General features: G+C 72.4%; 48 protein-coding genes and 1 pseudogene (1 of these 49 only partly in view). 23 read left to right on the top strand and 26 right to left on the bottom strand.

What is annotated here, in order from left to right; genetic code table 11:
• On the top strand, positions 1–370 hold the 3' portion of the coding sequence (locus FJ309_08815) for a methyltransferase domain-containing protein (GenBank protein MBM3954699.1). 218 nt of this gene lie to the left of the window's left edge; the window shows 370 of its 588 coding nt (coding positions 219–588); its start codon lies off the left edge, out of view; its stop codon occupies positions 368–370.
• Here FJ309_08815 and deoC read toward each other — a convergent pair.
• The 4 genes from deoC to FJ309_08795 form a co-directional block, all read right to left on the bottom strand.
• Complete coding sequence (gene deoC / locus FJ309_08810; GenBank protein ID MBM3954698.1) at positions 364–1092, bottom strand: deoxyribose-phosphate aldolase; 729 nt, start codon at positions 1090–1092, stop codon at positions 364–366. The two genes, FJ309_08815 and deoC, sit on opposite strands and share 7 nt — an antisense overlap.
• Before the next feature lie 31 nt (positions 1093–1123).
• Positions 1124–2542, bottom strand: a complete 1419-nt coding sequence (locus FJ309_08805; GenBank protein MBM3954697.1) for a DUF1501 domain-containing protein — start codon at positions 2540–2542, stop codon at positions 1124–1126.
• Between the two features lie 74 nt (positions 2543–2616).
• On the bottom strand, positions 2617–3297 hold the full coding sequence (locus FJ309_08800; protein ID MBM3954696.1) for a lysoplasmalogenase: 681 nt from the start codon (positions 3295–3297) through the stop codon (positions 2617–2619).
• Between the two features lie 28 nt (positions 3298–3325).
• Positions 3326–3898 (bottom strand): hypothetical protein, encoded by a 573-nt coding sequence (locus FJ309_08795; protein MBM3954695.1) that lies wholly within the window; start codon positions 3896–3898, stop codon positions 3326–3328.
• 985 nt (positions 3899–4883) lie between these two features.
• Between FJ309_08795 and FJ309_08790 the strand changes: the two genes are divergently transcribed.
• Positions 4884–5447: a two pore domain potassium channel family protein gene (locus FJ309_08790; GenBank protein MBM3954694.1), complete on the top strand. Its 564-nt coding sequence runs from the start codon at positions 4884–4886 to the stop codon at positions 5445–5447.
• A gap of 190 nt (positions 5448–5637) precedes the next feature.
• Complete coding sequence (gene rarD / locus FJ309_08785; protein ID MBM3954693.1) at positions 5638–6504, top strand: EamA family transporter RarD; 867 nt, start codon at positions 5638–5640, stop codon at positions 6502–6504.
• A 277-nt stretch (positions 6505–6781) separates the two neighbouring features.
• Here the strand turns inward: rarD and FJ309_08780 are convergent, their stop codons facing one another.
• The 3 genes from FJ309_08780 to FJ309_08770 are packed head-to-tail and all read right to left on the bottom strand — an operon-like array spanning position 6782 to position 12013.
• Positions 6782–8383 carry a hypothetical protein gene (locus FJ309_08780; GenBank protein MBM3954692.1) on the bottom strand — a complete coding sequence of 534 codons (1602 nt, stop codon included), beginning with the start codon at positions 8381–8383 and terminating at the stop codon, positions 6782–6784.
• Entirely contained in the window at positions 8380–9771 is a 1392-nt protein-coding gene (locus FJ309_08775) for a DUF1501 domain-containing protein (protein ID MBM3954691.1), read from the bottom strand. Before FJ309_08775 ends, FJ309_08780 begins: the two co-directional genes overlap by 4 nt.
• Before the next feature lie 22 nt (positions 9772–9793).
• On the bottom strand, positions 9794–12013 hold the full coding sequence (locus tag FJ309_08770) for a DUF1549 domain-containing protein (protein MBM3954690.1): 2220 nt from the start codon (positions 12011–12013) through the stop codon (positions 9794–9796).
• 230 nt (positions 12014–12243) lie between these two features.
• On the opposite strand from FJ309_08770, the gene FJ309_08765 reads away from it, so the two are divergent.
• The gene (locus FJ309_08765) at positions 12244–12915 is read left to right on the top strand and encodes a spermidine synthase (protein MBM3954689.1); all 672 of its coding nucleotides are present in this window, start codon (positions 12244–12246) and stop codon (positions 12913–12915) included.
• On the opposite strand, the gene FJ309_08760 is transcribed toward FJ309_08765, so the two are convergent.
• Entirely contained in the window at positions 12893–14359 is a 1467-nt protein-coding gene (locus FJ309_08760) for a hypothetical protein (protein ID MBM3954688.1), read from the bottom strand. The genes FJ309_08765 and FJ309_08760 overlap by 23 nt on opposite strands.
• Positions 14360–14455: 96 nt before the next feature.
• A complete protein-coding gene (locus FJ309_08755) occupies positions 14456–14794 on the bottom strand; it encodes a hypothetical protein (GenBank protein MBM3954687.1) in 339 nt (112 codons plus the stop codon).
• 580 nt (positions 14795–15374) lie between these two features.
• Here FJ309_08755 and FJ309_08750 point away from each other — a divergent pair.
• From FJ309_08750 to FJ309_08740, 3 genes are all read left to right on the top strand, one after another.
• Positions 15375–16367: a C-terminal binding protein gene (locus FJ309_08750; protein ID MBM3954686.1), complete on the top strand. Its 993-nt coding sequence runs from the start codon at positions 15375–15377 to the stop codon at positions 16365–16367.
• A 181-nt stretch (positions 16368–16548) separates the two neighbouring features.
• Positions 16549–17127: a DUF4339 domain-containing protein gene (locus FJ309_08745; GenBank protein ID MBM3954685.1), complete on the top strand. Its 579-nt coding sequence runs from the start codon at positions 16549–16551 to the stop codon at positions 17125–17127.
• A 43-nt stretch (positions 17128–17170) separates the two neighbouring features.
• Positions 17171–18607 (top strand): DUF1501 domain-containing protein, encoded by a 1437-nt coding sequence (locus tag FJ309_08740; GenBank protein ID MBM3954684.1) that lies wholly within the window; start codon positions 17171–17173, stop codon positions 18605–18607.
• 33 nt (positions 18608–18640) lie between these two features.
• Here the strand turns inward: FJ309_08740 and FJ309_08735 are convergent, their stop codons facing one another.
• The 3 genes and pseudogenes from FJ309_08735 to FJ309_08725 form a co-directional block, all read right to left on the bottom strand.
• Positions 18641–18919, bottom strand: coding sequence for a hypothetical protein (locus tag FJ309_08735; protein ID MBM3954683.1), 279 nt, complete (start codon positions 18917–18919; stop codon positions 18641–18643).
• A 260-nt stretch (positions 18920–19179) separates the two neighbouring features.
• Positions 19180–20232 carry a hypothetical protein gene (locus tag FJ309_08730; GenBank protein ID MBM3954682.1) on the bottom strand — a complete coding sequence of 351 codons (1053 nt, stop codon included), beginning with the start codon at positions 20230–20232 and terminating at the stop codon, positions 19180–19182.
• 331 nt (positions 20233–20563) lie between these two features.
• Positions 20564–20821: pseudogene (locus FJ309_08725) on the bottom strand (DUF2293 domain-containing protein).
• 112 nt (positions 20822–20933) lie between these two features.
• Here FJ309_08725 and FJ309_08720 point away from each other — a divergent pair.
• The 5 genes from FJ309_08720 (at position 20934) to FJ309_08700 (ending at position 26860) form a co-directional block, all read left to right on the top strand.
• Positions 20934–22148, top strand: a complete 1215-nt coding sequence (locus tag FJ309_08720; protein MBM3954681.1) for a lipase family protein — start codon at positions 20934–20936, stop codon at positions 22146–22148.
• A 223-nt stretch (positions 22149–22371) separates the two neighbouring features.
• On the top strand, positions 22372–23829 hold the full coding sequence (locus tag FJ309_08715; GenBank protein MBM3954680.1) for a helicase: 1458 nt from the start codon (positions 22372–22374) through the stop codon (positions 23827–23829).
• Positions 23830–23870: 41 nt separating this feature from the next.
• Positions 23871–25010, top strand: coding sequence for a DUF932 domain-containing protein (locus tag FJ309_08710; protein MBM3954679.1), 1140 nt, complete (start codon positions 23871–23873; stop codon positions 25008–25010).
• On the top strand, positions 25007–26251 hold the full coding sequence (locus tag FJ309_08705; GenBank protein MBM3954678.1) for a sodium/glutamate symporter: 1245 nt from the start codon (positions 25007–25009) through the stop codon (positions 26249–26251). Before FJ309_08710 ends, FJ309_08705 begins: the two co-directional genes overlap by 4 nt.
• A gap of 60 nt (positions 26252–26311) precedes the next feature.
• Positions 26312–26860 (top strand): Uma2 family endonuclease, encoded by a 549-nt coding sequence (locus FJ309_08700; GenBank protein MBM3954677.1) that lies wholly within the window; start codon positions 26312–26314, stop codon positions 26858–26860.
• An 84-nt stretch (positions 26861–26944) separates the two neighbouring features.
• On the opposite strand, the gene FJ309_08695 is transcribed toward FJ309_08700, so the two are convergent.
• The 11 genes from FJ309_08695 to FJ309_08645 all read right to left on the bottom strand — a co-directional run bounded on the left by FJ309_08695 (position 26945) and on the right by FJ309_08645 (position 37587).
• Entirely contained in the window at positions 26945–27928 is a 984-nt protein-coding gene (locus tag FJ309_08695) for a hypothetical protein (GenBank protein ID MBM3954676.1), read from the bottom strand.
• On the bottom strand, positions 27925–28461 hold the full coding sequence (locus tag FJ309_08690; protein ID MBM3954675.1) for a sigma-70 family RNA polymerase sigma factor: 537 nt from the start codon (positions 28459–28461) through the stop codon (positions 27925–27927). The genes FJ309_08695 and FJ309_08690 overlap by 4 nt, the downstream gene beginning before the upstream one ends.
• 25 nt (positions 28462–28486) lie before the next feature.
• Entirely contained in the window at positions 28487–29047 is a 561-nt protein-coding gene (locus tag FJ309_08685) for a hypothetical protein (protein MBM3954674.1), read from the bottom strand.
• Positions 29048–29121: 74 nt separating this feature from the next.
• Positions 29122–30561, bottom strand: a complete 1440-nt coding sequence (locus FJ309_08680; GenBank protein MBM3954673.1) for a DUF1501 domain-containing protein — start codon at positions 30559–30561, stop codon at positions 29122–29124.
• Positions 30562–30712: 151 nt separating this feature from the next.
• Positions 30713–32908, bottom strand: a complete 2196-nt coding sequence (locus FJ309_08675) for a DUF1549 domain-containing protein (GenBank protein MBM3954672.1) — start codon at positions 32906–32908, stop codon at positions 30713–30715.
• A 233-nt stretch (positions 32909–33141) separates the two neighbouring features.
• Positions 33142–33573 carry a hypothetical protein gene (locus FJ309_08670; protein ID MBM3954671.1) on the bottom strand — a complete coding sequence of 144 codons (432 nt, stop codon included), beginning with the start codon at positions 33571–33573 and terminating at the stop codon, positions 33142–33144.
• Positions 33525–33761 (bottom strand): DUF433 domain-containing protein, encoded by a 237-nt coding sequence (locus FJ309_08665; GenBank protein MBM3954670.1) that lies wholly within the window; start codon positions 33759–33761, stop codon positions 33525–33527. Before FJ309_08665 ends, FJ309_08670 begins: the two co-directional genes overlap by 49 nt.
• Before the next feature lie 307 nt (positions 33762–34068).
• The gene (locus FJ309_08660) at positions 34069–34554 is read right to left on the bottom strand and encodes a DUF1569 domain-containing protein (protein ID MBM3954669.1); all 486 of its coding nucleotides are present in this window, start codon (positions 34552–34554) and stop codon (positions 34069–34071) included.
• Positions 34555–34656: 102 nt separating this feature from the next.
• Positions 34657–36081 carry a hypothetical protein gene (locus tag FJ309_08655; protein ID MBM3954668.1) on the bottom strand — a complete coding sequence of 475 codons (1425 nt, stop codon included), beginning with the start codon at positions 36079–36081 and terminating at the stop codon, positions 34657–34659.
• A gap of 96 nt (positions 36082–36177) precedes the next feature.
• Positions 36178–36561 carry a hypothetical protein gene (locus tag FJ309_08650; protein ID MBM3954667.1) on the bottom strand — a complete coding sequence of 128 codons (384 nt, stop codon included), beginning with the start codon at positions 36559–36561 and terminating at the stop codon, positions 36178–36180.
• A gap of 42 nt (positions 36562–36603) precedes the next feature.
• The gene (locus tag FJ309_08645; GenBank protein MBM3954666.1) at positions 36604–37587 is read right to left on the bottom strand and encodes a DUF1559 domain-containing protein; all 984 of its coding nucleotides are present in this window, start codon (positions 37585–37587) and stop codon (positions 36604–36606) included.
• A gap of 1265 nt (positions 37588–38852) precedes the next feature.
• On the opposite strand from FJ309_08645, the gene FJ309_08640 reads away from it, so the two are divergent.
• From FJ309_08640 to FJ309_08630, 3 genes are all read left to right on the top strand, one after another.
• Positions 38853–40277, top strand: a complete 1425-nt coding sequence (locus tag FJ309_08640; protein ID MBM3954665.1) for a sodium:calcium symporter — start codon at positions 38853–38855, stop codon at positions 40275–40277.
• 230 nt (positions 40278–40507) lie between these two features.
• Positions 40508–41767 carry an efflux RND transporter periplasmic adaptor subunit gene (locus FJ309_08635; protein ID MBM3954664.1) on the top strand — a complete coding sequence of 420 codons (1260 nt, stop codon included), beginning with the start codon at positions 40508–40510 and terminating at the stop codon, positions 41765–41767.
• Between the two features lie 14 nt (positions 41768–41781).
• Positions 41782–43014, top strand: coding sequence for an FtsX-like permease family protein (locus FJ309_08630; GenBank protein ID MBM3954663.1), 1233 nt, complete (start codon positions 41782–41784; stop codon positions 43012–43014).
• Here FJ309_08630 and FJ309_08625 read toward each other — a convergent pair.
• Positions 43005–43727, bottom strand: a complete 723-nt coding sequence (locus FJ309_08625) for an ABC transporter ATP-binding protein (GenBank protein MBM3954662.1) — start codon at positions 43725–43727, stop codon at positions 43005–43007. The genes FJ309_08630 and FJ309_08625 overlap by 10 nt on opposite strands.
• Positions 43728–43993: 266 nt before the next feature.
• Here FJ309_08625 and FJ309_08620 point away from each other — a divergent pair, with 266 nt between their 5' ends.
• The 6 genes from FJ309_08620 (at position 43994) to FJ309_08595 (ending at position 51610) form a co-directional block, all read left to right on the top strand.
• The gene (locus tag FJ309_08620) at positions 43994–45988 is read left to right on the top strand and encodes a dehydrogenase (protein MBM3954661.1); all 1995 of its coding nucleotides are present in this window, start codon (positions 43994–43996) and stop codon (positions 45986–45988) included.
• 18 nt (positions 45989–46006) lie between these two features.
• Positions 46007–47365 carry a 2-oxo acid dehydrogenase subunit E2 gene (locus FJ309_08615; GenBank protein MBM3954660.1) on the top strand — a complete coding sequence of 453 codons (1359 nt, stop codon included), beginning with the start codon at positions 46007–46009 and terminating at the stop codon, positions 47363–47365.
• 181 nt (positions 47366–47546) lie between these two features.
• On the top strand, positions 47547–48785 hold the full coding sequence (locus FJ309_08610; protein ID MBM3954659.1) for an STAS domain-containing protein: 1239 nt from the start codon (positions 47547–47549) through the stop codon (positions 48783–48785).
• Complete coding sequence (locus FJ309_08605) at positions 48782–49693, top strand: ABC transporter permease (protein ID MBM3954658.1); 912 nt, start codon at positions 48782–48784, stop codon at positions 49691–49693. The genes FJ309_08610 and FJ309_08605 overlap by 4 nt, the downstream gene beginning before the upstream one ends.
• Positions 49677–50489: an ATP-binding cassette domain-containing protein gene (locus FJ309_08600; GenBank protein ID MBM3954657.1), complete on the top strand. Its 813-nt coding sequence runs from the start codon at positions 49677–49679 to the stop codon at positions 50487–50489. Before FJ309_08605 ends, FJ309_08600 begins: the two co-directional genes overlap by 17 nt.
• Positions 50486–51610, top strand: a complete 1125-nt coding sequence (locus FJ309_08595; protein ID MBM3954656.1) for a substrate-binding domain-containing protein — start codon at positions 50486–50488, stop codon at positions 51608–51610. The genes FJ309_08600 and FJ309_08595 overlap by 4 nt, the downstream gene beginning before the upstream one ends.
• A gap of 27 nt (positions 51611–51637) precedes the next feature.
• Here FJ309_08595 and FJ309_08590 read toward each other — a convergent pair whose 3' ends face one another.
• Entirely contained in the window at positions 51638–53005 is a 1368-nt protein-coding gene (locus tag FJ309_08590) for a Gfo/Idh/MocA family oxidoreductase (protein ID MBM3954655.1), read from the bottom strand.
• A gap of 197 nt (positions 53006–53202) precedes the next feature.
• Between FJ309_08590 and FJ309_08585 the strand changes: the two genes are divergently transcribed.
• Positions 53203–54657: a Na+ dependent nucleoside transporter domain protein gene (locus FJ309_08585; protein ID MBM3954654.1), complete on the top strand. Its 1455-nt coding sequence runs from the start codon at positions 53203–53205 to the stop codon at positions 54655–54657.
• 104 nt (positions 54658–54761) lie between these two features.
• Positions 54762–55406, top strand: coding sequence for a pyridoxamine 5'-phosphate oxidase (gene pdxH, locus FJ309_08580; GenBank protein ID MBM3954653.1), 645 nt, complete (start codon positions 54762–54764; stop codon positions 55404–55406).
• A gap of 249 nt (positions 55407–55655) precedes the next feature.
• Here the strand turns inward: pdxH and FJ309_08575 are convergent, their stop codons facing one another.
• Positions 55656–57050 (bottom strand): DUF1501 domain-containing protein, encoded by a 1395-nt coding sequence (locus FJ309_08575; protein ID MBM3954652.1) that lies wholly within the window; start codon positions 57048–57050, stop codon positions 55656–55658.
• Position 57051 lies beyond the last annotated feature (1 nt).

The raw sequence follows: 57051 nt of genomic DNA, 5'->3' as shown, positions 1-57051 counted from the left end.
GGAGATGGCGGCGGCGACGCGCCGCGCGGTACCCGGTGTCGAGGTGGTCGAGGGGAGCGCCTCCGACCTGCCGCGGTTCCTCGCCGAGCGCGGCCTCGGACCGATCGATCGGATCGTCAGCGGCCTGCCGTTCGCCGCCTGGCCCGACGGCCTGCAGCGCGAAGTGCTCGACGGGATCCTCGCGGCACTCGGGCCGGAGGGGAGGATGGTGACGTTTACCTACGCCGCGAGCCCTCTGCTCCCGGCCGGCCGCCGGTTCCGCCGGCTCCTCGAGCGCTCGTTCACCCGAGTGACCAGGGGGGGGACCGTGTGGGCCAACCTGCCCCCGGCCTTCGTCTACGTCTGCGACGGCCCGCAGCGGGGTCAGTAGCCGGCCGCAGCGGCCGGGGCGTCGGCAAGCACGACGGGGGGCCGCCCGAGACGGAGATTGAGCTCGTCGAGGATCTCGCGCGACCGGCTCGTGCCGATCCGCGTGCAGCCGAGGTCGCGCATCCGCAGCAGGCCGTCGAGGTCCCGGACGCCCCCGGCGGCCTTCACCTGGACCTGCTCCGCTGCATGCTTCCGCATCAACGCGACGTCCTCGGGCGTCGCGCCGCCGGTGCCGAAACCGGTCGACGTCTTCACCCAGTCGCACCCCAGCTCACTGCAGATCCCGCACAGCCGGATCTTGGCCGCGTCGTCGAGCCAGCAGTTCTCGAAGATCACCTTGACCTTCCGCCCGGCGGCGTGGACGGCCTCGGTGACGGCGCGGATGTCGGCGCGGACGTATTCCCAGTGGCCGCTGCGGACCCGCGAGACGTTGACCACCATGTCGAGCTCCGCGCCGCCGTCGGCGAGCGCCTGGAGCGTCTCGGCGACCTTCGCGCCGGTCGAGTGGCCGCCGTGCGGGAACCCGATCGCCGTGCTCGGGGCGACCGACGAGCCGGCCAGCAGCTCGGCACAGCGCGCCAGGGCATGGGGCATGATGCAGACGCTCGCCACGTCGTACGCCACGGCGAGGCGGCACCCCGCCTCGAGCTCGTCCCACGTGAGCGAGGGGACGAGCAGCGCGTGGTCGATCAGCTTCGCCGTCGCGGTGTAGCCTGCGGTCACGGAAAAGGCTCCTGGGGAACGCCGGCCGGCCTCAGCCGAACAGCGCCGTCACCGCGCGGCCGGGACGGACGAACTGCGGGCGGCCGGCGAGATCGGGGAGGACCTGCCCCTCGGGCACGCCGAGGGCATGGTACAGCGTGGCCACCAGATCGCGGGGCACGACCGGGTCGGCTGCCGGGAAGGCGGCATGGCGGTCGCTGGCACCGTGGACGTGGCCCCGCCGGAAAGGCCCGCCGGCGAGCACGGTCGTGAAGCAGCCCGGCCAGTGGTCGCGTCCATCGGCCCCGGCGCCGGCGTCGCTGTTGACCTGGCCGACGCGCGGCGTGCGGCCGAACTCGCCCGTCCAGACGACGACCGTGTCGTCGAGCATGCCGCGTTCCTCGAGGTCGTCGAGGAGGGCGGAAAACGCCATGTCGGCCGGCGGCATGAGGCGCTCGCGGTGGTCGATGAAGTTTCGCGCGTGGGTGTCCCAGTAGACGCTCACGTTCTTGATGCCGTCGTTGGGCCAGAACACGGTCACCAGCGGCACGCCCCGCTCCGCCAGCCGCCGCGCCAGCAGCACCGACTGGCCGTGGGGGTTGCGCCCGTAGCGCTCGCGGACCGCGGCCGGCTCGCGCTCGAGATCGAACGCCCCGCGCCCGGCGGCGCTGCCGGCGAGCATCTCGAAGGCCCGGCGGCGGAAGTCGTCCTGCAGCGCCAGCGCGTCACCCTTGGCGGCGATCTGCCGGTCGAGCCGGGCGAGGAGTCCCATCCGGTCGTCGAGCCGGTCGATCGACAGCTCCGGCGACAGCTCCATGTCGGGGACGCGGAACCCGGGCAGGGACGGATCGTCGTCGATCGTGAGGGGATCGTGGGCGCCCCCCAGCCAGCCGGCGAACTGCCCCTGGCTCTCCTCGACGAAGCGCGGCACGTCCCCCGGCAGCTCGGGGCGCATCTGGACCACCGGCGGCAGTTCCCCGCGACCGCGGCCGAGGGCGGCCAGGGCCGAGCCGATGTTCGGCCACTGGGCGCGGCGGTCGCCGCTGGCCACTGGCGGCTCACCGGTGAGGAGGAAGCTCGTCGCCCGGGTGTGGTCGGCGTTGTCGTGGGTCATCGAGCGCACGATGCACAGCCGGTCGGTGCGCCGCGCCAGCCGCGGAAAGTGCTCGCTGACGTGGATCCCGGGCACGGCGCTGGAGATCGGCCGGAACTCACCGCGGACCTCGCGCGGGGCGTCGGGCTTGAGGTCCCAGGTTTCGAGCTGCGACGGCCCGCCCCACATGAACAGGAAGATGCAGCGTTTCGCGCGCCCGAACGTGCTCCCGGACGCTCCGCCGGCAGCGGGCTCGGCGGCACGGGCGGCGAGCAGGTCCGGCAGCGTGACCCCGAGCATGCCGAGGCCGCCGAGGCGCAACAGCTCACGGCGGCCACGGGCCGCACGACGGAATTGGCGACAGGCCGAATCTCGCATGCGGTCGCTCCGACGGGTCCATCGCCCCGCCCCGAGTGTAGGTCCCACCGGGAGCCACGGAAACGTCGCGGTCCTCACCCGCCCCGACCGGCGTCACGCAGATGGCGCAGGCAGCCGGCGACGATGAGGAACTGGCCGAGGCAATAGGTCGACATCACCGCGACGCGGGCCGCCGGCAGCGGGGCGACGAACCGGTTCGCGGCGAGCAGGGCGTCGGAGACGATGAACAGCTCGGCGCCGAGGAACACCGTCGCGAAGCTCGCCGCCGACGTGCCGCGCAGCCGCAACGCTGCCGCCACCCCCATCGCAGAAATCGCCGTGGCATACAGGGCGACCGGCACGGTCAGCGATGGCGGCGTGCGGGAGACGACGGTCGTCCCGACCAACCCCCCACACGCGATCACCCCCGCCGCGAGCGTCCAGGCTGTCAGCGGCTGTCGCGTGGGCCCACCGCGGACGTGCGTGAGGAACGCCGCCGCGTAGGCCACGTGGGCAACCAGAAAACCGGCCAGACCGATCGCGAAGGCGCCGTCACCATCACCGAGCAGAGCCACGTCGCCGAGCCACGAGAACGCCAACGCGGCCGAAACGAGTACGGCAAACCTGCCCGCTCCGGCCCCGGAACCGAGCCGGAACGAGGCCAGCAGCAACGGCATCAGGAGGCACTTGCACGCGGAGCGGATCGGCGCCGGGCCGACGAGCGTGCCGGCCGTGGCGGCGGCGTAGAGAAGCGCGAAGAACGGCGGGGGAAGCATGCGGTACCGGCTCACCCACGAGGCACGGTCACCGGTCCGGGGCCGTGGCCTCCGCGGGCTCCCCGAGGCGCAGCCCCTCCTCGGCCATCAGCGGCAGGAGGCGTGTGCGCAGCGGCTCGAGCTCGCGCGACAAGAACCCGCGGACGTCCCCACGGCGCCGGACGGCGTACTGCTCGGCGACGACCTGGCCATCGGGCATCCGCCAGTATTTGAAGATGTTGAACTCCGCTAGCGAACCGTCCGCCGGGATGATCACGAAATCGACGATCACCGCGCCCGCCTCGGCATTCTCCACCAGCGCGCAGGGCGCCTGCGGGAAGGCTTTCTTGACCTGCTTCACCAAGCCCCCGGCGAGCGCCTTGGGGTCGAACGACTTGTCGTAGACGCGGACCGATGCCAGACGCGACCAGGTCTCGAGCGTCTCACCGGCGGGGATGAACTCCATCACCTGCTCGCCGGCATTCTCTCCGCGGGCGGCGAGCACCAGCGTCTGGCCGTCGAACGAGACGACGTCGTCCGGGGCGGCAGCGGGGGGAGCCGCTCGGACGACCATGGGGAGCAGCGACACCACCAGTGCGAACGTGACGGCGGCGACCTTCATGACTGGCCTCGCGGCGGAGGAATGGCTCGTCGGAGCGCGGAGCCTAGTCCGCCCGGCCGCGCCGGCACAAGGCCGCGGCGCCCCTGGGCAGGCCCGCGTCCGAAGGCAGCGGGCGGACGGGCGGGTCATCGGCGCGTCGCGGATCCGAAGATGCCGTGACATCGACCGATGACCCGCCGCGCGGAAAACCCGACGTTGGCCGGCTGGCGTACCTGCTCACAGCCGCCGACCGACCATCCGGGGCTTCGTCACGGCGGCCGCGCGGGACGCCGAACACCCGACACCGGACCGTCTCATTTTCCCGACCGGGACGTCTCCACGTCCCGACCCCCTTCGCGCCGGACGCCCGCGGTGCGAGCCGTGGATCCTTCTGACCGTCCCGAAAACCGCGGGAGGGTTCGCCGGCGGAGAACGAAATACCCTCGCGACGGGAGGGAGTCCATCGCCGGGTCCGCAAAAGACGCCAGTGGCAGCGGGGACGGCCCGGTCAGGCTGCCAGAAACACCAGCGCCGCCGCGGCGACCATCGCCAACAGCGCGACGACCAGCCCCTGCCGCCAGTCGGCGGGGGCGATCGACAGGCCCCCACCCGTGGGCCGAATCCTCATGACCTGCTGCATCGAGCGATCCTCCGTGCCTTCCATGGCATCCTCCCGCCGTCGGCCCGGGTTCCGAATCACCGCGGCGCCTCGACCGCCCCCCGTGGACAACGGTGCGGCAACGGGTACGCACCCGGCGGGCGATTGTTCGCCCGCCGCTCCTGCGACGAGGCCAGCGGTGGCTGTGCCCGGGGCAAATCATGCCGTGGCGGAACTGCCACGATTGGCCGGACGCGGACGCCCCGGCCGTGGGAGTCTGCTGCTACACTGCCGCGCCGAACGGTCCGTGGACGAAGCCATCCATGGCCTTCGTCCACGGAAGCGACCACGGCCCGTCCAGGCCCGAACGGCCTGCGGCACCGCCGCCATCGCGTTGGAGCGTGGGACATGCCCGCCGGGACCACCGACCCGCGTCCGCTCCGCCGCCAAGCGGTCCGGCAGGTGATCGAGGTGGTGGCGATCGCCGGCCTGGCGCTCGTGCTCCATTCGATCCGCGGTTCCGGCGCCGTCTCCGCCGAGGCCGCCTGCTGGGCCGTCACCGTCTTCGCCGCGGTGAAGACCGGCTACTTTCTCCTGGAGAACCTCCAGCACATCCTCCTCGCCACGGCCCACGAGATCGCCTACCACCGTTTCCTGGCGCTGATGGGGGTCAACATGGCGCAGATCACGCTGTCGTTCGCCCTCGACTTCTGGCTGCTGGAGTCGGCCGTGCCGCGGAGCTTCTCCGGGTTCGACCCAACGACGATGACGGCCGCCGGGACGTTCTTCGACTGCTGCTTCTACAGCGTCCTCAACTTCTCCTTCTTCGGATTCGGCGAGATCCTCCCGCAGACGGTGCCCGCGAAGCTGGTCACGCTGCTGGAGGTGATCCTCGCCTTCTTCACGGTGATCTTCCTGCTCTCCGATTTCATCAGCCTGAAGGATTCACTCCGCGGCGGCAGGCCGCGGTGAGCAGCGCCGCCCGCTGCCGGCCGGCGGCGCGTCGGCGCCGACCACCCCGGGAAACCCCGGGCGTTTCCCGGGACGCTTGCCGGCGACGCGGCCGGCGGGCACGTTGGGGCCACCGCGGCTTTGCCGTCCTCCTCTGGTTCCTCCCCGGCGCGTGAACATCGGCCACCTCACCGCCGCCGCGGCCTTCCTCATGTGGGGCCTGCTGCCGATCTACTGGAAGCAGCTCGAGACGGTGCCGAGCCTGCAACTGGTCGCACACCGCGTCGTCTGGTCGGGGCTGACGCTGCTGCCGGTGGTCTGGTTGTCCGGAGCGTGGAGCAGTATCCGGGTCCACGCCGCGCAGCCCGCGATCCTCCTCCGGCAGACGGCCGCCGCGGTGCTCGTCGCCGCCAACTGGCTGGGATTCGTCTGGGCGGTGACCCATGGGCGGATGATCGAAAGCAGCCTCGGGTATTTCCTCACGCCCTTGGCGACCGTCCTCCTCGGCGTGCTCCTCCTCGGTGAGCGGCTCCGCCCCGTGCAGTGGGTCGCCGTCACGCTGGCGGCGGTCGGCGTCGCCTGGATCGCCGCGGGCTACCAGCACTTCCCCTGGATCGCGCTGTTCCTCGCCGGTTCGTTCAGCTCGTACTCGCTGGTCAAGAAGACCACGCCCCTGGGCGCGGTGCCGTCGCTGGCGCTGGAGACGCTCCTCCTCCTCGCCCCGGCGATCGGCTACCTGGCGGTCGAGCACGCCGCGGGGCGCGGTCGATTCGGCACGCTCGGCCCGCGTGCCGACCTGCTGATGGCGGCCTCGGGACTGGCCACGGCGGCGCCGCTGCTGTGCTTCGCGACCGCGGCCCGGCGGATCCCGTTGTCGACGCTCGGGCTGCTGCAATACCTCGGGCCGACGATCCAATTCCTGCTCGGCTCCTGGATTTACCACGAGCCGTTCGACCGGACGCGGCTCGTCGGCTTCGTGATCGTGTGGTGTGCGCTGGCGTTGTTCGTCGCCGACAGCCTGCGGCGCCGGTTCGCGTCTTCCGCCGCCAGCCAGCCCCCCGGCCCCGACGGCGGCTGACGTCCACGGCCGCGGACGCCATGCTGTCGAGGGTGACACGACGAGCGGGAGATCAGGCGCTGCGCCGCCCCATCGGGCTCGCCGCGTTTCCCGCCGACGGGGCGGAGGTGCGCGGTGTGCTCCACGGCACGCTCCACTGACTATCCATGGACAAAGCCATCCATGGCCTTTGTCCACTCCGGCGACCGCGAGAAACGCCGAGGGTTTCCCGGGTCGCCCTCGGCCGCATCCCGCGGCCGATCACTTTTTCCACGGTCTGCTGACGGCGCCGACGCGCTCAGCGGGGGGCGGCACGGAACCGGACCGGCTCCCCCGCGCCGTCGGCGGGCGCCAGCGTGATCGAGCCGTCGAGCGCCCCGACGGCGATCGTCCGGCCGTCGGGCGACACCGCCAGCGCCGTCACCGGACTGCCCCCGGTGCCGACCGTGGCCCGCGCCTTGCCGTCGGTGAGGCCGTGGATCCGCACCGTGCCGGAGCGGTCGCCGGCGGCGATCCGGTCGGGGCCGACCGCCGCCAGCGCCTCGACCGCGGTGTCGAATCCGCCGATCCGGCGCGTCTCCTTCCCACTGTCGGCCTCCCAGATACGGACCGCACCGTCGGCACCGGCGGTGGCCACGAGCGCTCCCCCCGGCAGCCAGCAGACGGCCCGCACGGGCTGCTGATGGCCGGCGAACGTCGTCAGCAGCCGCCCGGCGAGCGGGTCGATGACCTTCGCGGTCTTGTCGCGGCTGACGCTCGCGAGGCGCCGGCCGTCGGGTGAAAACGCGAGCCCCGTCACCCAGTCGGAGTGGTCGGCATGCTCCCCGATGGCCCGCAGCGGATCGGTGGCGAACAGGCGCACCGCCGGATCGGCACCGGCGACGGCCAGCCGCATCCCGTCGGCCGTGAACGCCACCGCGGCGAACGCCTCGTCGGCGGCGCCGAGATCGGCGACGGCAACACCGCTGTCGGCATCGAACAGCCGGGCGTCGCCGAGGATCCCGGGCGTCCCGGCGGCGACCGCCAGCCGCCGGCCGTCGGGATGGAACGCCAGCCCGCCGACACGTTCGGCGACGTCGCCGATCCGGCGCAGCAGCTCGCTGCCGGGCACGCTCCAGATGAGCACCTCGTGGTATCCGGAACTGGCCAGCCGCGTGCCGTCGGGATGGAAGGCCAGCGCCGACACCGCCAGCGCCGCGCCGTAGGCGGCGGGGGCGTCGGGGTGACGCCGGCGCGGCATGATCCGGACCAGCGCCGCCGACGGCGCGATCCCCGCGTCGAGCCGGGCCCCGAGCCCCACCCAGCGGCGGAGGAGGTCGATCTCGGCGGCCGACAGCGGCGTGCCGTCTTTGGGCATCGAGCCGTCGGCGACGGCGCGGACCAGCGGTGAATCGACGTCGCCGGGCACGACCGCGGCCCCGCCCCCCGCGTCGGCCAGGAGCGCCGCATGCGAGGTCATGACGTGGCCGCCGCCCGGCTCGCGGGCCGTGTGGCAGGCGACGCAGCGCGACCGCAGCAGCGGGGCCACGTCGGCCGCGAACGACACCCACAACCCTCCCGCGCGGAGGACGTGCTCGATCTCGGCGCCGCGCTCCGCCGCCCGCGCGCGGAGGGCATCGACCGCTGCCTGGGCCTCGCGCTCGCGCTCGGCGAGCGCCGCCCCCTCGGCCGCCAACTCGCGCAGCATCTCCTGCCGCCGGCTCTCGAGGGCGCTGGCCTCGCGGCGCACCGCGGCGACGCCCGTCTCGGCCTCCGCGGCCTCGCGCTCGAGGCTGCCGCGCTCGCCGTCGAGCCGGCCGACCGTCGGCGGCAGCGGCTCGGCGGCCCGCGCCGTCCCGGTGCCGAGGATCAGCGCGGCGACCAGGCCGATCGTGCAGGACCGTCGTCCGCAGCCGGTCACGCGATCACCTCGGTCACCGGCCGGCCGGCGATCGCCAGCGGCCGTCCGGCGAGATCGTGGACCTCGGCCCCGGGATCGATGCCCATCAGCATGTAGAGCGTGGCCGCGAGGTCCTCGGGACGCACCGGATGGCGGGCCGGATACATGCCGTGCGCGTCGCTCGCACCGTGCACGTAGCCGCGCTTCACGCCGCCGCCGGCGAGCAGCGCGGTGTAGCACTGCGGCCAGTGGTCGCGGCTCGCCTGGTCGTTGATCTTCGGCGTCCGCCCGAACTCCCCCATCCACAGCACGAGCGTGTCGTCGAGCATGCCGCGCCCCTCGAGGTCGTCGAGGAGCGCCGACAGCGTGCGGTCGGTGATCGGATGCTGGTACTTGTCGACGATCTTGTACATCCGCGAGTCGTTGAAGCCGTGGGTGTCCCACCCGCCGTCGTCGACGCGCTTCCCGCCGATGCTCTTGGCGAACGTCACCGTGACGAACGTCACCCCGGCCTCGACGAGGCGCCGGGCCAGCAGGCAGCCCTGTCCGTAGGTCGTGCGCCCGTAGCGGTCGCGCAGCTCCGCCGGCTCGCTCTCGAGGTCGAAGGCGGCGCGGACGCGCGGGCTGGTGAGCATCGTGATCGCCTTGTCGTACGCGGCGTCGAATCCCGCCGCCGTCGCCGAGCGCTCGAGTAATCCCGCCTCGCGGTCGATGATCCGCTGCAGCTCCCGGCGCCGTTCCATCCGCCCGACCGCCAGCCCCGCGGGCAGCGACAGCTGCGGCAGGCGGAAGCCCTCGGCAGCCGGGTCGTCGGCGAAGAAGAACGGATCGTGGCGCTTGCCGAGGAAGCTGCCGTGCTGCCCCGGGGTGACCGAGCCGTCGGCGAGGACGTGGGGATAGGAGACGAACGTGGGCATCTCGTCGCGGCGCGGGAGGAGGGCGTCGACGACCGAGCCGTAGGCGGGCCAGAGGTCGAGGGAGTCGCGGAGGCGCTGGTCGTCGCTCGGCGGGGCGTGGCCGGTGAGGGCATAGTAGCCGGCCGAATTGTGGTTCTTCATCGTGTGGGTCATGCTGCGGACGAGCGTGACCCGGTCCATCCGCTTGGCCATCTCGGGAAAGTGCTCGCACACCGGCAGCCCGGGGACGACGCTCGAAATCGGCTCGAGCGGCCCGCGGATCTCGCGCGGTGCGTCGGGCTTCATGTCGAAGGTGTCGAGATGGCTCGGCCCGCCCCACTGGAAGAGGAAGATCACGCGCTTCGCCCGGACCGGGAGCGTGGGCGCGGCGCCGAGGATGCCGGGGAGCGTCACGCCGAGGAGGCCCGCGCCGCCCGCCGTGAGCAACTGCCGACGTCCGATGGCGGCACGGCGGAGCGGCGGAGCGGCGAAACGTCGAGGGGCGGGGTGCATGACGGGCTTTCCGGCGCGGCGGTCAGTTGCGGAACAGCAATTCCTTGGCGTTGAGCAGCGCCCAGGCGAGATCCTCGGCGGCGCTCCTGGCGTCGGCGGTGGCGAACGTCGCGACCGCGGCCTCCCGTTCCGCGGCCGACGGCGGCCGTGACAGTGCCGTCCAGAACAGCTCGTCGACGATCTCCCCCGGTGCGCGGTCGGCGGCGACGAGACGGGCGATCCGGTTGTCGCCATCGGCGAGGCGGCCGTGGAGCCCGCCGCCGCCGACGAGGTCGAGGGCCTGGGCGAGCGTCGGCTCGTTGCTCCGCTCGCAGTCGCAGGCGAGGAGCCGCTCGGGGCGGCCAAAGAGCCGCAGGAACCGGTCGCCGTCGGCCAATTGCCGGCGCACGCGCTCCACGCCGGCCACGGCGCCGGCCCGGGTTCCCGCCGGATAGCCCTCGAACGCCGCCGCCGCGCCGAGGACCTGCGCCTGCGCGTCGAGGATCCGTTCCGCCCAGCGGCGGCGGACGATCGCCGCGGCGAACAGCGCCTCGTCGGCGGCGAGGCCGTCGGCCGCGGCGCCCGGCGCCGCCAGACCGTAGACGCGCGACGTGCACAGCAGCCGCACCAGGGCGCGGACGTCGTGGCCGGAGGCGATGAACGTGTCGGTGAGCCGCTCGAGCAGCGCGGGATGGCTGGCGGGATTGGTGTCGCGGAGATCGTCGACCGGTTCGACGAGCCCGCGCCCCATGACGTGGAACCAAATCCGGTTGACCTGGGCACGGGCAAACCGGCGCCGGCCCGGATCGGTGAGCCAGCGCGCCAGCGACTCGAGCCGGTCGCCATCGACGGAGGGCGTCTCGCCGAGCCAGCGCGGCACCGCCGCGGCGCCGGTGCGGGGGTTCTTCACCTCCTCCGGATCCTTGACGAGCACCTTTTGCTCGCCGATGAACTCGTGCGAATCGAGCTTGTCCGGCCGGTCGTTGGCCACCACCTCGTAGTCGATCCCGGTCAGCGCCGCCGACCAGTCATGGTATTCGTCCTGGAGCCAGCGGTCGAACGGATGGTTGTGGCACTTGGCACACTGGAGGCGGACGCCGAGGAACACCTGCGCCACGGTCTCGCCGCGGAGCTGCGCGTCGCGGTGGGCGCGCCAGAAATTGGCCGGTGGCACGTCGTAGGTGCTCCCCCGCGCCGCGACGATCTCGCGGACGAAGCGGTCGAGGGGGACGTTGTCGGCGAACGCGCGGCGGATCCAGCCGTGAAACGCCTCGACCCCGCGCGGATCGAGTGTCTTCTCCTCGACGCGGAGCAGGTCGGCCCAAATGCCCGCCTGGACGTCGGCCCACTCGGGGCGCGCCAGGAGCGCGTCGACGAGGCGCGCCCGTTTGTCGGGCCCCGGGTCGGCGGCGAATTCCCGGGCCTCGTCGGGCGTGGGAAGGACGCCGAGCAGGTCGAGGAAGATCCGCCGCACGAAGACGAGATCGTCGGCCGCCGGCGCCGGGCCGACGCCGAGCTGGCGGAGGCGCGCGAAGATCTCCTCGTCGACGAGGTTCGCCGGCTCGGGCCCGGTCCACCGGGCCGCGTCGCGCGGCGGCACGAGGGCCACCCGCGCCACGGTCTGCGCCGCGAGGTAGCGCACCGCGACGGTGACGACACCGTGGCGTGGCAGCGTCACGATCCCGTCGGCCGAGGCCGTCACCAGCGGATCGGACGGCTCGTAGACCGCCATCCGGCTGACGTCGGCCGTGCGGCCATCGGCGAACCGCGCGACCACCTGCAGCGGCACGCTCCCCTGCTCCCCTTCGACGACGGCGTCGGCCGGTGAGACCACGAGGCCGGTGACCGCCGCACTGCCGGGATCGGCCGCCGCCCCCTGGGCGATCCACGCGTCGAGGGCCGCATACTCCGGATCGTCGGCGCCGAACCGTCGGCCGCCTCCATGGGGCACCGCCGCGGTCGCCTTGAGGAGCAGCAGGCTCCGCCGCGGCTCGAGCCGGTTGATGCGCCGCCCGGCACCATCCTCGACCAGCGCCCGCCAATCGGCCGCCGCGTCCTGACCGCGGAGCGAGAGGAACAGCCCCCCTTTGCCGTTGAGGTTGCCGTGGCAGGTGCCGGCGTTGCAGCCCCCCTTGGCGAGGACCGCCATCACGTCGGTGCCGAACGCCACCGGCGGCGCGGCCGGGTCGGCGCAGGCGACCGCGGCCGGCGCGGCGAGGCCGACGAGGGCGACGAGAACGGACGCTGCGCGGCTTGTCCCCACTCCCACCTCCTCCGAACTGATCGACCAGTCTACCGATCGTCCTCCACAGCGGCGGCGCCAGCACCGGCAGGACACCACCCGGCCGGGGCACAAGGCTCGTCGCCCCACGGCAGGCCGACCGACCTGGTGACCGTCCGCCGGCGTTGGCCACCTCGTCCCCCGCTATGCTCTCGCTCCCCGGGGATCGGCGAGTCCCCCGGGCGAGCGCCGTGGTGCCCGCCGGGCGTGCCATGAAACCGACGATCCTCCGCGACACCGTACGGGCACCCGATGGCACCGTGCTCACGCTCCATGAGCATGACGGGGAGTTCCTCATCCGGGCCGGCGGCGTCGAGCTGATGTCGACGCGGCAGCACCACTCCGAGGAGCGGCTGGCGGCGCTGGCCTGCGCGCCACTGGCCCTCGCCCGGCAGCCGCGCGTCGTCATCGGCGGGCTCGGCTTCGGGTTCACCCTGCGGGCGGCGCTCGAGATCCTCCCCGACGCCGCCCGGGTGATCGTCGCCGAGCTCGTGCCGGCCGTGGTCGCCTGGAACCGTGACCCGGCCTACGGCCTCGCCGGTGGCCTCCTCGACGATCCCCGGGTCGTCGTCACGATCGCCGACGTCGCCGACGTCATCGCCCGCCGCACGGCGCCATTCGACGCGATCCTCCTCGACGTCGACAACGGCGCCGCCGCGCTGGCCAACGCGTCCAACGCCCGGCTCTACACCGACGCCGGGCTGGCCCGCGCACGGGACGCCCTCGTGCCCGGCGGGTGCCTCGCCGTCTGGTCGGCCGTCGACGATCCCGACTTCGTCGCCCGGATGCGGCGCTGCGGGTTGGCCGTCGCGACCGAACGGGCGCGCGTCCACGCCACGGGGGGCGCCTGGAACCACCTGTTCATCGGGCGCAGGCCCCGGTGAACGGCGTCAGCGGGCCGCACCACCTTCGGCCGCGCCCGTGTCGACGACGTCGACGCGCCCGTCGGCGTGGGCGGTGACGGTGAGCAGCCGATCGTGGAAGCGGATCCCGGAGACCGTCAGCTCCGGCCAGTCGCGCGGGAGGCGCGGGTGGATCTCGTAGCCGGTCGCGGTGGCGCGGAACCCGAGGAACCCCTGGAGCATCACCTGCGGTACGAGCACGCTCTCGAGGAACTCCTCGTCGAGGCCGAGACCGCCGGCGGTCCCACCCCCCTGCAGCGTGCCGCGCCCCGGCGTGGCGTAGTACGTGCGGTAGCCCCCTTCCCCCTGCACCTCGCGGAACCACGCTGCGCTTCGTCGTCGACCGCGGTCCGAAGCGCCAGTGGTAGATGTCGGCGCGGCGCGACGTGTCGCCTGCCACGTCGCGCCGCCCGTCGATCCAATCGAGGATCGCCGCCGCCTGGTCGGGCCGCGCCATCCCCGCCCGCGCTCCGGCACCGAGCCCGCGGCCGCCCCACTCGACGCGCGCGAACGGCGCCACGATCGTCCCGCAGCGGAACGGCGGCGCGACGATCGTGACGTGATCGCCGGTGGCGCGGAGGCGGAGGCCGACGGCCGGATCGATGCCGAGCACCTCGGCGCCGTCGATCTCCCACCCGTCGGTGTTCGCCAGGGGCGCGAGGCCGAACATCTGCACCGCCCACGGGTCGCCGGCGACGGCGAAGTGGAATCCCGCGCCAGCGCTCTGCTGCCAGGCCGGAAACGGCCAGCCCGCCGAGTGGGCCATGCCGCGGTGCTGCTGCATCGAGACGTAACCCCCGTCGTCGATCCGTTTGGCGAGCAGCGCCGCCCGGTACTGCGCGCGCTTCTCCGCCGACGCCCACAGCGTGGCCTGCGGCAGCCAGCCGTCCCAGAGCGTGCAGGCGGAGAAGGCGCCGTCGTGGTGGAGGGCGTGCAGGCGGTGGAGCGTCTCCATCTCCGCCTCGCAGCCGGGCACGTGGAACCGCGGCAGGTCGGCCGCCGCGGCCACCACCCCCCACGCCGACAGCACGAAGCCGACGGCGTCGTCGAGACTCTCGACCATCGCGGCGTACGTCGGGCTCCGTTGCGGCTGCCGTGGATCGCCGCGGGCGCGGTGTTTGGCGACGAGCTCCGCCTTGGCGTCGAACGGGGCGTGGACGCTGAACGCCCAGTAGTTGAGGAACAGCGGCCGGTGGCGGTGCCGCTCCAGCCAGGCGACCGCCTCGCGCGCCATCCGGTCCTCGACGTGCTCCCCAGGCACCGTGGGAGTGAAGCCGGGAAAGCGCCAGGGGGCGACGTAGCTTCCCGCCGGCCCGGGGCCGGGCCAGTGGGGCACGTCGGTGTCGAAGCCCTGCTCGAGGGCGGAGAACGGTTCACGGCCGAGGTGCCACTTGCCGAAGTCGAGGACGAGAGCCGCGGCTGCGATGCCCTCGCCACCGGGGAAAGTACTGCTGCCCGGAGGCCACCGGCAATCCGCAGCGCCTGCCCGAGGGGACGGGCCGTGCCGCGGCCGGTCCGACCGTCACTCGCTGATCGGGGCCACACGCCGAAGGGTCATCTCGCTGCGGTTTTCGGTAATCAGCAGCGTGTCGTCAGGCTTGAGTTGCCCCTGCAGCACCGAGCGTGTCGCCGCCGAGTGGCCGAACTCGAGCGTGATCCGGTCGGCGGACGCGAGTTTCCAGGTGAACAGCCGATCGCCGGCGGGGGTCTGCATCTGCCGCGAGCCGAAGCCGCGCGGCTTGATCGTGATCCGCTCGCGGTCATTGGCCCAGACACCGACGAAGGCGTTTTTCGGCCGGGAGTCGCACCCGACGAGAACGGCCAGGCCGAGGGCGAGTGGCAGGAAACGACGAACATCCATCCGGGTCCACCGACGTTGTTCGGCATGCCAGCCATTGATCATGGAGCAAGTATTGCCGGGACGGGACGTATCCACCACCCCCGGGGGTTTGATCACGGGGAAACGTGGGCGGACGCACGTCCGGACCGGTGACTGAATGGACATCGACGCCTCCGGGATCGAACGATGGCGTCGCTGCCGCCGCTACGATACGGCGATCCTCCCCCGCCGGCCAGAGCCGCCGCATCGACGGAGCGACTGGATGGCGATGGCCGCGATCCACTCGACGGCCGAGGGCGTCGGGCATCGGGTGCGGCACCACGAGCGGCCTGGACACCACGGTATTCCCGCCGTCGTCCACCGCCGATCGCCGGGACGAGGTGCCGCGGGGCGGGGGTGGCGGGCTGACCGTCTCGGTGGCGTCGACGTGGAGGCAAAGGGGTGCGGCGGCCGCGGCGGCACGGGGGGTGTGGCAGGCTGCCGTGGCCTGGGGTAAGGAGTGGCGCACCCGCACCACGGTGGCGGACGACCGGGTATCCTCCGCCCGACGGGGTGCCGGCCGGCTCGGCACCGCCCCTGCACCACCCGCCGAGGAGCGTGCATGCCCCGCCCGCTGGTCGTCGTCACCGACTTCATCCGCCCGCCGCTCGACCACGAGGAGCGGATCCTCGGCGACCGCGCCGACGTCATCGCCCTCGAGGCCTTCTCCGAGGACCAGCTCGTCGGCCGGATCGAGCACGCCGACGCGATCATGATGTACCACTTCCTTTCGATCTCGCGGCGCACGATCGAGCGCCTCGGGCGCTGCCGGATCATCGTCCGCTGCGGTGTCGGCTTCGACAACGTCGACCGCGCCGCTGCCCGGGAGCGCGGGATCGCCGTCGCCAACGTCCCCGATTACGGCACCGAGGAGGTCGCCGACTCGGCGCTGGCGATGATCCTGACGATGACCCGCGGCGTGGCGTTCATGAACACGCGCCTCCAGCTCCGCCAGGGACCGTGGATCTACGAGCAGGTGCGGCCGCTCGAGCGCCTCCGCGGGATCGGGCTGGGGATCGTCGGCCTCGGCCGGATCGGCACGGCGCTGGCGCTCCGCGCGAAGGCGGTGGGCATGGCGGTGTCGTTTTACGACCCCTACGCCGTCGACGGCCTCGACAAGGCGCTCGGCGTGACGCGCTGCGACTCGCTCGAGGAATTGCTCCCGCGCGTCCGGGTGCTCTCGCTCCACTGCCCGCGCTCCGCCGAGACGCAGCACCTCGTCAACGCCCGCACGCTGGCGCTGTTGCCGCGCGGCGCTTTCCTCGTCAACACCGCCCGCGGCGGCTGCGTCGACGCCGCGGCGGTGCTGGCGGCGATCGACTCCGGGCAGCTCCGCGGCGCCGCCCTCGACGTCCTCGAGGAGGAGCCCCCTCCCGACGACGACCCGCTGATCGCCGCCTGGCGGACCCCCGGCACGGCCGCCCACGATCGGGTGATCGTCAATCCCCACGCGGCCTTCTATTCGGAGCAGGGCCTGGCCGATATGCGGATCAAGGGGAGCACGAACATCCGCCGCGTGCTCGACGGCCAGCCGCCGCGCAACGTCGTCAATTGACTCGGGAACCCACCGGCACGAACGCGGCGACGAGCAGGAGGGAGAGCGACGAGGCTGTCGGCGAACCAGCCGCTGGATTCGCGATCCACCGGCTCGGTCACCGCCGTTGCCGTGGGGCCTGCGACCGCGCCCGTGATCGGGTTCAATGGGGGTGAGCGTTCCCCGGGGTGACGAGCAGCCGATGGCCGACGACTGGTTCTACACGCAGGCCGAGGAACGGCACGGGCCGGTGACGTGGGACCGGCTGCGGAAACTCGCCCGCGACGGCTGGCTCCAGCCGACCGCCACGGTCTGGCAGCCGGGCTCCCCGCCACGCCCCGCCGCGGCGATCGACGGGCTGTTTCCCCTCTCGGTCGGCTCGATGCTGCAGCAGGCGATCGGTCAGTTGGTGCCGCCGCCTGCCGCCTCGCTCGCGCCCCCACCACCGCTTCCACCCGATCCAGCGTCCCGGTCGGGGCGCCGCCGACGGCGGCGGCGACGACGCCACGAGCGCGTCGAGGAGACGTTGCCGTTCGGATGGCAGCCGCGCCACGTCGTCGTGGCAGCCGGGAGCTTGCTCGCGGCGCTGGGGATCGCGTTTTTGTTCATCGATCCCACACCGCTGGCGCTGGTGTTCCTGCTCGGTGGCCTCGTGCTCATGGCCGGTGGACTGGTGGTCGAATTGCGCCGGGTGCTGTGCGGCGGCAAACGGCTCCGCACCGGGCCGCCTCCGGGCGACCGCGGCGCCCGGCCCGGTGGCCGGCGGCCGCATGGCCGGTGACCGGCGGTCCCGGGTAGACTCGTGCCGAGGGGAGGACCAGGCGATGCTCACGATCGGTGCCACGCCCTCCGGCGGCCGCCGCATCGGCCGCCGTGCCCTGCTCCGCGTCGGCGGCGCCGGACTGACGGGCGTCTCCGCGGGCGTGGCCGACGTCGCCGCCCTTCTCGGCTCGCCCGGCCGCACCGCGATCGCCGCCGAATCCCCCGCCGTCCCGCGCGGGCTCCTCCGCGACCGGTCGGTGATCTTCCTGTTCATGCACGGGGGGCCGTCGCAGCTGGAGTCGTTCGACCCCAAGGCCGACGGGCCGGCGAACGTCCGCTGCCAGACGGGCCTGGTGTCGACGGCGATTCCCGGGGTGGCGTTCGGTGCCACGTTCGAGCGGCTCGCCGCCCGGGCCCACCTCCTCCGCGTCGTCCGCTCGTTCACCACCGGCGACGGCAACCACGACATCAAGCCGGTCGTCGGGGCGGCGACGAGGCGCGCCAATCTCGGCGCCCTCTACGCGCGCGTCGCCGGCGCGACGCGCGCCCACAGCGCGATGCCGACCAATCTCGCCCTCTTCCCCCACGCCGTCTGTGCCGATGCCGGCCCGCCGATCACGCAGTTCGGCGACTTCGCCGCCAGCGGCGACCTCGGCCCGGCCTGCGCGCCGGTGGTCCCGGGCGCCGGTGGCGGCTTCCAGGACGACATGACGCTCCACGTCGATCCGGCGCGGCTCGGCGACCGCCGGGCGCTGGTCGCGGCGCTCGACCGCGGCCGCGCGTGGCGCGACGCCGCGGCCGTCCGCGGGGCGACGGCGATCCACGACTCCGCCTACGACGCCCTCCTCCGCGGCGTCTCCGACGCCTTCGACCTGTCGCGCGAGGATCCCGGCACCGTCGCCGCCTACGACACCGCGGCGCTGGTGGCCCCGGCAGCGATCGACCGGAAGTGGAACAACCACAAGCACTACGCCGACCACGGCCAATCGATCGGGAAGCTGCTGCTCCTCGCCCGGCGTCTCTGCGAGCGCGGCGCGGGATTCGTGACCGTGACGACGAGTTTCGTCTGGGACATGCATGCCGACGTCAACAACGCCCCCGTCGCCGAGGGGATGGGCTACGTCGGCGCGCCGTTCGACCACGCGGTCGCGGCGTTCATCGACGACTGCGAGGCGCGCGGCCTCGCTGACCGGATCCTGCTCGTGTGCTGCGGCGAGATGGGACGGACCCCCGCGCTCAACGCCGCCGGAGGCCGCGACCACTGGGGCGGCCTGGCCCCGCTGCTCCTCTACGGCGGCGGCATCGGCCGGGGAGTGGTCCACGGGCGTTCGACGCGCGATGGCGGCCAGCCGGCCGGTGACGCGGTCACGATCCCCGACCTCGTCGCGACGGTGCTCGACGCCCTCGTCGACCGCTCCCAGGCGCGGCTCGTCGACGGGTTGCCCGCATCGCTGCTGGCGGCGCTCGGGGAGGGGCGCTCGCTGCTCGGCGACACCTGACCGGCCGTGGAGATCGGCCTCCCCGGCCGTGCCTCACCGCGGCATCGGACCGCCGCCGCCGTTGGCTTCGGCATGGCTGAGGAACAGCAGCCGGTCGAGTGCGAACCTGGCGTCCCGGCCGTGGTCGCCGGCATCGCGCACGACACAGAGGATCTCGTCGTCCTCCAGATCGAGCGCCGCCTCCGTGCGGATCGTCCGGACGAGCACCGCGTCGCTTCCGTCGCCGCTCTCGCTGTCCATCAAGCGGATGATCGCCCGGATCACTTCGTCCGATCGACCGACACCGGCGTCATCGTCGGTTCCCGTGCGCATGGTTCATCCCCCGGTTGGTCGTGCGAATCCCGGTCCCCGTCCCCCGAACGGCTGTCACTGTACGCCGCCGGGTGGTCCGCGGGAAAGCACGCGAGCGCCGTCACGCCACCCCGGGCATGCCGCGCGCGAAGCCGCGCAAGCGGGGAAAAGCAGGCAAGCCGACTGCCGGTGCGACGGGGGCAGTGTCGTCGAAGCGCCGGCGTCCCGTCGTCGTAGGCCACGTCGCGGATCAAACCCACCCAAGCCGGGCGGTGGCGGCGTCAGCGCCGCCACGACAGTTGCACCGACAGCCCCGGTCCCGGGGCGAGGGGAACGACGTCGGTGCGTCCGGAGAGGAAACTGGTGCCCTGGAACAGCAGCCGGTCGAAGAGATAGTCGGCGGTCATCTCCAGGGCGAACCCGCGCGCCATGGCGCGCTCGAGCCCCACCGCGACGCGCTGGTTGAAGACGTAGAAGCGCTCGGCAGCGGCGGCGCGTTCGGCGAGGAAGTAGATCTCGGTGTCGGTCCGGTACAGCGCGACCGCGGAGAAGCCGGCGCCGAGACGGCGGCGGAGGATCGCCTGGGCGTTGACCAGCGGTGTGTATCCCAGCGACAGGCTCCAGTCGTCGTCGGGAGTCCACTCGAGGCCGAACGGCAGTCCCAGCTTCGCCTCGACGGTCGCGTTCGGCCGCCACACGTAGGCCAATCCCGGCAACGGGTAGGGAAGCTGCGACGTCGGGGAATAGAACAGGCTGACGTTCCATTCGTCGCTCTCGGCGGCCGCCGGCAGCGTGGCAAACAGGACCGCCAGCGCCGTCATGTCGCGCAGGGCCGCGAACGGCCGGTCGCTCGCCGACCCGACCAGGACCGTACCTCCCACGGTCGCACCGCTGGCCAGCGGGCGGATGTGGGTGACGCCGGTCTCGACGAGCCACAGTTGATCGGGCAGCGGCGTTCCCGAATCGGGGAGCACCAGGTCGCCTGCCAATTCCAACCGGCCGAACTTGCCGATCGCCAGCCACAGCGGCTCCCCCTCGACGGGTCGCACCAGCGGCACGCCGACGCGCGCGAACTGGGCGTTGAGGGCGACGCCCCCCGGCTGGCCCGAGGCTGCGGCCGCCGGTGCCCAGAACGCCCCCAGGCTCACCGGCGCGGGGCGCGCCGGCTTTCCGCTGGTGCGGCTCCGCGGCGGAGGAAGGCCGTCGTTGCCCTCGGTGCCGCCGGGGTCGAGCGCGTCGAGCGGTTCGATCACCGACGCCGGGAGGAACGAGTCGTCGACCGGCGGGAGCGGCAGCGGATGAGCCGGCGCGACCGCTGCCGGAGCGAGCGGCATCGGGGCCGGTTCCGAGGCCACCTCACCGCGCGCCGCCAGCCCGACAGTGGCCAGGACCAGGCTGACCCCGAGGAGTCGGACCGCGGCAGGCGGGGATCCGCGGTGTCGGTGAGGAACCATGAGGCTTCCCGGATGCGGCGCGGCCGCGCCGCACGCGGCGCCGTGGCAGCGCTGCGGCCCGGGATCGTAGCGACCATCGCCCTCCGGGACAGGAGCAAGTGAACCGACGGGTGGCGCAGTGGACTCCGGCAGGCGCCCGGATTGCCAGGTTGCCGCAGGCTGCCCCGCCGGGAGACCGAGTCGACCGACCCCGGCGCGAGGCGGCGCTGCCTCACGCGCTGCGTGAGCGGTCGCCGGGGGCGAGGGCCAGCGCGAGCGGGCAGTCGGTCGCCGGCGTCTCGCCCCGCCGGTAACGCCCGAGCAGTTCCCGCGAACGCTCGGCGAGGACGCGGCGGACCTCACGGCGCTTGCCACGGACGCGCGGGATCGCCAGCGAGTCGTAGGCGGTCGTCCGGTGCCGCATCCAGGCGATCACGGCCGCCTCCGCCCGGCGTTCGATCGGGATCCGCTCGGTCCGCGCGACGGTGCCGGGGTCTACACGCTCGCGGGGCTCCGCGCCCTGGCTTCTCCCACGATCGGGCCTGGAGAGTACACAATCCGTCTGCCGTTCGTCCTCTCCGCCGCCACTCCGAGCTGCCACGATGACGCCACTCCCTTCGCTCTTCGCCGCGCTGGTCGGCGCCATCGTCGGCGCGGTGATCGTCGCCGCCCGGCCGTCGTGGGCGGAAGCGGTGGGCCGCGCGCTCCTCAGCCTCCGCGGCGTCGTGGCGCTCGTCGCCATGGTCGCCGGAGCAGTGGCCCTCCTCCCCCGCCCGTTCGCGTCCGAGGCGATCGTCTGCGCCATCGGCCTCGGCACGCTCGCGGCGACGCTCGTCGTCGGCCTGTTGCTCTTCCCCGCCGAGACGCGCGGCGGCGGCGCGATCACGCCGGTGAAGCCACCCGCCGCACAGGCCGGGCTCGTCGAGCGCCGGCGACAGCCGTGGAGCAGCCTGGATCCGCACACGCTCCCCGCTGCCGCCGACCTGGTGCGCTGTGCGGAACTGGTCTACGAGCCGCCCGTGGAGTGGGAAGAGAGCGCCGGCCGGCTCGGGTTTTCCAAGTCCGTCGCCATGGTGGAGGGGTCGGCGAAGGGCGTCGTGCTGATCGCCGGCGACGAGGCCGTGATCGCCTTCCAGGGGACCGACGGCGCCGACGACGTCGGCGACTGGTTCACGAACCTCGACGCGGTGGTCGCGGACGCTCCCGCCGATCCCGTCCATCGCGGGTTTTTCCGGGCCTACCGGTCGCTCGCACCCCAACTGCAGACGATCCTCTCCCGGTACGGGATCCGCCACGTGTGGGTCACGGGTCACAGCCTCGGCGGCGCGATGGCGGTCCTCGGCGCGCTCGATCTGGTCCGCCTCGGCAAGGTCGAGGTCCGCGGCGTGATGACGTTCGGCCAGCCGCTGCTCCTCGCCCCGGGGTTCGCCGCCGAGGCCAACCGCCTCCTCTCCGGTCGCCACCTCCGGTTCGTCAACGAAGACGACATCGTGCCGCGGGTCGTGCCCGGCCTGCGCGGCGGCGGGAGCACGGTCTGGTTCCGCGACGGCACGCCGACGTTCACGCCGCCGCGGATGCGCGCGAGTGCCACCACCGCTGCCGCCGAGGCGCTGAGCGACGATGGCCCGGCACCGCTGTCGGACGAGGAATTCGCCGCCGCCAAGGCGCGCGTCGGCGGCCGCGACAAGCCCCCAGCCGGCGCGGAGGCGACGACCATGCGCGCCCTGCCCAACGCGACTGATCACGCCATGCAGCGCTACGTGGCCGCCGTCTGCCGGCACTTCGCACCGAGCCATTCCGCCCCGGCGCCGCAGTGACACTTCGTGGACATGGCCATCCCCATGGCTCATCGCCGGCGTCAGCGGAAGCCCCCGAGAGGTGCCCGCGGAGGCTCCCTTGCGGAAAAACCGCTTACCCATTTTTCCAAGGGGACCTTCCATCCCCCGACGGCTACACTCGGGGCTTCCGGCAAGGTGCTCGACCGGGCTTTGCCGGACGTCGTCATGAGCATCGTCGTCCGAGCGTGAGTGGCTCCCGGCGATGCCGCCCCCGGCACCCGGCTCCACCCGCCGCCCGGGTTGGCCGCTGCGAGCGGCGGGGCTCTTCCCCACGGCAGCCACGGATGGCCCGTCAGCGGCGGGCAGCGACCACGCCATGCCCCGATCCCGCACCACGACCGGCCCAACGACGCGCCCGCGATCGCGGCCAAAGCGGCGCGCCACCGTCCCTGCCTCCGGACGCCCCGGCGCGACGGGCAACGCCGGCGACGATCTCGTGGCAGCGCTGGCGGCCGGCGTGCGGATCGAGCCACGCGACTACCAGGCGCGGGTCGTCACCCGGGTCGTGGAGATGTTGTCGGGGCCGCACGTCGACCGCGGCGTCACGCTCCCCGAGGCCCGTTCGGTGATCGTCGAGAGCCCGACGGGCAGCGGCAAGACGGTGATCGGGCTGCTCGTCGCCAAGTGGGCCCAGGACCACCTCGGGATGCGCGTCGCCTGGACGGCGATGCGCCGCAATTTGCTCGCCCAGGTGCAGCGCGAGAACGACCAGCGCGGCTTCGGGATCGACCTCCTCGCGGTGTCGATGTTCGACCGCTCACCGCCGCGCGCCGACCTGCTGATCGTCGACGAGGCCCAGCACGACGCCACGGCGAGCATGGCCTCGCTCCACGCCGCCGTCGGCGCCCGCAAGGTGCTCGGCCTGTCGGCCACCCCCTACCGCGCCGACCGCCACGGGCTGTGCTTCGAGCGTTCGGTCCGCGATGCGGGAATCCGCCAGCTCGTCCTCGACGGCTACCTCTCCCCGTTCGCCCACTACACGATCGCCGGCTATTCGCCCGAATCGGTCGCCGCGACCTATCTCCGCGAGCCGGGGTTGTGGGGCCGGTCGCTGGTGTTCTTCCGGACGATCGCCGAATGCCGGAAATGTGCCGCGCGATTGGCCGCCGGCGGCGTCGCCTGTGAGGTGGTCACCGGCGACAGCGACCGGGAAGCGCAGATCGAGCGCTTCGAACACGGCGCGGCAACCGTGGTCCTGTCAGTCGCCGTGCTCGCCGAGGGGTTCGACTGCCCGGGCCTGGAGACGGTGTTTTGCCGCCCGTCGGGCAAGGGGCCGGCGGTGCAGATGGCCGGCCGCGTGCTGCGCCGGGCCGCCGACGTACCGCTCAAGCGGATCGTCCAGTGCCGCGCCACGAAGCATCCGTTCACCGCCAGCGCCCTGCCCGCCGCACAGTACGTCGAAGCCGACGACGGCTGGCTTTCGATCGGGCTCAACGGCCGTGTCGAGGCGGTCACGAAGCGGATGCTCGAGCTGCTCGTTCGCCTCTCGAAGGCCGACGAGACTCGTGCGGGGGGCCGCCGCGGCCGTCGCGGTGCGGTCCCCGCCCGTGGCCTCCGGCCGATCCGGCGCTGGAACTACCGCCTCGAGGAGGCGCGCGACCGGTTCGAGCGGCCGCCGCGCGACCCCCAGGCTTCATGGATCGACGACGGCACGTGGTGACGGAGACGGACAACGCACCGGCAACCAGGGAGGAGAGGATCATGGTCGACGTGGCACACGGCAGCGGGGAGACGGGCGGCGGACGGGTGCGCGTGGAGCCGCGCGTGACCACGCTGGGGTCGCTGCGGATCACCGCGGCCGCACCCGAGACGGCGAAGCGCCAACGCGAGACGCTGCTCCCGGAGAAGGCACTGCTCGATGTCGACGGCCAGAAGTGTGTCGTCACCCCGCGGTTCTGGAAGTCGGTGTTCGCCCGCTACCGGTTCGGCGCGAGCACGTTCCGCTACTTCCGCCCGGAGGAGGTGTTCGGGCGGATCTGCGAAGTCTCGCGTGACGACCGGCTGCGCGTGATGGTCGAGCTGCCGCCGAGCGGGCCGCCTCAGGCCCTCGCCGTCTCCGATCCCCGCCAGCCGCTGGTCACGATCGACGACATGCGCGACCTCGTCCGCAGCCACGGGGCCGAGCGGCCGTTCTACCGCGACGGCGTCATCGGCTGCACGTTCATGCCGAAGAGCGGCGAGAGGGGCCTGGCGATCGGTGCCGACGAGTTCGCCAACCGGTTCACGCTCGACGTGCCGATCGACGGCTTCGGCAGCCCGCGGATCCACGTCGCTCTCCTGCGGCTGATCTGCACCAACGGCCTCGTCGGCCATCACCGCGCCTTCGCCAGCGACGTGCCGGCCAGCCGCAATCCGCTCCACACGTTGAAGCGCGCCATCGAGTGCTTCGACCACGCCGACGGCTACGCCGCGATCCGTGAGCGCTTCCTGGCGGCGCAGACGTCGTGGGCGTCGGTCCGCGAGGCCCATGCCCTCCACCGCCAGATCGTCAAGGCGAAGCTCATCGATCCCGCCGGCAAGGGGCGCGTGATCGAGAGCTTCGACCGGCTCACCGGCCGGATCCAGGAGTTCTACGGCGTCACCAACGTCGATACGCTGCCGCCGCGGCGCCAGCGGCTGCTGCCCGTGAAGTGCCGCGTCTACGATCTGCTCAATCTCGCCAGCGAAGTCGCGACCCACTCGGCCGCACCGCGCGAGGCGGTCGCGATCCAGCACTGGATCGGGTCGACGCTCGCCGACGAGTTCGACCTCGAGGGCACTGCCGAGATCGCCACCGAGTTCGCCGACCTCCTCGTCGACGGTCGGGCCGACCCGACCGGGGCGGGCCGGGACACGCCATGACGCACGTCGATCTCGATCTCATCCAGACGCTCGCGCTCGGCGGGGCGACGCTGTTTCTCGGGTTCGCGGTCGTCGCGGCCGTGCCGCCGCTGCGCCGGTTCAACGTGCCGGCGGCAGTCGTCGGCGGCCTGCTCGTCGCCGTCGCGGTGTCGGTCGCGCGGGCGACGGGCGTCGCCACGGTCGGGTTCGACACCACCCTGCAGACACCGCTGATGACGGCCTTTTTCACGTCGATCGGGCTCAGTGCCAGCCTGTCGCTGCTGCGCGTCGGGAGCGGGCAGGCGCTGTTGTTCTTGGCGTTGGCCAGCGCCCTCGCGATGATCCAAAACCTGATCGGCATCGGCGTGGCGCTCGCGTTCGGCGAGCCGCCGCTGCTCGGCGTGCTGATGAGTTCGACGGCGCTGGCCGGGGGCCCGGCGACGGCATTGGCGTTCGCACCGCAGTTCGAGGCGGCGGGCGTGCCGGCCGCGGCCACGCTGGCGGTCGCCGCGGCGATGGGGGGGATCGTCCTCGGCGGCCTGCTCGGCGGCCCGATCGCCACCCACCTCCTCGAGCGCGATCGACGGCTCGTCGCCGGCCATCGGGACCCTCCGTTCACGGCGCCGGCGACCGCCGGCGACTACCCCGGCCGCGCCGCCTACGAGCCCGACGCGACCGCCCCGGCCGACGACGAGGAGGGCAGCATCCGCGATGCGCTCCGCGCCCTGACGGTGCTCCTGGTCGCGATGGCCGTCGGCGGCATCGTGAGCGCGGGGTTGAAGCGTGCCGGCCTCACGCTCCCGGGCTATGTCGGGGCGATGCTCGCCGGCGCCGCGATCCGTAACCTCGACGACACGACCGGCGCGATCCGGATCCCCCACGACCTGGCCGCGAAGATCGGCGCGGTGTGCCTGACGCTGTTTCTCACGATCGCGCTGGTCAACCTCAAGCTCTGGGAGTTGGCGTCGCTGGCGCTGCCGCTGGCGGTCAATCTCGGCCTCCAGGCGGCCGCGGTCGCGGCGTTCTGCGCGTGGCTGGTCTATCCGCTGATGGGGCGCGATTACGACGCGGCGGTGATGACCGGCGGGTTCACCGGGTTCATGCTCGGCACGACGGCCAATGCGATGGCGGTAATGAACACGCTCGTCGAGCGCTTCGGCCCGGCCCCCCGCGCTTTCGTGGTCGCCCCGATCGTGGGCGCGTTCTTCATCGATTTCACCAACGCGATCGTGATCACCACGTTCCTCGACCTGCTGTCGTGAACCGGCCGGTCAGCGAACGGACCTCGACGGAAGCGCCGAGCGACTGCTACCGGCCACGGTATGATAAGGGCCATGCCGTCCCGTCCCCTCTACATCCCGCGGTACACGGTCGACGACTACCGTCGTTGGAGCGGCGACTGGCAGCTCATCGACGGAGTGGCGATCGCCATGACGCCCAGCCCGTTCGGCCCGCACGAGCGGGTCGTCTCGCGGCTGTCCCGGACGGTCGGCAATCAGATCGAGGCCGGGGGCTGCCCGTGCGAGGTCTACACGAATCTCGACTGGATCATCGACCTCCACACCGTCGTTCGGCCTGACATCATGGTCGTCTGTGGCGAGCAACCCCAACGGCATCTCGAGCGACCTCCCGCGATCGTCGTCGAGGTCGTGTCGGAGGCGACGCGAGCGCAGGATCTCGTGCTCAAGCGGGCGCTGTACCGTGAGCACGAGGTCCGGCACTACCTCGTGATCGATCCCGCTGCCCGATCAGTCGAGCACGTGACCGCCGAGGGCTCCAGCCTCTCCGGTCCGTCCGACCGAGTCGAGCTCTTGCTCGGGGGCCCCGGCGACTGCCGACTCGTGGTCGACTGCAGCCGGCTGTTCGACTGACAAAGGCCATGGATGGCTTTGTCCACGGACAGCCGGCGCCTGCCTGCCGTGGCTGAGGGCATGACGCCACCCCGTGTCCGTCCATCATCGGTTCCCTTCCGGCTGCCTGAGGGCCTGGAGATGCTCGCGGAGCAACTCGCCTCGCGCGCCGCGGGCCGACTCACGGCCGAGGACCGTGGCCCCGGCGTCGACGTGCGCCGCCAGCTCGTAGACGCCGTCGCCCTGCACGCCAATCTCCTCGAGCGTGAACGTCACGACGATCCCGCGCCGCCAACCCCCCGAGCGCTCGACGGCGGCGCGGCGCACGACGAGCGACTCCCGCTCGATCTCGATTTCGACGCGCCCATACGCCGTGGCGACGCCGGCCCGCGGAGTCGCCCGGATGAGGTCGTGGCCGTCGCCGCCGTCGAACCGCTGCAGGTCGAACTCGGCCAGCAGCGTCTCGAGGAGCGTCGCCAGGTCGAGCGATCGCAGATCGCAGACCTCCGCCAGCGCCTCCGGGACCTCCGTGGCGTCAAACAGCGCCGCCGTGTCCCGCGACGGCGCGAACCACACCGCTCCCGTCGCGTCGCGCCCCCATGCCACCGGCCGCCCCGCGACGAGGGCGATCTGGACGAACCGGGAGCCACGGACCCACAACGTCGACGCCGGCACGGCACTGCGTTGCGCGGCGGCAAACCGCCACTGCCGCGCAGGGCCGACGGAGACCGAATAGCGGCGATCCTCCGCGGGGCGACTGGCCGCCAGGGCACGCTGCACCGCATCGACGGCGCCGGCGTCGGCCGACGGCGGCAGCATCAGCCATAGCCCCGCCCCGCCGGCGATCAGCGCCGCACCACCCCACGCCAGCTTCCGGCCGAACGCGCGCCGCGGCACGACGGGAGCCTGTCGTGGTTCATGCCAGCCGCCGGCGTCGCGGAGGAGCGCGTGGAGTCGTGCCCGGTCGGCGAGCAGGCCGACGGCGGCAGGATCCGCGGCGAGCGCGCGGCCGAGCGTCTGCTCGTCGTCGGCCGACGGGTCGCCGTCGACCCAGGCATCGATCGCGCGCTTCACGTCGTCGTCGATCATTCACCCGCTCCCGCAGCGAGCCGCCGGCCGATGCAGTCGGCGAGGGCCTCCCGGATCCGAAACAACGCCACGCGGACCGATCCCGGTGTCGATCGCACGCCGTGGGCGATGGCGGTGATCGCCAGGCCGTCGTGGTACCGCATCCGCACCAGCGCCCGGGATCGCTCGGTGAGCGTTGCCAGGCATTCCTCGAGCGCCTCGCGGCGCGGCGACACGTCGTCGTGGGTCGCGGCCAGCGACTCCGCGAGCCGATCGAGCACGTCGGGGCCGAGCACGAGGCGCTGCCGCTGCGAGCTGCGGTAATGGTCGACGATCCGCGACTTCGCGAGCCACAGGACCCAGCCCACGAACGGGCGCTTCTCGTCGTATTCCTCGAAGCGCCGGGCCACGGTCAGCGCCACCTGCTGGAGCACGTCCTCCCGGTCGGCGGTCGACCTGATCGCGGCGGCGACGTAGGCGCGGACGGACGGCTCGACCGCCAGCCAGGAGCGGGCGAGCTGTTCGCGGATTTCGATTTCGCGGGGAGAGCTCATGCCATGCCGCCGCTTCCGGGCGGGATCACTTGTCCTCCGGCGGGCGGCGGAACCCCTGGTCGGGGCCCCGTTCGCCGCGCTCGGGCGCGCCTGGTCGCCCGCCGGCCTGCTGCATGTATTGCCGCATGCGCGCCATTCCCTCCTCGAATTCCTCGCGCGACAGCGATCCGTTGCCATCGCGGTCGAGCCGACCGAAGGCCGCATCGCCAAGACCGGCCGCGCCCGGCCGCTGCCCTTCGGGGCGCTGCGGCTGCTCGGCGCCGGGGCGCTGGGGCCGCTGCCCCTCCGGGCGGCGGAATCCCGCGCGACCGGCACCGGCCATCGAACGCATCTGCTCCGCGGCGGCCTCCATCTCCTTTTCGTCGAGCATGCCGTCGCCGTCGGTGTCGATACGGGCGAAATACTGCTCGATCATCGCCGTGCGCGCCTTGACGAACTCCGTGAGGTTCAAGCGACCGTCGCCGTCGGTGTCGGCCCGCTTCACCATCTCGGCAGGCGATGGCTCCCCGGCCGGCTGGGCAACCGCTGCCGGCGCGAGGAGGCCGACCACGAGGAGGAACGACGACGGGCGTACGACGAAATTCATGGCGAATCTCCGGGGAACGGTCGGGGTAATAGTTCGAACGAATAACGGTCAGGCGGGGAAGCGCCCCGACCCGGTCAGGCGAGGATCTCCCGATGGACGGTGCCGTGCACGTCGGTGAGCCGGAAGTCGCGGCCCGCGTAGGGATAGGTGAGCCGCTCGTGGTCGAGGCCGAGGAGGTGGAGCAGCGTGGCGTGCCAGTCGTGGATGTGCATCCGCTTGTCGACGGCCTCGTAGCCATGGTCGTCGGTGGCACCGTGGGCGATGCCCCCCTTCACGCCGCCACCGGCCATCCACAGCGTGAACCCCTTGTTGTTGTGATCACGGCCGTCGGCTCCCTGGCTGTGCGGCGTGCGGCCGAACTCGCCCCCCCAGATCACGAGCGTGTCGGCGAGGAGCCCGCGGTCGGCGAGATCGCCGAGCAGGCCGGCGATCGGGCGGTCCACCTGGCGGGCGGTGTTGGCCAGCGCCGTGCCGAGGTTGAAATGATGATCCCAGTTGCCGTGCGTCACCTGCACGAAGCGCACGCCGGCCTCCGCCAGCCGCCGCGCCATCAGGCACTGCCGGCCAACGGCGTCGGTATCGTCGGCGCCCACGCCGTAGCGGTCGAGCGTGGCCTTGGTCTCGCGGGAGATATCCATTACCTTCGGGACTTCGTCCTGCATCCGGAAGGCGAGCTCGTACGACTCGATCACGCCCTCGGTATCGGGGCTCGAGCCGCCGTCGAGACCGAGCCGCGAGGCGTTGAGCCGCTGGATGAAATCCACCTGGTCGCGCTGGGCCGCCCGGTCGAGGAGCGGGCTGTCGATATTCGCCACCGACGTCGGATCGCCACCGCCACGGCGGCCGGCGAAACCCGGCCCACGCCCGCCGCCGACGCGCGTCGCCTGGTAGACGGCCGGGAGAAACGCGCTGCCGAACGCCCGCGCGGCGGCGACGGGCGGATTGATGACGATGAACCCTGGCAGGTTCCGGTTTTCGGTGCCGAGGCCGTACAGCGTCCAGGCGCCCAGCGACGGCCGCACGAACTGTGCCGTGCCGGTGTGGAGCTGCGCGAAGGCCTGCGGGTGGGCCGGCAGATCGGTGGCCATCGAGTTGATCACGCACAGCGAGTCGGCGTGCCGGGCGACCTCGTCGAACAGGCTCGACACCCACAGGCCACTCGTGCCGCGCTGGCTGAATTTCCAGCGCGGCGCCATCAGCGTCGCGCGCCCGCCGCGGCCGGCGGCCGCCGGCGCGGCCTGGTCGGCGTCGGCGATGAGCTTCGGCTTGTGGTCGAACGTGTCGACGTGCGACGGCCCACCCTGCATGCACAGGAAGATCACCCGCTTGGCCCGAGGAGGGAAGTGCGGGGCCTTCGGGGCCAGCGGGCCCGCGACGATCGCCCGCTCGTCCGCCTCGGCACGGAGCGCCGAGAAGGCGAGGAGGCCGAAGCCGTTGGCAGAGTGACGCAGCCACTCGCGCCGCGATCCCTGGCTCGCGGGGACTCGGCAACTGGTCGGAGACGGGCGCGGCATGGTCGGTGGATCCCGGGGCGACAGCGGGTTTTGCATGACGTGATCGGCCGCGGGATGCGGCCGACGGCGACCTGGGAAACCCTCGGCGTTTCCCGCGGTCGCCTGAGTGGACAAAGGCCGCGGAGGGCTTTGTCCACGGACAGCGAAATCTTCAATTCACATTGCGGAATTCCGCCGTGGCGAACAGGGCCTGGCAGTAGGCCACCAGCGCGAGTGACTCGGCCTCGGCCGATGGCCCCCGCTGCCCCGCCCCGGTCACGCGCCGGGCGTGGCGGACGGAGAAACCGGTCCAGAAGTCGGTGATCGCCCGCTTCTCCGCGGAGGTCGGACGGCGCCCGAGCGCCATCTCGAACGCCGCGGCGAGGCGCTCGGGCAAAGGCCCCGGCAGTCCGGCGACGCGCTCGGCGAACGACCGCGCCAGCGACACGACCGCGTCGTCGTTGAGGAGGAACAGCGCCTGCGAGGGCACGTTCGACTCCTCGCGCTGGCCGCTGACCAGCGACGCGTCAGGAAAGTCGAACACGGCGAGCGCCTCGGGCACCTGGTCGCGGACGATCGGCAGATAGATCGAGCGGCAATCGTCGGACCGCGTCCGCGACCGGGTCAGCATTTCGATCATCCCCTGCCGGTCTTCCCGGATCCGGGCGATCGGAGAGCCGGCCGTGGGCTCGAGGTCGAGCCGGCCCGCGACGGCGAGCATCGCGTCGCGGATCACCTCGGCATCGAGCCGCCGCTGATCCATCCGCCAGCGGAGTCGGTTGTCGGGATCGATGGCATGATTCGCGGCCTCGTGCACGGCGGCGAGCGAGTAGCCGCGGGACAGCACGATCCGCCGGATCAGCTTCTTCACCGACCAGCCATCCTCCATGAACGCGACGGCGAGGTGGTCGAGGAGCTCGGGATGGCTCGGCTCCATCCCCATGATCCCGAAATTGTCGGGCGTGGCGACGATCCCCTGCCCCATGAGCTTGAGCCACAACCGGTTGGCCATCACCCGGGCCGCGAGCGGGTTGTCGCGCGACGCGATCCAAAATGCGAGGTCGAGCCGGCCACTTCCTTCGGCGATCTTCCGCGGCTCGTCCGCGGCGCACAGCACCTCGACGAGCCCGCGCGGCACCGTCTCCCCCGGCTGGTCGACGTCGCCACGGGCGAGCAGCGGGCTGTCGACGGCGTCGGGGCGGTCGAGGACCCCCATCGCCAGCGACCGCGGGTTGCCGTCGGCACGGAATTGATCGAGATCCGACCGGGCCCCCGCGGCACGGTCGCGCGCCACGCGCACCCGGAGAAACGCCGCCGCCCCGTCGCGGTCCCGGCCCGCGCGCCGCGCCTCGGCCGCCTCGCGGGCGAGGGCATCGGCACTGGCCGTCAATTCGCCCACCTCGCGTTCGAGCCGCGCCAGGTCGCCGGCCGGGAGAGGCGCCACCGCGGCCGGCAGCCCGGCCTCCGGCGGCAGCTCGACGAGCGACGACGGATGGGCGTTTTGCAGTTGCGCTCCGGTGCCGAACAGCGTCTCGCTACTGAGAAAGATACCCGCCAGGCCGTAGTAATCGCGCTGCGAGACGGGGTCGGTCTTGTGGTCGTGGCAGCGGGCGCAGGCCAGCGTCAGGCCGAGCATCGACTGCGACACGACGTCGATCTGCTCGTCGACCATGTCCATTTGGAATTGCCGCCGGTCGCGCTCGTTGAGCGCCTTCGGCCCGAGGGCGAGAAAGCCGGTGGCGATGATCTTCCGCGCCTGGTCGGCCGGCCCCGAGTGCCGCAGCAGGTCGCCGGCGAGCTGCTCGCGGAGAAACCGGTCGTAGGGCTTGTCGTCATTGAACGCCGCGATCACCCAGTCGCGGTAGCGCCACGCGTGGGGATAGGGCAGGTTCGTTTCCTTGCCGCTGGAATCGGCATACCGGGCGACGTCGAGCCAGTGCCGCGCCCAGCGCTCGCCGAACCGTGGCGACGCCAGAAGCCTGTCGACCACCCGCTCGACCGCCGTCGCCGACGTGTCGGCCAGAAAGTCGTCGATCTCGGCCGGCGTCGGGGGCAGCCCGATCAGATCGAACGACAGCCGGCGGAGCAGCGCCGCGCGGTCGGCGTCGGCCACCGGCCTGACGCCGGCCTTCTCCATCGCGGCGAGCAGGAACCGGTCGATGTCGGACCGCGGCCAGTCGGCATCGCGCACGTCTGGCAGCCCCGGGGCGACGGGCTTGCGAAACGCCCAGTGCCGCCGCCCGACGGCGACTTCCTCGCGCCAGGAGTCGGTGGCCGATTCAGCGGCCTCGATCGCGCCGGCCGTGAGCCATGCCACGACCGCTGCCACCAGCCCGCGGGCGAACGATCCGGTCAACAGGCGAACCATCGGATGATTCCTGGAACGAGCCGTCCTCGACTTCACTTCGAACGATCGACCCCCGGCATGGTTTCGCACGGCTGGTCGATCGCCGCCGCACCGGGAATTCCCGACGGCTACCCGCCCAACCCCGTCGCTGGTATGCCGCAGCTGGGGGCGAAACGTTAGCAGAGGGAGGAAAACATGCCGCTTCGCGCGGCGTTTTCTCGATGACTATTGCACGCCAAGCGATGATCGGTCGCCTACGGCTGCCTTCCGAATGTGTTCTGGACGGGTAGATACCGCACTCGCGTGTGCGCCTCGCTCACCGATACGATCGCATCTGCCTCGAGGTCGCCGCGCTGGGCGGAAAGGACGGCCACGAGCCGCGTCAAGACCCTCTCCGGCCGCATGGATCGCAGGCGGAAGGTCATGACACCCGGAGCGGAGGCGCCTGACAGCGCGAGAAGATCGGTGGAGTCGAGGTCATGGGTCACGATGATCCGTGCTTCGGCCCGCGCGACGGCGACGATCTCCCGATCGGACAGCCGCGATCCGTGCCGTCCTTCGACATGATCCGCATCATGGCCGAGCCGTCGCAGGGCCACCGCCGCACTCGGTGCGATCCCCATGTCGAGCAGCAGCCTCATACAGGCGCGGCTTCGCTCGGTAGCTCTTTCTCCTCGGCGAGCCATGCTGCGTAGCACAGCGCCTGGGAGACGTCGTCCGGCTCCAAGCTCGGGTATTCGGCGAGGACTTCCGCCGCAGTCATCCCCGAGGCGATCAGGTTGACGACGAGCGCGACGGTGATCCGCATGCCGCGCACGCACGCCTTGCCACCCATGATCGACGGGTCACACGTGATCCGGTCAAACGCTGTCATGCCCCGTCTCCCGTCGCGACAAGTTGCCCAAGCCCTCCGTGAAGTCTACCTGCCCGTGGACGGAGCCATCGATGGCCTTTGCCCACTCTGGCGACCGCGGGAAACGCCAGGGGTTTCCCTGGTCGCGATCGGCCGCATCCCTTGGCCGATCACTTTGTCAACGGTCTGCCATCCCCGCCGACGGGGTCGCCACACGCTCGCACCGCAGCGACAGGTGACGGGCCGCTGCGAACGAAGGCGGGCGGTTGGCGCCGATCGAGGGAATGCGATGGGCTGCCCGCGACGATTACCACGGTCGTACCCCGCATCAGGCCCGTGCGGCGGCGCGCGGGACGAGGAAGCGGAGGTGGTGTGAGGCGTGGATCAGCATCAGATCGTCGTAGGCCTCGCGGTCGAGCCGGTCAAACGCCGGATGAGGATGGTACGGTCCCTGGTACGCGTGAAACGCCTCGACTTCCGCGCGAAACCGGGCGAGCGCCGCCGCATCGTCGGCGTCGGGCGACACCTGCGGCTGCCACCATCGTGGCGCGGGAATGCCCGCCGGAATCCAGCGCCAGCGCCGCATCACCGGGAGGGCGGCGCTGCGGGCCAGCATCCGCATCAGCCACGGCATGCGGTTGGCCGAGCCGGAGATCGCCACCCGAAGCCCGGCGCCGACATGATCGAGCGCCTGCGCCAGCGACCACTTGCCGGCGCGGTCATACCCGCCCCGCACGAGCCGGTCGGCATCGGCGAGCACGTCTTCCCAGGAGCGGAAGTCGACGCGGCGGCGCGTGACGGATGAAGCAGGCATCGTTGGCTTCCGGTCGCCCCGCACGGCGCCCCCGCCGCGTCAAGCCTGTCAGCATACCCCGCCCCGCCCCGCGGACTCGCGGCGCGATCACCCGCCACCGTCTCAGTCGGCCGGAAGCCCAGCCGCCTCGGTGAACCTGTCGAACAGCGACTCCATCGCCACCTCGTGGACGACGCGCGTCATCATCGCCGGAGACGTCGCCGCCAAGGCGGCGGCGAACTGCGCGTCGGTGCAGGCCACGGGGCTCGCCGCGAGGGCGTCGGCCACGGCCAGGACCGCGCGGCGCGCCGAGGACAGCCGTGTCTGCTCACCGGCCAGATCGGCGAGGGCCGCGTCGTCGAACCCGGCCGCGCGGAGGTCGCGTTCGGCGATCCCCAGGGCGTACCAGGCGCGGTTCCGGCGCGCCACCGTCCAACGCACCAGCGCCCTGTCGACCGGATCGATTCCCGGAGCCTCGGCGGAGAGCGTGAAGGCCCGCGCCATCCGCGGGCCGGCCACCGGGAACCAGGCGAGCAGGCGCATCCACCCGGGGAGCGGACCGGAGGGTGCGGCCGCGCCGAGAACCCGCCGTGCTTCGGCATCGTCGACGAGCGGCAGGCGCGGCGAGCGCGACCGCACCGCGGCGACGCCGGCGCGGATCTCGTCGGCCCCGGCGGGGGGCGCCGGGAGGACCGTGGTCAAGAGCCCTTCCCCGCCGGCCGGACCGCCGAGCACCGCGACGGCCGATGGCACCGCGGCAAACGCCGGCGCCGTCGGTGTGAGGTAGGAGTGGGTGCCGTCGGGGCGCGCCAATGACCATCCGGAGTTGCCGCCGCCGGACGCCTGTGGAACGCCGATCCCCTCCTTCCAACGATTGATCGCATTGTTGCCGGCGACCGAGATCGCCATCTCGAGGACCTGCTGCGGCGTGAAGTGGGCCAGGCAGCGCTCGACGTCGGCATCGCTGACCGAACCGGGAGCGAGCGACAGCCGGCGCGCCAGCGCGAACGCCGCCTGCTCGCGCTGCGGAAACGCGCTCCAGTCGGCGTCGAGCCGCGCGAGATCGTCGTCGGTCATCCCCACCGCGAGGAGTTTCGACTCCTGATGGCCGAGGCAGTATTGGCAGTTGTTGGCCCGCGAGGCGATCCAGAACAGACGCGTCTTGAAGCCGTAGTCGAGCGAGAGGGCCGGATCGGGCTCGATGACCACGCGCGGCGGGGGCGCGCCCGGGCGCTGCGGCGCCGTGCCGCCGAAGCCGAGGTAGCCGCGCAGCTCGGTGCCGGGGAGGTACAACGCCCGCAGACGGTTTTCGTACGACAGCGCCTGCGTGTCGTCACCGGCGGCAGCGCGCTCCGCCGCGCTGATCTCGGGGAGCGGAATCCGCTCCGGACGGCGCTTCATCTCTTCGAGGAGGCGCTTCATCGCCGGCCGGGTGACCGGGGTCGGCCGAGGGGCGTCGGTCGCATCCGCGGCGCGCGAGGAGTCGGCGGCGACGAGGCACCCGAGCACCACGACAGGCACGAGGAGGGACAGAAGCGCGCGGTTCACGGGACGATCTCCGTGGAGAAAAAGGTCACCTGACGAGAAACCGGGGGCTCGAGGACTGTTGCCAAAGACCGAGGCATTTCCGCACGATGCGCATCGTCAATCCCCCAGCGCCACGCTGATCGCCGGCTGCGTCGACACGTGGTACACGACCTTCTTCGTGCCCAGCGGCGCCGGACCGACGAGGGTCGCCTCGCAGCGCGTGCTCAGGCCGAACGGGCGCACGTCGCCGATCTCGAAGCTTTCGAGCTTCGCCCCGCGGAGCCAGCGTTCGTCGGCGACGTGGATCGGCGGCACACGCTTCCGCAGATCCTCGCACGTGGCGCCGTCGCGCCACGCTGCGAGGACCGTCTCGAGGACGACGGCCGCCTTATCGGGCTCGGCCACGTACGCCGGCCCCCGGCTGCATCCCGCCGCACCGAAGCCGGCCACGACGACCAACGCCACGACGAGCCACGGCACGGAGCGAAGCGAAGGATTCATCACAACCTCCTCGGGAACGAAACCGACGACCGCGGGGCAGGATCAGTTGTCGAGATTCGCGACTTCGGCACCATCGCGGCTGCCGACCGCGCGCCACACCGCAAGGTCGACGCCGTCGGCCACGAAGCGCGTCGACGCATCGCACATCCCGAGTACCACGCCGCCCGGATGCGAGCTCTGCGCCGTCGTCATGATCCGGCCGGGGGGAAACATGCACGACCGCGAGTTGGGCGGGCCGGCGTGGAAGTAGATCGACGTCGAGTGGTAGCCGTAGAGCCACGGACCACCGACGTTACTGAAGCGCTGGAACGACAGGTTGGTGGGATCGAACGCCCGGCACTGCGACACGGCATCGTCGGCCGTCGCCGGGGTGGTCTGCGGCCAGAAGGTGTCGGTCCGGACCGTCGCCAGGCCGTTGTTGAAGTCGCCGACGTCGTGCTCCGAGACCGCCGCGGTGCGGCTCGTGCCGTCGGTCACGTCCTTGAAGCGGATCTTGCTGTCGAGGAAGAACGGACCGTTGGGCGCCGGCATCCCGAAGTTGGGATCCGACGAGGCGGTCGGCGGATTGCCCCACAGGATCCCCGAGCCCTGGTTGAGCCGGTAGTTGTTTTGCCCGTAGCTGCCGGGCAGGAACGTGGCCGGGTCGGACGGGCAGATGAAGTTGCTCACGCGGGCCGCTGCCGCCGCGGCATGGGCCGGATCGTTCCAGGCCTTCGCCGGATCGACGAGTTGAAACAGGCTCATCTGCTCCATGTACGGCAGCAGGAAGGCCTGCCCCGACACACCCGAGGCGGTCCGCCCGGTCGGCAGGGCACCGCGCGCCGAGTGGTGGTTTTGCAGGGCCAGCGAGATCTGGCGGACATTGTTGCCGCACTGCGACCGTCGGGCCGCCTCCCGCGCCGCTTGGACGGCAGGGAGCAGGAGGCCGACGAGCGTGCCGATGATCGCGATCACGACCAGCAGCTCGACGAGCGTGAAGCCGAGTCGCGGGCGCGGCGACGACAGGAACCTCGTGGGAATGATCATGACGGGGGACTCCGGAATGAAGAGAAGAATGGATCGGACGAACCGTGGCCGTTGACGACCGAATGACCTTCGAGGCGATCGACCGGCCCCGAAATCCCCGCACCCGGAACGATCACCGGGACGGAGCTGAGGGGCCCGCCGCGCCGACTAGCGCGAAAAGCGCGGTCGGCACGGCGGATGCACGTGGACCCCGCGACGCGGGCCGGCGGCTGCCCGGTGGTGGAGACGGCTTGCCATCTCAGGCGAGCCGGCGACCCACGGGCCGCGGTGCGGCCAGGTCGCGGACGTCGGCCGGGCGACGAACTCCACTGCCGACCGGGAGAGCCCGATCGGCGCGCGGAATCACCCGGACGGCGTCAGCAGCCCCTCGGTGGGCGCTCGGGGCGGTCGGAGAGGGCCGACGGAAGAGGATCGGAACCGGCCTCGAGCGCGGTGACGGCGTTCGCCGCAGGAGCCGGATCGCAGCCGTTGATCAGCGCGTCGCGGTCGTGATCGAGCGCAACCGCCGGAGACTCCGCCGGCGTCAGCGGCATCCCCGGCGCCTTTCGGCACGCCGGGCCGTCGCAGCGGCGCGGCCTGGGGGTACCGCGGTCGGCCTCGGTGGGGCCGGATTCGGGAACGGTCGGCGCTGCAAGAGCGCGGCCGACGTGGGCCGCCATCGCGTGCCCTTCGAGCCAGTCGCCGCAGCTCGCGTCGGCCCGCGTGCCGACAACGCAGGCTAGCGCGAGCGCCGCACCGACGCCGACGAGTCGGGCAAGCCACCGTGCCGGCTGGTGTTGGCCACTCGGGCGCATGGCGGAAGCTACGCAGGCCCCCGGACGACTGTTCACGAACGGGCCCGCAGGCCCACGACTCCCCCACCGCGCCTGGATGGTAGCCAGCCACCGACACCCGGGTCAATCGTTCGGTCGCCGCGGGGCACTGTCTGTCATTTCGCGGCCGCCGGGAGGCTGGCTACCATACGCCCCATGGCAGCGAACGGACGCGATTCCTGGGGCTCTCGGATCGGCATGATTCTCGCCGTGGCGGGCAGCGCCGTCGGCCTCGGGAACTTCATCCGCTTCCCGGGCCAGGTGGCCCAGTTCGGCGGCGGGGCGTTCATGATCGCCTACGCCATCTCGTTCCTGATCATCGGCCTGCCGATCGGCTGGGCCGAATGGGCGATGGGCCGCTACGCCGGCCAGCGTGGCTTCAATTCCGCCGCCGGCGCCTTCCACTGCCTCGTGCCGTGGCGCGGAAGCAAGTACCTGGGGATCCTCGGCGCGATGATCCCGCTGATCATCTTCATGTACTACGTCGTCATCGAGGCCTGGACGCTCGGGTACACGGTGCGGTTCCTGAGGGCGATGTTCGACCCGGCGCTGCGCTTCGCCGACGTTGCGGCGTCGGAGGCCTACTTCGCGTCGTTCGTCGGGATCGCGGCCGATGGGGCGGCGCTGAAGCCGGGCCTCGATTCGTTGCTGCCGTGGCTCGTGATCGTGTTCCTCCTCAACCTCGTCCTCATCTACCGCGGCATCTCCCAGGGGATCGAGCTCGCCTGCCGCGTCGGGATGCCGGTCCTCGTCGTCCTCTCGCTGCTCGTCCTCGTCCGGGTGCTCACGCTCGGCACCCCCGATCCGGCCCGCCCCGATCACAACGTCTCCACGGGCCTGGGCTACATGTGGAACCCCGGCAAGACGCTCGTCGTCGCTGCCGACGGCAAGACACTCGCCGAGGTGGTCGACGCCGATCCGCTCCGCCAGCGAACGCGCGCCGAGACGCTGGCGGCCGCGACCGAAGGGGCAACCGTCGTCGAGCGGACGGTGCTCCAGCAGCTCGCCGACCCCAACCTCTGGCTGGCGGCCGCGGGGCAGATCTTCTTCTCGCTGTCGGTCGGCTTCGGCGTGATCCTCGTCTACGCCAGCTACATGGGTCCGCGCGACGACCTCCTGCTTTCCGGCCTCACCGCCAGCGCCACCAACGAGTTCTGCGAGGTCGCCCTCGGCGGCCTGATCACGCTCCCGGCGGCCGTCGCCTTCCTCGGCGTGGCCGGGGTCGCCGGCAAGGGCACGTTCGGCCTCGGGTTCAACGTCCTGCCGATGGTGTTCAGCACGATGCCGCTGGGGAGCTTGTTCGGCGCCCTGTTCTTCTTCGTGCTGTTCATCGCCGCGATCACCAGCTCGCTGTCGATGCTCCAGCCGGGGATCGCGCTGCTCGAGGAGTCGCTGGGAATCACGCGGAAGGGTTCGGTCGGCCTGCTCGGCACGCTGACGGCCCTGGGCACGGGGTTCGTCGCCTGGTTCAGCAAGGATCTCAAGGCCCTCGACACGCTCGACTTCTGGGTCGGGACGTTCCTGATCTTTGTTCTCGCGACCGTGCAGATCATCCTCTTCGGCTGGTTCTTCGGGATCGAACGCGGCTGGCGCGAGCTCCACGCCGGAGCGGCACTGAACCTGCCGGGGTGGTTCAAGCCGGTGTTCCGCTACGTCTGCCCGGCGTTCCTGATCGCGATCTTCGCCCTCTGGGTGGCGCGGAACGTGTTCGGCTGGGACCCCTCCGGCGGCGGCACACAGGGCAGCCCCTACACCAAGGCGTTGTTCGTCGACGGCGACCCTGTCGCCTGGCTGTGCATCGGGGTGGTGACGGTGGTGGCCGCCGGTTTGGCCGCCACGATCGGCGGCTCGCGCCGGTACCGTGACGAAACGGAGTGACCCGATGCAACCCGCCGGCTTGGCCGTGATGATCGCCTCGGTGGGGACGGTGACGCTGCTGTTCGCCTGGTGCGTCTCCAAGGTCCTCGCCCAGCCGGCGGAGACCGCCGCGCACCTCCACGCTCCGGAGCTCCACACGCCCGACATGGACCGCGACTGAGGGACTCGGGCTGGGTCGGGCCACGGCCGCCGGGATATGATCCGGGGAATCCCTCCGCCCGGATCGTCCCATGCGCGGCGCCCTCAAGACCGTCGTCGCTCTCGCCGTTCTCGGCGGCGCCGGGGCGGCGGCCTGGGGGCCCGCGATGGCGTGGTGGGTCGCCCACAACCGGCCGCGGTTCGACACCCTGGCAGCCGAGCGCGGCGACGTGGTCGAGGTCATCAACTCGACGGGGACGGTCGAGCCGGTGCAGTCGGTGCAGGTCGGGGCGTTCGTCTCCGGCCAGATCGTCGAGCTCCACGCCGACTTCAATTCGGAGGTCACCGCGGGGGACCTGCTGGCGACGATCGACCCGCGCACCTACCGGGCGTTCGTCGCCCGCGACCGGGCAGCGCTGGCGGCCAGGCGCGCCGAGCTCGAGCGCGGCCGGGCCCGGCTCGAACAGGCGCGGCGCGAGGAGGAGCGGTCGCTGGCGCTCGCCGACCGCAACGCGACGGCGATCTCGGAGAGCGTCCTCGACGAGAAGCGTTTCAACCGCGTCGCCCTCGAGGCCGAGATCGTGATGGCCGAGGCGGCGATCGAACAGGCCCAGGCCAACCTCGAGACATCGGAGACGAACCTCGGGTACACGCGGATCCTCGCCCCGGTGAGCGGCACGGTCGTCGAGCGGAAGATCGAGCTCGGGCAGACCATCGCCGCGCAGTTCCAGACGCCCGAGCTGTTCGTGATCGCCCCCGACCTGCGCCGGGAGATGTGGATCTTCGCGTCGGTCGACGAGGCTGATATCGGGATGATCCGCCGCGCCCAAGACGCCGGCAAACCGGTGCAGTTCTCGGTCGATGCCTATCCGGGCGAACTGTTCTCGGGGCGGATCGCGCAGATCCGCCTCGCCTCGACGACGTCGCAGAACGTCGTCACCTATCCCGTCGTGATCGCCACCCCGAATCCGTCGCTGGCCCTGCTGCCGGGGATGACGGCCGAGATCTCGTTCGAGGTCGACCGCCGCGACGACGTCGTCAAGGTTCCCAACGGCGCCCTGCGCTTCTACCCGCTCCGCGACCATGTCCGACCCGCCGACCGGCCGATCCTCGACGGCCGCGCACTGGAGGCCGACGACCAGGCGCGGGGCGCGGCCCCGTCGGCGGCGGCCCGCGCCGACGCCGAGGCCGAGCGCCGCCGGCGCCACGTGTGGGTCGTCGAGCCCGACGGGCTGCTCCGCGCGATCGCCGTCGTCACGGGAATCGGTGACCACCGCTCCACCGAGATCGTCTCCGGCGACGTCGAGCCGGGGGCGCGGCTCGTCGTCGGGATCGCGCCGACCGAAAACTGACGGGCGCCCACGCCATGGTCACCCTCCAACTCGCCTTCCGGGCGCTCGCGAAGAACCGCCTCCGCGCCGGGCTGACGGTCCTCGGCGTCGTCATCGGGATCGCCGCGGTGACCACGCTCGTCTCGATCGGCCAGAGCGCGGCGGCGATGATCCGCGGCCAGTTCGCCGCCATCGGCACCAACGTGATCGTCGTCGTCCCCGGCACCGGCGAGCGCGGCGGCGTCCGCCTCGGGCCCCTCCCGACCCTCTCCCAGGGCGACGTCGACGCGATCGCCGCCGAGTGCCCGGCTGTGCTGGCCACGACGCCGCTGGTCGCGGCCCTCGGCCAGGCGATCCACGGCGGCACCAATTGGAGCCCCAAGGAAATGTTCGGCGTCGGCGTCGACTTCCTCACCGTGCGCAGCTGGCGCGTGCAGCGCGGCGAGTTCTTCACCGAGCGCGACGTCGCCGGCGCTGAGAAGGTCTGCGTCCTCGGTCATACCGTCGCCGCCCGGCTGTTCCAGACCGCCGATCCGCTCGGCGCGGTCGTCCGGATCCGCAACATCCCGTTCCGCGTCGTCGGCGTCCTCGAGCGCAAGGGGGCCAACATCGTCGGCGACGACCAGGACGACATCCTCCTGATGCCCTACTCGACGGCGCGGAAGCGGCTCGTCGGCACCGGATTCAAGGGGGTCCACGCGATCCTCGTCTCGGCACGGGCCACCGAGACGATGCACGTCGCCGAGCGCGAGATCCGCCATCTCCTCGCCGACCGCCACCGGATCGCCCCCGGCCAGCCGGCCGATTTCCGTGTCCAGAACACGACCGAGATCGCCAAGGCGCTCGGTGTCGTCACCGGCGTGATGACGGCGATGCTCGCCGCGATCGCCGGCGTCTCGCTGCTCGTCGGCGGCGTCGGGATCATGAACATCATGCTCGTGAGCGTCACCGAGCGGACCCGTGAGATCGGCCTGCGGATGGCGCTCGGGGCGACCGGCGGCGACATCCTCCGCCAATTCCTCGTCGAGGCGGTGCTCCTGGCGGCCCTCGGCGGCGCCGTCGGATTCGCGCTCGGCGTCGCCGGCGCGGCCGGCCTCACGCTCCTCATCAACGCCTACTCCTCCGGCGCCGATTGGCCGATCGTCGTCTCGGTCCCGGCAGGGATCCTCGCGATCGGCTTCGCCGCGGTCGTCGGCGTGTTCTTCGGCTGGTATCCGGCGCGCCGCGCCGCCCGGCTCGATCCGATCGAGGCCCTGCGCTACGAGTGACGCGCCGCGGGCTCGTCGGCGACGACCAGCCCGTCGCGGAGCGTGACCACCCGGTCGGCAGCGGCGGCGACCTCGGGGTCGTGGGTGACGATGATCACCGTCAGCCCCTGCTCGCGATTCAAGCGCCGAAACAGGTCGATCACGTCTTGACCGGTGCGGCTGTCGAGATTGCCCGTCGGCTCGTCCCCCATCAGGATCGATGGGCCGTTGACCAGCGCCCGGGCGATCGCCACGCGCTGCTGCTGGCCGCCGGAGAGCTGCGTCGGGTGGTGGTCGAGGCGGTCGCCGAGGCCGACGCTCTCCAGCGCCGCCCGGGCCCGCCGGCGCCGCTCCCGCGCCGGCACGCCGCGCGCATAGATCATCGGCAGCTCGACGTTCTCCAGCGCCGTCGTCCGCGCCAGCAGATTGAAGCTCTGGAACACGAAGCCGAGGTGCCGGTTGCGGACATGCGCCCGCTCGTCCTTGGAAAGCGTCGTCACCTCGCGGCCATCGAGGACGTAGCTCCCCGACGTCGGCCGGTCGAGGCAGCCGAGGGTGTTCATGAGCGTCGACTTGCCCGACCCCGACGGCCCGACCAGGGCGACGTGCTCCCCCCGGCCGATCGCCAGCGACACGCCGCGCAGGGCCTCGACGCGCACGCTCCCCAGGTCGTAGACCTTGACGACGTCGGTGACGCGGATGAGCGGCGCGGCGGCGGTGCCGTCGGCAGGCATGGCGGGACGCCGAGAGGGGCGAACGTCGGGCGATGAACCGGCCGCCCGATCGGCGCGCGGCGGCCGCGGAGCTTACCCCACCGGCCCCCGATTCCCGCAGGGGGCGGCGCCCGCGGGCCGGCGGCACGCCACGGCCGGCCTCACATGCAGCGGCGCTTCCGGCTACTCTGACGGCTGCACCGGGCTCCCGCCCGGCCCGGGTCCCGACGTGGTGAGCCATGACCGCCAAGCAACCGCGTTCGTCGGCTGGACAGACGCACCCGGGCATGCCGCACGACCCTGCAGCGGATTCCGACCGCGCCGCGCTGCTCGAACTCCTCCGCACGATGCTCACGATCCGCCTCGCGGAGGAGGAACTGGCACGCTGCCACCAGCGCGGGCTGATCCACGGCGCCTGCCACACGTCGGTCGGCCAAGAGGCGGTCGCCGCCGGCATCTGCGCCTGCCTTCACACGGACGACGTGATCTTCAGCACCCACCGCGGCCACGGCCACGCGCTGGCCAAGGGGCTCGCGCCCGAGGCGCTGATCGCGGAATTGTTCGGGCGCGGCACCGGCTGCTCCCGCGGTCGCGGCGGGAGCATGCACCTGTTCGCTCCGGAGATCGGCCTCCTCGGCACCAGCGGGATCGTCGGCCCCTGCATCCTCCAGGCCGCCGGCGGCGGCTATGCCTTCGCGCTGGCCGGCAGCGGCCGCGTCGCCGTGGCGTTCTTCGGCGACGGCGCGGTCAACAACGGCGCCTTCCACGAGGGGCTCAACCTCGCCGCGATCTGGAAGCTGCCGGTGCTGTTCGTCTGCGAGAACAACGGCTTCGCCACCGAGGTGCCGTTCCGCGAGGCCAGTGCCAATCCCGAAGTCGGCCGCCGGGCCGCCAGCTACGGTCTGGCCGGCGAGGAGATCGACGGCAACGACGTCGTCGCCGTCCGGGCCGCCGCCCGGCGCGCCGTGGCCCGGGCCCGCGCCGGGGAGGGGGCGACCCTCATCGAGTGCAAGACCTACCGGACCCGCGCCCATTCCGAGGGGATGGGGGATTTCGACTACCGCACGCGTGAGGAGGTCGCCGCCTGGAAGGAGCGCTGCCCGATCGCCACGTTCCGCCGGCGGCTGGTCGAGGACCATGGCATCCCGGCAGCCGAGCTCGACGCCCTCGAGGCCGAGGTGGCCGCGACGATCGCGCGCGGCCGGGCCGCCGCCGAGGCCGCGCCGGTCCCCGACGCCGCCAGCGCGACGACCCACGTCTACGCCGCCCCGCGCGAAGTCCGCGAGCCCCCCGCCGACCCCGGCGCCCGACGGCTGTCGTTCGTCAAGGCGACCGTCGAGGCGCTCGAGCGTGCGATCGCCACCGACCAGTCGGTGTTCGTGCTCGGCGAGGGGATCGGCCGTCGCGGCGGCAATTTCCGCACCACCGCGGGGCTCCATGCCGCTCACGGCCCGCAGCGCCTCCGCGACACGCCGATCTGCGAGCGCGGGTTCACCGGGCTGGCCTGCGGCGCCGCGATGGCCGGGGCCCGCCCCGTCGTCGACTTCATGTTTCTCGACTTCCTCCTCGACGCCTGGGGCGAGATCGTCAACCAGATCGCCAAGGTGCAGTTCATGTCGAGCGGCCGGCTGCGGATGCCGCTGGTGCTCCGCGGCTGCATCGGCATCGGCCATTCCGCGGCGACGCACCACTCGGGCAGCTACTACGGCATGCTCGCCCAGGTGCCGGGGCTGCGCGTCGTCGTCCCCTCGACGCCGCGCGACGCCAAGGGCCTGTTCACGCACGCGCTGCGCGGTGACGATCCGGTGTTCTTCCTCGAGCACCGCGAGCTGCTGCAGATCGAGGGTCCGGTCGAGGAGGGGGATCTGGAGATTCCGTTCGGCAAGGCGCGGATCGCCCGTGCCGGTGGCGACGCCACCGTCGTCGCCGTCGGGCGGATGAACCACCTCGCCCTCGCCGCGGCCGAGACGCTCGCCGCCGAGGGGGCGGCGATCGAGGTCGTCGACCCGCGCACCGTCGCCCCGCTCGACGGCGAGGCGATCCTGGCGTCTGTCGCCAAGACCGGTCGCCTGCTGGTCGTCGACGAGCCGGCCGGTCCGTGCGGCCTGGCGGCCGAAGTGGCGGCGCTCGTCGCCGACCGCGGTTTCGACGATCTCGACGCCCCGGTGCGGCGGCTGTGCGGCACGCCGAGCCCGACCCCGTATGCCCCGACGCTCGAGGCCGAAGTCGTGCCGACCGCGGCGGCGATCGCGACGGCGCTGCGCGGGCTGTTGGCCGAATGACGAGGAGGACCATCGGCGATGGCCGCTGACGTGACGATTCCCCGGCTCGGCTGGTCGATGGAGGAAGGTGTGTTCGCCGGCTGGCTCAAGCAGGCCGGCGACGTCGTCCGGCCCGGCGACGCGCTGTTCGTGCTCGAGGGGGAGAAGGCGGCGCAGGAGGTCGAGGCGCTCGACGGCGGCGTGCTGCACCTCGCCCCCGACGCGCCGCAGCCGGGGCAGACGGTGCCCGTCGGCCGGTTGATCGCCAAGCTCTGTGCATCTGGCGAGCAGCCGCGATGGCCCCCCGCGCCGACGCCCGCGAACGCCGCCACACCCCCTGCCGCGCGCTCGTCCGCCGCGCCCGCGGCCGCAGCCCCCGGCGCCGTGGCGCGGAGCGACCGCTCGTCGACCATTCCCCCGGCGGCCTCGCCGAGCGTGCGGCGCATGGCCCGTCGGCTCGGGATCGACCTCGCGGATGTCGCGCCGCGCTTTCCGCACGCGCCGCTGTCGGCCGCGGACCTCGGTGCCGCGCCCGCCGTGGGACCGCCTCCGTCGGGCGGAACCCTCCGGGCATCACCCCGCGCCCGCCGTGCGGCGCGCGACCGTGGGATCGACATCGCCACCGTTCGCACCGGGGGTGCGGCCGGGCGCGTGCGCGAGCGCGACGTTCTCGCCGTGGCCGACGCGGCAGGCCGGCCCCCGCTCCCGGCGGGCGCGACGCTCGTGCCTCATTCGCGCTCCCGGCGGGCGATCGCCCGGCAGATGGTCCGCGCCCGGGACGAGACGGTCCCGGTCACGCTCACCGCCTGGGCCGACGCGACGGCGCTCGAGGCCGCCAGACGCGCCGGCAAGGCGCTGCACGGCGACCGCGCTGCGACGCTCACCGACATGATCCTCGTCGCGGTCGCCACGGCGCTCTCGGCCCATCCACTGCTCGCCGCCCGCTGGGACGAGGCGGGGCTGGTGCTGCCAGGACCGCGGCTCGACATCGGCTTGGCGGTCGACGCCCCGGGCGGCTTGGTCGTGCCCGTCGTCCGCGACGTCGCCACCTGCACGCTCGCCGAGGTCGCCGACCAGACGCGCCGGCTCGTCGGCGCCGCCCGCTCCGGCACGCTCACCGCCGCCGACATGGAGGGGGGCGTGTTCACCGTCTCGAGCCTGGGAAGCCAGGGCATCGAGTTTTTCACGCCGGTGATCCACTGTCCGCAGGCGGCGATCCTCGGCGTCGGGGCGATCCGGCCGCAGCCGGTGGCCGCGGCGGACGACGGCACTGATCCCACCTGGCAACGGCAACTGCCGCTGTCGCTGTCGTTCGACCACCGGATCGTCGACGGCGCGCCGGCCGCGCGGTTCCTTGGCGCCGTCGCCGCGGGAATCGCACGGACTTTACACCGTTGATCAGGCGATCGGCGGCCCCCGCCGCTGCTTCGGCGGGTGATCGCCCCGGCGCCCGAAGACACTCCCTCCGCACAATCCACCGAGCAGCGCTCGCGGACCGCGCTCGTCGCTGGCACGCCCGGAGCAACACCCACTATGCTGACGCGGCTCAGTCCTCGTCGGTCGCCGTGGATCACCGCCGATGGACATCTCGATCACCGTGCGGGAAACGCCCGACGCACTGGTGGTGAGCGTCTCCGGACGGCTCGACGCCGAGCACGCCGCGGTGCTTGCGCGCGCCGTCGACGACGAGCTGCGACGCGGCCACCATGCGTTGGCGCTCGACCTCGCCGACTGCGGGTTCCTCAGTTCGGCAGGGATCCGCGTGTTGTTCGAGATCAACCGCGCCGCCGAGCGGGTCGGGGGACGGTGCCGGATCCGGGCGGCAAGCCCGCCGGTGCGGAAAGTGCTCGACCTCACCCGGTTGTCCCCGCTGCTGATGGAATCCGCTCCGCCGGCCGCGGTGCTGGCCCCGGCCGTGACGCCCTCCCCCGACCACACGAGCGGCGCGATCCGCTGGATCGGACTCGAGTCACCCACCGCGCCGGTCGCCGGCCGGGTCGTCGGATCGGACACGGCGCTGTCGACGGGGCGCCACGCCGGGGCGCCCCGTCTCGCGTTCCCCGGCGACTGTTTCGCGCTCGGGCTCGGGGCCTTGGTCGAGGATCTGCCGCTGGCGTCGCGCGCCGGAGAGGTTCTCGCCGCCGGGGGGATCGCGTTCCATCGGCGGCCACGGCCGTTCTCCATCGTCGACTACGTCACGGCCACCGGCGACCTCGTTGCGGAGCTGGACGTCGGCCACGGCCTGGTCTGGCGCGGGGTCCCGTCGGGGCGTGCCGGCTTCGAGATGGCGACCGAGGAGCCGATCGCCATCGACGACCTGGCGACGCAGCTTGTCGACTCGACGGCCGCCGACACGGTGGCGCTGGTCGTCGCGGGCGAGGTCCACGGGCTCGTCGGCGCCGAATTGATCCGCCCGCTTTCCGAGATCACCGCCGACGACCGTCCCGGTGTGGCTGACCGCACCGTCGCGGCACGCTGGCTGAGCTTTTCGCGCGAGCCCGTCCACGCCCGGCGCGCCGCGATCGTCGTCGGCGTTGCGACACGAGGCGCCGCGGGATCGCCGCTCGCGTCGTTCGTCCGACCGCTCGGGGGCGCGGCACCGGCCGGTCATTTTCACGCCGTCGTCTTTCCACCACGGCCCCTGAAGCGCGGCCCCGGCGATCTCGCCGCCACGGTCGCCGATCTCGCCGCCTCGCCCCCCCTGGCCCTGCTCCACCTCCTCACCGATCCCCAGCCGGTCCTCGGCAGCGGCCGGCCGACCCTCGCGCGGGGTCGCTGCTGGTTCGCCCCGCTGACCATCGGGAGGGAGGCGGCATGATCACGCTGCTCTCGACCTGGACGTTCGGGCTGGCGTTGGCGCTGGTCGCCCTCGGTGTGTTCGTGAGCTACAAGCTGTTCTCGTTTCCCGACGTCACCACCGACGGATCGTTCACACTCGGCGGCGTCGTCGCGGCCGTGGCCCTGGCCAGCGGGGTCGATCCCCTGCTGGCGACGCTCGCGGCCCTGGGCGCGGGGGCCGTTGCCGGCTGCACGACGGCGTTCCTCCACGCCTTTCTCGGCGTCGAGCGGCTGCTGTCGGGGATCCTGGTGACCACGGCCCTGGCGAGCGTGAACCTCGTCGTCCTCGGGAGGAGCAACCTGCCGTTGTCGTCGACGACCACGCTGCTCGACCGTGCCGAGGCGACCGTCGCACCGCTCGTCGAGCACGCCGGGCTGCCGGCAGCCCTCGCCGGGGAAGCCGCCCGGACGGTGTTCGTCGCGCTGCTGGTCGGCCTGGCGATCGCTGCGCTGTGGGCCTTTTTCCGGACGGAGCTCGGCACCGCGATGCGCGCCGGTGGCGACACCGCGACGATGGCCCGGGCGCTGGGCCGCGACACCGGGCTGATGACACTCGCGGGACTGGCGATCGCCAACGCGCTGTGCGCCCTGTCGGGGGCGGTGGTTGCCCAGTACCAGGGGTTCACCGACGTGCAGATGGGAATCGGGATGGTCGTGTGGGGCATGGCGAGCGTGTTCCTCGGCGCGGCGCTCATCGGCCCCGTGCGTCTCGGGGGCGCACTGGTAGCGACGGCCGCCGGCAGCGTCACCTTCCGGCTCCTCGTCGCCACCGCCCTCCGCGCCGGCCTCGACCCCGACTGGCTCAAGGCGGCGACGGCGGTCGTCGTCCTCGCCGCCCTCGTCGCCCCCCGTTTCCTCCAGCGCCGCGGCCATGCTCGAGCTCGTTGACGCCACCGTCGCCTTCGCCTCCCCCGGCGGCCCCACCGTGCGCGCCGTCGACGGGATCTCGCTGGGCATTCCGGCCGGCTCGTTCGTCGTCGTCATCGGGACCAACGGCTCCGGGAAGAGCACGCTGCTCGGAGCGATCGCCGGCACGGTGCCGCTCGACGGCGGCACGATGCGGCTGGCCGGTATCGACGTCACGCACTGGCGCGAGGACCGGCGCGCGTCGTTGGTCGGGCGCGTCTACCAGGATCCGCGGGCGGGGACGGCGGCCGGGCTGACCGTGCTCGAGAACATCGCCGTCGCCGCCTGCCGCGGGCGCTCCGCCGGGCTCCGCTGGGCGACGAGCCGGAAGCTCCGTGACGAAGCGGCACGCCGGCTGGCGGCGATCGTCCCCGGCCTCGACCGACGCCTCGACCAGCCGATCGGCTCGCTCTCGGGAGGGCAGCGCCAGATCGTGACCCTGTCGATGGCCACCTGGCAGCGTCCGGAGTTGCTCCTTCTCGACGAGCACACCGCGGCCCTCGACCCGGCCGCGGCCGACCGCGTCATCCAGGCCACCGCACGGATCATCCGCGAGCAGCGGCTGACCGCCCTGATGGTCACGCATTCCCTGGCCCAGGCGGCGGCGCTTGGCGACCGGCTCCTCCTCATCCACCGCGGCCGGATCGCCCTCGACGTGGCCGGGGCGGCGAAGCGCCGGCTCACCGCCGACGACCTCGCCGAGCGCTTCGACGCCCTGCGCCGTGCCGATCAACTCGACGACCAGGCCGCGCGCACGCTTGCGGAATCCTACGTATGAGCCCCCTCCCCGCAGCCCACGCGACGCTCGTCCGGGCCGCCCGGCACGCCCTCCCCACGATGCTCCTCCTCGGCGGCGCCTCGGCTCTGCTCCTCGCCACCGACCGCAGCCGGGCCACGCGCACGATGCCCGCCGTGGCGGTCCTCCAGCAGGTGAGCACGACGCTGCTCGACGACGCCGTCCGTGGGATGATCGACGGGCTCGCCGAGCGCGGCTACGTCGATGGCAAGACGGTGACGATCCGGCGTTACAACGCCGAAGGGGATCTCGGCCAGGCAAATGCAATCGCCCGGGAGATCGCCGGGGGGGCGTTCGATCTGGCGCTGACGTCGAGCACGCCGTCGCTGCAGGCCCTGGCCACCGCCAACGCCCGCGGCCGCGTGCTGCACGTCTTCTCGGCGGTCGCCGATCCGTTCTCGGCGGGAGTCGGCTTCGACCGTTCCGATCCGATGGTCCATCCCCGCCACCTCGTCGGCTACGGAAGCCTCGCCCCGGTCGACGCGACGTTCCGCATCGCGCGCGACGTCAATCCCCGACTGGCCCGCGTCGGCGTCGCCCACAATCCGGCGGAGGCCAACTCGCGGCGCTTCATGGAACTCGCCCGGGCGAGTTGCCGGGCGCGCGGGATCGAGCTCGTCGAGGCGGCCGTCGAGAACTCCTCCGGGGTGGTCGAGGCGATCCAGGCGACGCTGTCGCGCGGCGTCGAGGCCGTGTTCATTCCCGGTGACACCACCGTCTCCGCGGTGGCCGAGTCGGTCGTCGCCGCCGCCGCGAAGGCCGGCGTGCCGGTGTTCACGGTGGTGCCCGGCAAGCCCGACCGGGGAACGCTGTTCGACGTCGGCTTCGATTTCCACGAGGTCGGGCTCCTCGCCGGCCGACTCGCCGGCGACCTGCTCGACGGCGTCGATCCGGCGACGGTGGCAATCGGCGAGACCGCCCGCGAACGGCCGCCCCGGCTGTCGATCAACCTCGCGGCACCGGGATACGACCGCACCCGGTGGCGGGTGCCCGAGGCCCTCCTCGGGCAGGCTCGGGTCGTGATCGACGAGACCGGCCGGCGCGACCAACCATCCGCCGTCCTCGCCGGCCCGTTCACCGAGGCCGAGGCGGCGGCGCGGTGACGGCAGCGGCGGCGTGCGGGGCCCTCGTCAGGCGCCCTCGATCCGGTAGCCGGCGCGGCTCTCGCGCGCCAGGAACGCGTTGGCCTGCGCGTCGCCCGTGATCTCGCGCTTCACCGGATCCCAGGCGACCTCGCGTCCGAGGCGCATCGCGATGTTGGCGAGGTGGCAGATCTCGAGCATCCGGTTGTGCGACCAGACGTCGGAGATCGGCTGCTTCCTCGCGCGCATCGCGTCGATGAAGTTGGCGGTGTGGTTCTCGGCCACCGGCCCGCCATACACCGCCTCGATCGCCCCTTCGGGCAGCGGCCGCTCCTTCAACTCGTCGACCGGGGCGCCGGTGATCTTCCCGCGGTTGACGAAAAACCGCCCCTTCGTCCCCTCGAACAGGATCCCGTTGTCACCGGCGCTGGTGATCAGCATCTCCACGTCGCCGGGCATCGCCGCGCGAATCGTGAACTCGGTCGCCGCGTTGTAGCGGTCGGCGACCGTCGGGTGGCCGTCGGTGTAGGGGACCGGCAGCGTGTACTCCAGCGGCGTGATCCGGCTCGGGCCGGTGTCGGTGGCACCCAGCGCCCAGCAGGCGATGTCGACGTGATGCGCTCCCCAGTCGGTGAGCTTGCCGCCGGAATACTCGTGCCAGTTGCGGAACGAGTAGTGGCAGTTGCTGAACAGCGGCACGCCGCCGCCGTAGCCCTCGCGGAGCTGCGGCAGCGCCCGGTAGGGCACCGCGGGGGCGGGGCCGAGCCAGGTGTCCCAGTCGAGGCCGCTGGGCACCGGAGCCTCGGGGATCTCCGGCGACGGCTCCATGCCGTTGATTCCGCAGGTCACCTTCCTGACGGTGCCGATCCGGCCGTCGCGGACCAGTGCCACGGCTTGGAGGAACCGACCGTCCGATTCGGTGCGCTGCATCGTGCCCACCTGGAAGACACGGCCCGTCTCCTTGACGACGCGCTCGATAAGCTTCCCCTCGTCGATCGTGAGCGTCAGCGGCTTCTCGCAATACACGTCCTTGCCGGCGCGCAGCGCCTCGACGGCGATCTTCGTGTGCCAGTGGTCGGGAGTGGCGATCATCACCGCGTCGACGTCCTTGCGGTCGAGCACGCGGCGGTAGTCGGCGTAGGCGTCGGGCTTGCGGCCCTGCGCCTTTTCGACGTTGGCGACATGGTGGGCGAGGACGCCGGCATCGACGTCGGCCAGCGCCGCGAAGTCGGCGAACTTGATCGACTTGCGGGTGATCTCCCAGCCCTGGTTGCGGAGGCCGATCGTGGCGAACACCGGCCGGTCGGCCGGCGAATCGGCGGCGAGGGCGACGCGGGTGATCGGGGCGAGCGATCCACCAAGCAGCGCTCCCGAGCGGGCGAGAAACCGACGCCTGGAATCACGACTGGCTGCCATCGTCAGGGCCTCCTCGGTCGAGAGTGACTTCCGCCATCGGGCACTGCACCCTGGCGGGCGGGAAGAGAATACCAACCCGCGTCGACGAGGCGTCGGTGAGCATCGGGCGGGAAGTCGTGCGCCCCTCGCACGGGGCCTCCGGGCCGGCTATCCTCGCCGCCGGCGGGAAGCCGGGCCCCGGCACGGAGTGCGACACGATGCAGCGAGACGACGGCGATTCCCCGGCGATCGACGGCGTCGCCACCTCCGCGCCAACCCCCAACCTCACCCCCCTGCCGTGGCGGCTCGGCCTGGCCGGGGCGTTCCTCGCGCTCGTCGGCCTGGCCACCGCGGTCCAAGGCTCGATCGGCCCGAAGGGCACGGCACTGGTCGGCTGCGTGGCGTTCCTCGTCCTCGCCGCCGCGGCGTCGACGAACCTCCGCGCCGTCAACTGGCGGACCGTCGTCGGCGGAGTGCTACTCCAGGTGGCGCTCGCCGTCCTCGTGATCCACGGCAGCGTCACGCTCGGCGGCACGGTGTGGTCGGTGCGCGGGCTGTTCGAGGCGGTCGGCGAGGTCGTCAAGGCGTTCATCGGGTTCTCCGACGAGGGGGCGAAGTTCGTCTTCGGCAACCTCGCCAATCCCGGCGACATCGCCCTCAATCCGGGCAAAGAATTCCTGTTCATGTTCGCCTTCAAGGCGCTGCCGCCGATCCTCTTCGTGTCGGCGTTCTTCACCGTCCTCTACCACTTCGGCGTCCTCCAGGGGATCGTCCGCGTGTTCGCGCGGGTGATGGTGTTTCTCCTGGGCACCAGCGGCGCCGAGACGCTGTCGGTGGCCGCCAACGTGTTCATGGGCCAGACCGAGGCGCCGCTGATCGTCAAACCCTACGTGCCGCGGATGACGCGCTCCGAGCTGGCGACGCTGATGGTCAGCGGCTTCGCCCACATCTCCGGCGGGATGATGGCGGTCTACATCAACTACGGCGCCGATCCGGTCGCCGTCCTCACCACCTGCGTGATGGCCTGCCCCTGCAGCCTGTACCTCGCCAAGCTGATCTTTCCGGAGACCTCGAGCCCCGAGACGAGCGGCCTGACGCCGCATACCGACGTCAAGAGCCCCTACGTCAACGCCGTCGACGCCGCCGCCGCCGGCACCGCCGACGGCCTCCGGCTCGCGCTCAACGTGGCCGCGATGCTGATCGTGTTCATCGCCTTCGTGGCGATGTTCGACGGGCTGCTGTCGTGCCTCAAGCCGCTGCTCGGCTGGGTCGGGCTGCCGACGGCGTGGATCCCCGACGGCCTCTCGCTGCGGATGATCTTCGGGTGGCTGTTCGCCCCGGCGGCGATGCTGATGGGGGTCGAGCCGGCCGACCAGCAGCAGGTCGGCTCGCTGCTCGGCGCCAAGCTCGCGATCAACGAGCACTACGCCTACTTGGAGATGAAGAAGCTCCTCGCCGCCGGCGCGATGCAGCCGCGCTCGTTCGAATTGGCCGCCTACGCGCTGACCGGCTTCGCCAATTTCGCCTCGGTCGGGATCCAGCTCGGCGGCATCGGCGCGATCGCCCCGTCACGCCGCGCCGACCTCGCCAAGCTCGGTGGCCGGGCGTTGTTCGCCGGGTTCCTCGCCACGCTCCTCAACGCCGCGATCGCCGGCGTCCTGACCGGCCGCTGACGGCACCGCACACGCGGGGCGACCGACGGCACTGCGATTCGCGGCCGGTTCCGCCGCGCCGTCGCCCCCGGACCGGCTACGATGGCCCGAGAGGAGAGCCGCCCATGGAACCGCGTTCGACGCACGCCCGCAAGGAATACGAGCAGGGGGCGCTCGACGAGGCGACCGCCGACCGGCACCCGATCAGGCAGTTCGCCGTCTGGTACGACGCCGCCGTCGCCGCCGGCCTCCCCGAGCCCGAGGCGATGACGCTCTCGACCGCGACCCCCGACGGCCGCCCCTCGGCACGGATCGTCCTCCTCCGCGGGTTCGACGACCGCGGCTTCTGCTTCTTCACCAACTACGACAGCCGCAAGGGGCGCGAGCTCGCCGCCAACCCCCATGCGGCGCTGACGTTCCACTGGGCCTCACTCGAACGGCAGGTGCGGATCGAGGGGCGTGTCGAGCGGACGAGTACCGCCGAGAGCGACGCCTACTTCGCCAGCCGCCCGAGCACGTCGCGGATCGGCGCGTGGAGCTCGCCGCAGAGCGAGGTGATCGCCGGGCGCGACGCCCTCGAGGAATTGTTCGCCCGGTTCCGGGCCGAGCATCCCGTCGACGAGGCGATCCCGCGGCCGGAGAACTGGGGCGGGTTCCGCCTCGTGCCCGAGCGGATCGAGTTCTGGCAGGGACGGCCGAGCCGCCTCCACGACCGGCTCCGCTACCGCCGCGGCGCCGACGGCTGGATCATCGAGCGCCTCGCCCCCTGAGCCGGGCCGAAGGAGCCGTATGGCCGGTTCGGAGCCGTCGTTTCCCCGTCTGCCGGGGCCGGCGGTCGGGCGATCGATGTCTTCGAGAACGCATGCCGCGAAAGGCCTCGTCGCTGTGGAGAGCAAGCGCGCGGGAACTCGCGCTTCACGAGCCCCGCCTGCTCGGCGGCGCCGAGCGAACGGTAGGCGTCCGGCGTCACCGCGATGCCCCGCTCACGATCCCGGTACACCTCCCGTGCCCCCGCCGTCTCAGGCAAGGAGCTCGCGCACCACGCGGGCGCCGGTCACCTCGGGGTCGGTGAGCCGTTCGGCTCGGCCGGCGTGCGGAAACGACAGCCGGGTGTGGTCGATGCCCAGCTGATGGAGGATCGTGGCGTGCAGATCGGGCACGCTCACGCGCCCCTCGACCGCCGCATACCCCAGGTCGTCCGTTGCCCCGTGGACGTGCCCCGCGCGGAATCCGCCGCCGGCGAGCAGCAGGCTGAAGGCATGGCGATTGTGGTCGCGGCCGTCGGCGTTCTCCGTGATCGGCAGGCGGCCGAACTCCCCCGCCCACATCACGATCACCTCGTCGAGCAAGCCGCGTTGCTTGAGGTCGGTGACAAGCGCGGCGCTCGGGCCGTCGACCTGCCCGCAGATCGTGCGCAGCCCGGTGGCGAGACGATCGTGGTTGTCCCACGGCTGGAACGACGGCTTGAGCGGCGGGAAGATCTGCACGAACCGCACCCCGGCCTCGACCAGCCGCCGGGCCATCAGACAGCGGCTGCCGTAGCCGGCCGTCGCGGGATCGTCGAGGCCGTACAGCCGCCGCGTGTAGGCACTCTCCCCCGACAGGTCGAGCAGCGCCGCCGCCGAGGCCTGCATCCGAGCGGCGAGGGCGAAGTTCTCGATCCGTGCCTCGAGCTCCGACTCCCCCGGATGCTCGCGGAGATGCGCCTCGTTGAGCGCCTCGAGCAGCCGGCGCGACCGCGCTTGGAGTGCGGCGGTCGGCTTCCGCGGCGACTCGAGGTGGAGCACCGGCGTCCCCTGCGACGCCAGCTCGGTTCCCTGGTAGACGGCCGGCAGCCAGCCGTTCGACCAGACCATCTTGCCGGAGGTGTTGTAGCCGGCCGGATCGCGGAGCACGACGTAGGCCGGCAGGTCGCGGTTCTCGGTGCCGAGCGCGTAGGTGATCCACGACCCCATCGCCGGGCGGCCGGCGAACACCTTGCCCGTCTGCAGCGTGTTGAGCGCGAACGGATGGTTGTTGTTGTCGGTGTGCATCGAGCGCACGAGGCACAGGTCGTCGGCCACCGCACCGAGCCGGGGGATGACTTCGGAAAACTCCATCCCCGACTGCCCGTGCCTCGAGAACCGGAACGGCGTCCCGAGGAGGACGTTCTTGTTGCCGAGCTGGAACGTCTCCACCGTGCCCGGATGGGGCTGCCCGCTCCGCTTCGACAGCTCCGGCTTGTGGTCGAAGAGATCCATCTGCGACGGCCCGCCGTTCTGGCAGAGCTGGATCACCGCCTTCGCCCGCCCGGGGGAGTGGCCGGGGCGCGGGGCGAGGGGCGAAGCTGCTGCGGCCGTCGGGGCGCCGTGCCCCTTGTCGGCGACGAGCGCGGCGAGGACGAGGCCGCTGAACGAGCCCCCCAGGCTTGCCAGC

Source organism: Planctomycetota bacterium (assembly GCA_016872555.1).
In the GTDB taxonomy this organism is placed as follows: domain Bacteria; phylum Planctomycetota; class Planctomycetia; order Pirellulales; family UBA1268; genus F1-20-MAGs016.
Note: the sequence above shows the minus strand (reverse complement) of the source record. Positions and strands in the feature narration are given on the sequence as shown.

What these genes read in the sequence shown, in the direction of transcription:
- FJ309_08775 (MBM3954691.1), bottom strand. Translation starts at nt 9,771, where the DNA reads ATGCACCCCGCCCCTCGACGTTTCGCCGCTCCGCCGCTCCGCCGTGCC.
- FJ309_08695 (MBM3954676.1), bottom strand. Translation starts at nt 27,928, where the DNA reads ATGATCGACGACGACGTGAAGCGCGCGATCGATGCCTGGGTCGACGGC.
- FJ309_08805 (MBM3954697.1), bottom strand. Translation starts at nt 2,542, where the DNA reads ATGCGAGATTCGGCCTGTCGCCAATTCCGTCGTGCGGCCCGTGGCCGC.
- FJ309_08685 (MBM3954674.1), bottom strand. Translation starts at nt 29,047, where the DNA reads ATGAATTTCGTCGTACGCCCGTCGTCGTTCCTCCTCGTGGTCGGCCTC.
- FJ309_08690 (MBM3954675.1), bottom strand. Translation starts at nt 28,461, where the DNA reads ATGAGCTCTCCCCGCGAAATCGAAATCCGCGAACAGCTCGCCCGCTCC.
- FJ309_08720 (MBM3954681.1), top strand. Translation starts at nt 20,934, where the DNA reads ATGACGCCACTCCCTTCGCTCTTCGCCGCGCTGGTCGGCGCCATCGTC.
- FJ309_08640 (MBM3954665.1), top strand. Translation starts at nt 38,853, where the DNA reads ATGATCCCGCTGATCATCTTCATGTACTACGTCGTCATCGAGGCCTGG.
- FJ309_08615 (MBM3954660.1), top strand. Translation starts at nt 46,007, where the DNA reads ATGGCCGCTGACGTGACGATTCCCCGGCTCGGCTGGTCGATGGAGGAA.
- FJ309_08645 (MBM3954666.1), bottom strand. Translation starts at nt 37,587, where the DNA reads ATGATCATTCCCACGAGGTTCCTGTCGTCGCCGCGCCCGCGACTCGGC.
- FJ309_08590 (MBM3954655.1), bottom strand. Translation starts at nt 53,005, where the DNA reads ATGGCAGCCAGTCGTGATTCCAGGCGTCGGTTTCTCGCCCGCTCGGGA.
- FJ309_08750 (MBM3954686.1), top strand. Translation starts at nt 15,375, where the DNA reads ATGCCCCGCCCGCTGGTCGTCGTCACCGACTTCATCCGCCCGCCGCTC.
- FJ309_08595 (MBM3954656.1), top strand. Translation starts at nt 50,486, where the DNA reads ATGAGCCCCCTCCCCGCAGCCCACGCGACGCTCGTCCGGGCCGCCCGG.
- FJ309_08705 (MBM3954678.1), top strand. Translation starts at nt 25,007, where the DNA reads ATGACGCACGTCGATCTCGATCTCATCCAGACGCTCGCGCTCGGCGGG.
- FJ309_08675 (MBM3954672.1), bottom strand. Translation starts at nt 32,908, where the DNA reads ATGGTTCGCCTGTTGACCGGATCGTTCGCCCGCGGGCTGGTGGCAGCG.
- FJ309_08715 (MBM3954680.1), top strand. Translation starts at nt 22,372, where the DNA reads ATGCCGCCCCCGGCACCCGGCTCCACCCGCCGCCCGGGTTGGCCGCTG.
- FJ309_08800 (MBM3954696.1), bottom strand. Translation starts at nt 3,297, where the DNA reads ATGCTTCCCCCGCCGTTCTTCGCGCTTCTCTACGCCGCCGCCACGGCC.
- FJ309_08605 (MBM3954658.1), top strand. Translation starts at nt 48,782, where the DNA reads ATGATCACGCTGCTCTCGACCTGGACGTTCGGGCTGGCGTTGGCGCTG.
- FJ309_08625 (MBM3954662.1), bottom strand. Translation starts at nt 43,727, where the DNA reads ATGCCTGCCGACGGCACCGCCGCCGCGCCGCTCATCCGCGTCACCGAC.
- FJ309_08665 (MBM3954670.1), bottom strand. Translation starts at nt 33,761, where the DNA reads ATGACAGCGTTTGACCGGATCACGTGTGACCCGTCGATCATGGGTGGC.
- FJ309_08670 (MBM3954671.1), bottom strand. Translation starts at nt 33,573, where the DNA reads ATGGCTCGCCGAGGAGAAAGAGCTACCGAGCGAAGCCGCGCCTGTATG.
- FJ309_08635 (MBM3954664.1), top strand. Translation starts at nt 40,508, where the DNA reads ATGCGCGGCGCCCTCAAGACCGTCGTCGCTCTCGCCGTTCTCGGCGGC.
- FJ309_08610 (MBM3954659.1), top strand. Translation starts at nt 47,547, where the DNA reads ATGGACATCTCGATCACCGTGCGGGAAACGCCCGACGCACTGGTGGTG.
- FJ309_08795 (MBM3954695.1), bottom strand. Translation starts at nt 3,898, where the DNA reads ATGAAGGTCGCCGCCGTCACGTTCGCACTGGTGGTGTCGCTGCTCCCC.
- FJ309_08680 (MBM3954673.1), bottom strand. Translation starts at nt 30,561, where the DNA reads ATGCCGCGCCCGTCTCCGACCAGTTGCCGAGTCCCCGCGAGCCAGGGA.
- FJ309_08585 (MBM3954654.1), top strand. Translation starts at nt 53,203, where the DNA reads ATGCAGCGAGACGACGGCGATTCCCCGGCGATCGACGGCGTCGCCACC.
- FJ309_08730 (MBM3954682.1), bottom strand. Translation starts at nt 20,232, where the DNA reads ATGCCGCTCGCTCCGGCAGCGGTCGCGCCGGCTCATCCGCTGCCGCTC.
- FJ309_08630 (MBM3954663.1), top strand. Translation starts at nt 41,782, where the DNA reads ATGGTCACCCTCCAACTCGCCTTCCGGGCGCTCGCGAAGAACCGCCTC.
- FJ309_08620 (MBM3954661.1), top strand. Translation starts at nt 43,994, where the DNA reads ATGCCGCACGACCCTGCAGCGGATTCCGACCGCGCCGCGCTGCTCGAA.
- FJ309_08660 (MBM3954669.1), bottom strand. Translation starts at nt 34,554, where the DNA reads ATGCCTGCTTCATCCGTCACGCGCCGCCGCGTCGACTTCCGCTCCTGG.
- FJ309_08765 (MBM3954689.1), top strand. Translation starts at nt 12,244, where the DNA reads ATGAAACCGACGATCCTCCGCGACACCGTACGGGCACCCGATGGCACC.
- FJ309_08740 (MBM3954684.1), top strand. Translation starts at nt 17,171, where the DNA reads ATGCTCACGATCGGTGCCACGCCCTCCGGCGGCCGCCGCATCGGCCGC.
- FJ309_08710 (MBM3954679.1), top strand. Translation starts at nt 23,871, where the DNA reads ATGGTCGACGTGGCACACGGCAGCGGGGAGACGGGCGGCGGACGGGTG.
- FJ309_08745 (MBM3954685.1), top strand. Translation starts at nt 16,549, where the DNA reads ATGGCCGACGACTGGTTCTACACGCAGGCCGAGGAACGGCACGGGCCG.
- FJ309_08650 (MBM3954667.1), bottom strand. Translation starts at nt 36,561, where the DNA reads ATGAATCCTTCGCTTCGCTCCGTGCCGTGGCTCGTCGTGGCGTTGGTC.
- rarD (MBM3954693.1), top strand. Translation starts at nt 5,638, where the DNA reads ATGTGGGGCCTGCTGCCGATCTACTGGAAGCAGCTCGAGACGGTGCCG.
- FJ309_08600 (MBM3954657.1), top strand. Translation starts at nt 49,677, where the DNA reads ATGCTCGAGCTCGTTGACGCCACCGTCGCCTTCGCCTCCCCCGGCGGC.
- FJ309_08755 (MBM3954687.1), bottom strand. Translation starts at nt 14,794, where the DNA reads ATGGATGTTCGTCGTTTCCTGCCACTCGCCCTCGGCCTGGCCGTTCTC.
- FJ309_08700 (MBM3954677.1), top strand. Translation starts at nt 26,312, where the DNA reads ATGATAAGGGCCATGCCGTCCCGTCCCCTCTACATCCCGCGGTACACG.
- FJ309_08735 (MBM3954683.1), bottom strand. Translation starts at nt 18,919, where the DNA reads ATGCGCACGGGAACCGACGATGACGCCGGTGTCGGTCGATCGGACGAA.
- FJ309_08790 (MBM3954694.1), top strand. Translation starts at nt 4,884, where the DNA reads ATGCCCGCCGGGACCACCGACCCGCGTCCGCTCCGCCGCCAAGCGGTC.
- pdxH (MBM3954653.1), top strand. Translation starts at nt 54,762, where the DNA reads ATGGAACCGCGTTCGACGCACGCCCGCAAGGAATACGAGCAGGGGGCG.